Annotated in this window: 49 protein-coding genes, 1 tRNA gene and 1 pseudogene (2 of these 51 only partly in view); 18 read left to right on the top strand and 33 right to left on the bottom strand. The window is 68.4% G+C overall.

From position 1 onward, the window contains the following. Positions 1-178, bottom strand: partial view of a YihY/virulence factor BrkB family protein gene (locus ACE3UA_RS04935; RefSeq protein ID WP_374643119.1) — the 5' portion only. It extends 710 nt beyond the left edge of the window; 178 of the gene's 888 nt are visible here — the first part of the coding sequence; its start codon is at positions 176-178; its stop codon lies beyond the left edge, outside the window. A gap of 87 nt (positions 179-265) precedes the next feature. On the opposite strand from ACE3UA_RS04935, the gene mgrA reads away from it, so the two are divergent. Further along, a complete protein-coding gene (gene mgrA, locus ACE3UA_RS04930) occupies positions 266-1,294 on the top strand; it encodes an L-glyceraldehyde 3-phosphate reductase (protein WP_374643117.1) in 1,029 nt (342 codons plus the stop codon). A gap of 229 nt (positions 1,295-1,523) precedes the next feature. Here the strand turns inward: mgrA and ubiG are convergent, their stop codons facing one another. Next, positions 1,524-2,270 carry a bifunctional 2-polyprenyl-6-hydroxyphenol methylase/3-demethylubiquinol 3-O-methyltransferase UbiG gene (gene ubiG / locus ACE3UA_RS04925; protein WP_374643115.1) on the bottom strand — a complete coding sequence of 249 codons (747 nt, stop codon included), beginning with the start codon at positions 2,268-2,270 and terminating at the stop codon, positions 1,524-1,526. A 57-nt stretch (positions 2,271-2,327) separates the two neighbouring features. On the opposite strand from ubiG, the gene pip reads away from it, so the two are divergent. Next, on the top strand, positions 2,328-3,305 hold the full coding sequence (gene pip / locus ACE3UA_RS04920; RefSeq protein ID WP_374643113.1) for a prolyl aminopeptidase: 978 nt from the start codon (positions 2,328-2,330) through the stop codon (positions 3,303-3,305). On the opposite strand, the gene ACE3UA_RS04915 is transcribed toward pip, so the two are convergent. The 7 genes from ACE3UA_RS04915 to ACE3UA_RS04885 form a co-directional block, all read right to left on the bottom strand. Then, entirely contained in the window at positions 3,296-4,282 is a 987-nt protein-coding gene (locus ACE3UA_RS04915; RefSeq protein ID WP_374643111.1) for a glycosyltransferase family 2 protein, read from the bottom strand. The two genes, pip and ACE3UA_RS04915, sit on opposite strands and share 10 nt — an antisense overlap. Before the next feature lie 293 nt (positions 4,283-4,575). Next, entirely contained in the window at positions 4,576-6,489 is a 1,914-nt protein-coding gene (dxs, locus tag ACE3UA_RS04910; RefSeq protein ID WP_374643109.1) for a 1-deoxy-D-xylulose-5-phosphate synthase, read from the bottom strand. A 20-nt stretch (positions 6,490-6,509) separates the two neighbouring features. Further along, positions 6,510-7,379: a polyprenyl synthetase family protein gene (locus tag ACE3UA_RS04905; protein WP_374643106.1), complete on the bottom strand. Its 870-nt coding sequence runs from the start codon at positions 7,377-7,379 to the stop codon at positions 6,510-6,512. Next, positions 7,376-7,615, bottom strand: coding sequence for an exodeoxyribonuclease VII small subunit (locus ACE3UA_RS04900; RefSeq protein WP_374643104.1), 240 nt, complete (start codon positions 7,613-7,615; stop codon positions 7,376-7,378). The genes ACE3UA_RS04905 and ACE3UA_RS04900 overlap by 4 nt, the downstream gene beginning before the upstream one ends. Beyond that, entirely contained in the window at positions 7,612-8,520 is a 909-nt protein-coding gene (locus tag ACE3UA_RS04895) for a histone deacetylase family protein (protein ID WP_374643102.1), read from the bottom strand. Before ACE3UA_RS04895 ends, ACE3UA_RS04900 begins: the two co-directional genes overlap by 4 nt. 68 nt (positions 8,521-8,588) lie before the next feature. Beyond that, positions 8,589-9,284, bottom strand: coding sequence for a response regulator (locus ACE3UA_RS04890; protein ID WP_374643100.1), 696 nt, complete (start codon positions 9,282-9,284; stop codon positions 8,589-8,591). Further along, entirely contained in the window at positions 9,284-9,778 is a 495-nt protein-coding gene (locus ACE3UA_RS04885; RefSeq protein ID WP_197643336.1) for a MarR family winged helix-turn-helix transcriptional regulator, read from the bottom strand. The genes ACE3UA_RS04890 and ACE3UA_RS04885 overlap by 1 nt, the downstream gene beginning before the upstream one ends. 141 nt (positions 9,779-9,919) lie before the next feature. On the opposite strand from ACE3UA_RS04885, the gene ACE3UA_RS04880 reads away from it, so the two are divergent. Together ACE3UA_RS04880 and ACE3UA_RS04875 are read left to right on the top strand one after the other, a co-directional pair. Beyond that, on the top strand, positions 9,920-10,786 hold the full coding sequence (locus tag ACE3UA_RS04880; protein WP_374643097.1) for a branched-chain amino acid aminotransferase: 867 nt from the start codon (positions 9,920-9,922) through the stop codon (positions 10,784-10,786). Between the two features lie 408 nt (positions 10,787-11,194). Next, positions 11,195-11,884, top strand: coding sequence for a GntR family transcriptional regulator (locus ACE3UA_RS04875; protein ID WP_374643095.1), 690 nt, complete (start codon positions 11,195-11,197; stop codon positions 11,882-11,884). Positions 11,885-11,887: 3 nt separating this feature from the next. Here ACE3UA_RS04875 and ACE3UA_RS04870 read toward each other — a convergent pair whose 3' ends face one another. The 5 genes and pseudogenes from ACE3UA_RS04870 to ACE3UA_RS04850 form a co-directional block, all read right to left on the bottom strand. Continuing rightward, complete coding sequence (locus ACE3UA_RS04870) at positions 11,888-14,320, bottom strand: FAD-dependent oxidoreductase (protein ID WP_374643093.1); 2,433 nt, start codon at positions 14,318-14,320, stop codon at positions 11,888-11,890. Continuing rightward, positions 14,317-15,198, bottom strand: coding sequence for a phosphotransferase (locus ACE3UA_RS04865; protein ID WP_374643091.1), 882 nt, complete (start codon positions 15,196-15,198; stop codon positions 14,317-14,319). The genes ACE3UA_RS04870 and ACE3UA_RS04865 overlap by 4 nt, the downstream gene beginning before the upstream one ends. Before the next feature lie 190 nt (positions 15,199-15,388). Further along, positions 15,389-16,720 (bottom strand): annotated as a pseudogene (locus tag ACE3UA_RS04860) (ABC transporter permease); the annotation flags it as partial. A gap of 452 nt (positions 16,721-17,172) precedes the next feature. After that, the gene (locus ACE3UA_RS04855) at positions 17,173-18,192 is read right to left on the bottom strand and encodes a glycine betaine/L-proline ABC transporter ATP-binding protein (RefSeq protein ID WP_374643089.1); all 1,020 of its coding nucleotides are present in this window, start codon (positions 18,190-18,192) and stop codon (positions 17,173-17,175) included. Between the two features lie 72 nt (positions 18,193-18,264). Then, positions 18,265-19,233 carry an ABC transporter substrate-binding protein gene (locus ACE3UA_RS04850; protein ID WP_374643087.1) on the bottom strand — a complete coding sequence of 323 codons (969 nt, stop codon included), beginning with the start codon at positions 19,231-19,233 and terminating at the stop codon, positions 18,265-18,267. A gap of 164 nt (positions 19,234-19,397) precedes the next feature. On the opposite strand from ACE3UA_RS04850, the gene ACE3UA_RS04845 reads away from it, so the two are divergent. The 10 genes from ACE3UA_RS04845 to ACE3UA_RS04800 all read left to right on the top strand — a co-directional run bounded on the left by ACE3UA_RS04845 (position 19,398) and on the right by ACE3UA_RS04800 (position 29,789). After that, the gene (locus tag ACE3UA_RS04845; RefSeq protein WP_374643085.1) at positions 19,398-20,153 is read left to right on the top strand and encodes a DeoR/GlpR family DNA-binding transcription regulator; all 756 of its coding nucleotides are present in this window, start codon (positions 19,398-19,400) and stop codon (positions 20,151-20,153) included. Positions 20,154-20,328: 175 nt separating this feature from the next. Further along, positions 20,329-21,186, top strand: a complete 858-nt coding sequence (locus ACE3UA_RS04840; RefSeq protein ID WP_374643083.1) for a xanthine dehydrogenase family protein subunit M — start codon at positions 20,329-20,331, stop codon at positions 21,184-21,186. Further along, positions 21,176-23,917 carry a molybdopterin-dependent oxidoreductase gene (locus tag ACE3UA_RS04835; RefSeq protein ID WP_374643081.1) on the top strand — a complete coding sequence of 914 codons (2,742 nt, stop codon included), beginning with the start codon at positions 21,176-21,178 and terminating at the stop codon, positions 23,915-23,917. Before ACE3UA_RS04840 ends, ACE3UA_RS04835 begins: the two co-directional genes overlap by 11 nt. Before the next feature lies 1 nt (position 23,918). Continuing rightward, positions 23,919-25,421: a 6-hydroxynicotinate reductase gene (locus ACE3UA_RS04830; RefSeq protein ID WP_374643079.1), complete on the top strand. Its 1,503-nt coding sequence runs from the start codon at positions 23,919-23,921 to the stop codon at positions 25,419-25,421. A 2-nt stretch (positions 25,422-25,423) separates the two neighbouring features. After that, entirely contained in the window at positions 25,424-26,320 is an 897-nt protein-coding gene (locus tag ACE3UA_RS04825; protein ID WP_374643077.1) for a UPF0280 family protein, read from the top strand. Beyond that, the gene (locus ACE3UA_RS04820; RefSeq protein ID WP_374643075.1) at positions 26,280-26,861 is read left to right on the top strand and encodes an amino acid synthesis family protein; all 582 of its coding nucleotides are present in this window, start codon (positions 26,280-26,282) and stop codon (positions 26,859-26,861) included. Before ACE3UA_RS04825 ends, ACE3UA_RS04820 begins: the two co-directional genes overlap by 41 nt. Then, the gene (locus tag ACE3UA_RS04815; RefSeq protein ID WP_374643073.1) at positions 26,858-27,442 is read left to right on the top strand and encodes an amino acid synthesis family protein; all 585 of its coding nucleotides are present in this window, start codon (positions 26,858-26,860) and stop codon (positions 27,440-27,442) included. Before ACE3UA_RS04820 ends, ACE3UA_RS04815 begins: the two co-directional genes overlap by 4 nt. 160 nt (positions 27,443-27,602) lie before the next feature. Then, positions 27,603-27,938 carry a ferredoxin FdxA gene (fdxA, locus tag ACE3UA_RS04810; protein ID WP_374643071.1) on the top strand — a complete coding sequence of 112 codons (336 nt, stop codon included), beginning with the start codon at positions 27,603-27,605 and terminating at the stop codon, positions 27,936-27,938. Positions 27,939-27,951: 13 nt separating this feature from the next. Then, positions 27,952-28,770, top strand: coding sequence for a ferredoxin--NADP reductase (locus tag ACE3UA_RS04805; RefSeq protein WP_374643069.1), 819 nt, complete (start codon positions 27,952-27,954; stop codon positions 28,768-28,770). Positions 28,771-28,781: 11 nt separating this feature from the next. After that, the gene (locus ACE3UA_RS04800) at positions 28,782-29,789 is read left to right on the top strand and encodes a GlxA family transcriptional regulator (protein WP_374643067.1); all 1,008 of its coding nucleotides are present in this window, start codon (positions 28,782-28,784) and stop codon (positions 29,787-29,789) included. Between the two features lie 10 nt (positions 29,790-29,799). Here ACE3UA_RS04800 and ACE3UA_RS04795 read toward each other — a convergent pair whose 3' ends face one another. The 5 genes from ACE3UA_RS04795 to ACE3UA_RS04775 all read right to left on the bottom strand — a co-directional run bounded on the left by ACE3UA_RS04795 (position 29,800) and on the right by ACE3UA_RS04775 (position 34,908). Continuing rightward, complete coding sequence (locus ACE3UA_RS04795) at positions 29,800-30,864, bottom strand: ABC transporter ATP-binding protein (protein ID WP_374643065.1); 1,065 nt, start codon at positions 30,862-30,864, stop codon at positions 29,800-29,802. After that, entirely contained in the window at positions 30,861-31,661 is an 801-nt protein-coding gene (locus tag ACE3UA_RS04790) for an ABC transporter permease (RefSeq protein WP_374643063.1), read from the bottom strand. Before ACE3UA_RS04790 ends, ACE3UA_RS04795 begins: the two co-directional genes overlap by 4 nt. 1 nt (position 31,662) lies before the next feature. Beyond that, positions 31,663-32,499, bottom strand: a complete 837-nt coding sequence (locus ACE3UA_RS04785) for an ABC transporter permease (protein ID WP_374643061.1) — start codon at positions 32,497-32,499, stop codon at positions 31,663-31,665. Between the two features lie 62 nt (positions 32,500-32,561). Continuing rightward, positions 32,562-33,569 carry an ABC transporter substrate-binding protein gene (locus tag ACE3UA_RS04780; RefSeq protein ID WP_374643059.1) on the bottom strand — a complete coding sequence of 336 codons (1,008 nt, stop codon included), beginning with the start codon at positions 33,567-33,569 and terminating at the stop codon, positions 32,562-32,564. A gap of 151 nt (positions 33,570-33,720) precedes the next feature. Continuing rightward, entirely contained in the window at positions 33,721-34,908 is a 1,188-nt protein-coding gene (locus ACE3UA_RS04775) for an amidohydrolase family protein (RefSeq protein WP_374643057.1), read from the bottom strand. A 154-nt stretch (positions 34,909-35,062) separates the two neighbouring features. Here ACE3UA_RS04775 and ACE3UA_RS04770 point away from each other — a divergent pair, with 154 nt between their 5' ends. After that, positions 35,063-35,521, top strand: coding sequence for a MarR family winged helix-turn-helix transcriptional regulator (locus ACE3UA_RS04770; protein WP_374643055.1), 459 nt, complete (start codon positions 35,063-35,065; stop codon positions 35,519-35,521). A gap of 30 nt (positions 35,522-35,551) precedes the next feature. Here ACE3UA_RS04770 and ACE3UA_RS04765 read toward each other — a convergent pair whose 3' ends face one another. The 3 genes from ACE3UA_RS04765 to ACE3UA_RS04755 form a co-directional block, all read right to left on the bottom strand. Beyond that, complete coding sequence (locus ACE3UA_RS04765; protein ID WP_374643053.1) at positions 35,552-37,108, bottom strand: trimethylamine methyltransferase family protein; 1,557 nt, start codon at positions 37,106-37,108, stop codon at positions 35,552-35,554. Between the two features lie 156 nt (positions 37,109-37,264). Beyond that, the gene (locus tag ACE3UA_RS04760) at positions 37,265-37,645 is read right to left on the bottom strand and encodes a response regulator (protein WP_374643051.1); all 381 of its coding nucleotides are present in this window, start codon (positions 37,643-37,645) and stop codon (positions 37,265-37,267) included. Continuing rightward, the gene (locus tag ACE3UA_RS04755) at positions 37,645-39,150 is read right to left on the bottom strand and encodes a sensor histidine kinase (protein ID WP_374643049.1); all 1,506 of its coding nucleotides are present in this window, start codon (positions 39,148-39,150) and stop codon (positions 37,645-37,647) included. The genes ACE3UA_RS04760 and ACE3UA_RS04755 overlap by 1 nt, the downstream gene beginning before the upstream one ends. Positions 39,151-39,316: 166 nt before the next feature. Here ACE3UA_RS04755 and ACE3UA_RS04750 point away from each other — a divergent pair, with 166 nt between their 5' ends. Next, the gene (locus tag ACE3UA_RS04750; RefSeq protein ID WP_374643047.1) at positions 39,317-39,748 is read left to right on the top strand and encodes a MarR family winged helix-turn-helix transcriptional regulator; all 432 of its coding nucleotides are present in this window, start codon (positions 39,317-39,319) and stop codon (positions 39,746-39,748) included. Positions 39,749-39,817: 69 nt separating this feature from the next. On the opposite strand, the gene ACE3UA_RS04745 is transcribed toward ACE3UA_RS04750, so the two are convergent. The 9 genes from ACE3UA_RS04745 to ACE3UA_RS04705 form a co-directional block, all read right to left on the bottom strand. Beyond that, complete coding sequence (locus ACE3UA_RS04745) at positions 39,818-39,985, bottom strand: hypothetical protein (protein WP_374643045.1); 168 nt, start codon at positions 39,983-39,985, stop codon at positions 39,818-39,820. A gap of 29 nt (positions 39,986-40,014) precedes the next feature. After that, complete coding sequence (queG, locus tag ACE3UA_RS04740; protein ID WP_374643043.1) at positions 40,015-41,082, bottom strand: tRNA epoxyqueuosine(34) reductase QueG; 1,068 nt, start codon at positions 41,080-41,082, stop codon at positions 40,015-40,017. Positions 41,083-41,112: 30 nt separating this feature from the next. Next, positions 41,113-41,790, bottom strand: a complete 678-nt coding sequence (locus ACE3UA_RS04735) for a glutathione S-transferase family protein (protein ID WP_374643041.1) — start codon at positions 41,788-41,790, stop codon at positions 41,113-41,115. A 63-nt stretch (positions 41,791-41,853) separates the two neighbouring features. Further along, complete coding sequence (gene mtgA, locus ACE3UA_RS04730; RefSeq protein ID WP_374643039.1) at positions 41,854-42,612, bottom strand: monofunctional biosynthetic peptidoglycan transglycosylase; 759 nt, start codon at positions 42,610-42,612, stop codon at positions 41,854-41,856. A 51-nt stretch (positions 42,613-42,663) separates the two neighbouring features. Further along, positions 42,664-47,202: a glutamate synthase large subunit gene (gene gltB / locus ACE3UA_RS04725; RefSeq protein WP_374643037.1), complete on the bottom strand. Its 4,539-nt coding sequence runs from the start codon at positions 47,200-47,202 to the stop codon at positions 42,664-42,666. Between the two features lie 3 nt (positions 47,203-47,205). Beyond that, positions 47,206-47,916 (bottom strand): hypothetical protein, encoded by a 711-nt coding sequence (locus tag ACE3UA_RS04720; RefSeq protein WP_374643035.1) that lies wholly within the window; start codon positions 47,914-47,916, stop codon positions 47,206-47,208. A 121-nt stretch (positions 47,917-48,037) separates the two neighbouring features. Beyond that, positions 48,038-49,474, bottom strand: coding sequence for an NAD(P)-dependent oxidoreductase (locus tag ACE3UA_RS04715; protein WP_374643033.1), 1,437 nt, complete (start codon positions 49,472-49,474; stop codon positions 48,038-48,040). A 160-nt stretch (positions 49,475-49,634) separates the two neighbouring features. After that, positions 49,635-50,438: an undecaprenyl-diphosphate phosphatase gene (locus tag ACE3UA_RS04710; protein ID WP_374643031.1), complete on the bottom strand. Its 804-nt coding sequence runs from the start codon at positions 50,436-50,438 to the stop codon at positions 49,635-49,637. 109 nt (positions 50,439-50,547) lie between these two features. Next, positions 50,548-51,534: a complex I NDUFA9 subunit family protein gene (locus tag ACE3UA_RS04705; RefSeq protein WP_374643029.1), complete on the bottom strand. Its 987-nt coding sequence runs from the start codon at positions 51,532-51,534 to the stop codon at positions 50,548-50,550. Between the two features lie 157 nt (positions 51,535-51,691). Between ACE3UA_RS04705 and ACE3UA_RS04700 the strand changes: the two genes are divergently transcribed. Together ACE3UA_RS04700 and ACE3UA_RS04695 are read left to right on the top strand one after the other, a co-directional pair. Then, positions 51,692-51,776 (top strand) — tRNA-Leu (locus ACE3UA_RS04700). Between the two features lie 191 nt (positions 51,777-51,967). Further along, complete coding sequence (locus ACE3UA_RS04695; protein ID WP_374643027.1) at positions 51,968-54,337, top strand: DEAD/DEAH box helicase; 2,370 nt, start codon at positions 51,968-51,970, stop codon at positions 54,335-54,337. A 38-nt stretch (positions 54,338-54,375) separates the two neighbouring features. Here ACE3UA_RS04695 and ACE3UA_RS04690 read toward each other — a convergent pair whose 3' ends face one another. After that, positions 54,376-55,152, bottom strand: coding sequence for a 3'(2'),5'-bisphosphate nucleotidase CysQ (locus ACE3UA_RS04690; RefSeq protein ID WP_374643025.1), 777 nt, complete (start codon positions 55,150-55,152; stop codon positions 54,376-54,378). Next, on the bottom strand, positions 55,139-55,880 hold the 3' portion of the coding sequence (locus ACE3UA_RS04685; protein WP_374643023.1) for a TldD/PmbA family protein. 602 nt of this gene lie beyond the right edge of the window; the window shows 742 of its 1,344 coding nt (coding positions 603-1,344); its start codon lies off the right edge, out of view; its stop codon occupies positions 55,139-55,141. Before ACE3UA_RS04685 ends, ACE3UA_RS04690 begins: the two co-directional genes overlap by 14 nt.

Raw genomic sequence — 55,880 nt, 5'->3', positions numbered from 1 at the left:
CCTGGATCACGCCGGGATCGGCCACCAGCCCCCAGAGCGCCACCGCAGCGCCCAGGCCGGGAAAGACCGCGAACATGGCGTAGAAGGCCACTCCGGCGGCGATCAGGCCGAAATGCCCCTCGCCGACGCGGCTCCAGACCGCCGTGATGAAGTCCCAGACCCGCAGCACATGCCTCATGCCGCCCAGCATCCCCCGCTTTGCGCGCCACCGCAACTTGAAGCCTTGGCCCGGCCGTGAAATCCTGACGACGACAGGAGGATCGCCATGAGCCGCTACACCCCCCGCGCCGACCGATACGAGCGCATGGTCTACAACCGCTGCGGCAGGTCCGGCCTTAGGCTTCCGGCGGTCAGCCTCGGCCTCTGGCACAACTTCGGCCATGACACGCCGCATGCGACCAAGCAAGCGATCTGCCGCACCGCCTTCGATCACGGGATCACGCATTTCGACCTGGCCAACAACTATGGCCCGCCCCCCGGCAGCGCCGAGGAGGCGTTTGGCGAACTCCTCCGCACCGATTTCCGTTCCCACCGGGACGAGCTGATCATCTCCTCCAAGGCGGGTTACCTGATGTGGGACGGCCCCTATGGCGAATGGGGCAGCCGGAAGTATGTCATCGCCTCCTGCGACCAGTCGCTGAAGCGGATGGGCCTCGACTACGTCGACATCTTCTACTCGCACCGCTTCGACCCCGAGACGCCGCTGGAGGAAACCATGGGCGCGCTGGACCATATCGTCCGCTCGGGCCGGGCGCAGTATATCGGCGTCTCGAGCTACAGCAGCCAGCGCACCCGCGAGGCGGTGGCGATCCTGAAGGACCTCGGCACGCCGCTTCTGATCCACCAGCCCAGCTACAACATCCTGAACCGCTGGGTGGAAACCGACGGTCTGAAGGACACGCTGAAGGAGCTTGGCGTCGGCTCGATCGCCTTCGTCCCGCTGGCGCAGGGCATCCTGACCGGAAAGTACCTCGACGGCATCCCGCAGGGCAGCCGCGCCACGCAGGGCAAGTCGCTGGACCCGGCGCTGGTCGGGAAGGCGCTGGCCTCGGTCCGCGACCTGGACGGGATGGCCCGGGCGCGCGGCCAGACGCTGGCGCAGATGGCGCTGGCCTGGGTGCTGCGCGGCGGCGGGATCACCAGCGCGCTGATCGGCGCCTCGCGGCCCGAGCAGGTGGAAGATTGCGCCGGCGCGGTGCGCAACCTGGACTTCACGCCGGGGGAACTGGCCCGCATCGACGCCATTGCCGAGGAGAAGGCGATCAACCTGTGGGCGCGTTCCTCTGACGCCTGAAGATCGGCCCGAACCCCTCCGGCAGCCCGCCGCGCCGCGGGGGGTAGGCGGGTGAAATCCGGCTCGGCCACCGGCCGCGCCGCGCGCGATGCGCGGTCCATTCCGTCCCGAACCGGAAGCTGCAAGCTATGTGGCCCTTGCCGGGAAAGGTTCATGCGGAAGTGTTGCAGAAGCTGCCGGTTGCCGCGCGGCCCCGGAAATCAAAGGATTTCCGCACCGGAATTCTTCTTCAGAATTCCGGCGGCTTCACCGAGGCGGTGACATAGTTGCAGCTCAGGTCGCGCTCCGACAGGCCCCAGCGCCAGGTGACCGGGTTGAACACCATTCCCTTGCGGTCCACCGGCCGCAGCCCGGCCTTGCCGATCAGCGCATACAATTCATCCGGCGTGATGAACTTCGCCCAGTCATGCGTCCCCTTCGGCAGCCAGCGCATCACCCATTCCGCGCCCAGGATCGCCATGGCAAAGCTCTTCGCCGTCCGGTTCAGCGTCGAGCAGACCATCAGCCCGCCGGGCTTCAGCAACTCCCGGCAGGCCACAAGATAGGCCTGCGGATCGGCGACATGCTCGACCACCTCCATGTTCAGCACCACGTCGAACCGCTCGCCCGCCGCGGCCAGATCCTCGGCCGTGGTGTGGCGATAGTCGATCGCCAGCCCCGACTGCCGGGCATGGGCCTGGGCCACCGGGATGTTGCGCGCCGCCGCATCCGCGCCGGTCACCTCTGCCCCCAGCCGCGCCATCGGTTCCGAGAGAAGCCCGCCGCCGCAGCCGATGTCCAGGATCCGCAGCCCCCCGAACGGCGCCGGACCCGCGAGGTCGCGCCCGAACTCGGCGGCAATCTGGGCGCAGATATAATCCAGCCGGCAGGGGTTCAGCATGTGCAGGGGCTTGAACTTGCCGTTCGGGTCCCACCATTCGGCCGCCATCGCCTCGAACTTGGCCACTTCCGCCGGATCGACCGTATCCACCGCCATCGCCGCCTCCTCTTTGCCCTTCGACTCCGGGTCTGCCCGGCGCTATATAGGTCATCGATGGATCAGAGATCAGGTCAAAAGCGCGCAGTCGAATACCTTTACCCGCCGATCGAGCCTTTCGATCAGCGGATGATCGACATGGGCGACGGCCACCGCATCTATGTCGAGCAATGCGGCCATCCCCAGGGCCGCCCGGTCATCGTCTTCCACGGCGGGCCCGGCGGCGGCTGCTCGCCCGCCATGCGGCGCTATTTCGATCCCGGCTTCTACCGCATCGTGCTGTTCGACCAGCGCGGCTGCGGCCGCTCGCGGCCGCATGCCAGCGTCATCGCCAATACCACCTGGCACCTGGTCGAGGATGTCGAGACCATCCGCAAGACGCTGGGGATCGACCGCTTCATCGGCTTCGGCGGCAGCTGGGGCGCGACGCTCGCGCTCGTCTACGCCCTCACCCACCCCGAGCGGGTGACCAGCCTGGTCCTGCGCGGCGTCTTCCTGATGACAAGGGCCGAGCTGCAATGGTTCTACGGCGGCGGGGCCGGGGCCTTCTTTCCCGACCTCTGGGCCCGCTTCGTCGAGGCCATCCCCGAGGCCGAGCGGGGCGACCTGATCGCCGCCTACCACCGCCGGCTGTTCTCGGGCAACCTGCTGGAAGAAACCCGCTTCGGCCGGATCTGGGCCAACTGGGAGAACGCGCTCGCCTCGATCCAGAACGACGGCCTGATGGGCGAAAGCCCCTCGGACTATGCCCGCGCCTTCGCCCGGCTGGAGAACCACTATTTCCAGAACGCGGGCTTCCTGGACGGCGACGGCTGGATCCTGCGCGAACGCAAGCGGATCGAGCATATCCCCGCCAGCATCATCCAGGGCCGATACGACATGATCTGCCCGCCGCTGGCCGCCTGGCGGCTTGCCGATGGCTGGGACCGCTGCCGGCTGGACATGGTGCCCCTCGCCGGTCACGCCCTGTCCGAACCGGGGATCAGCGAGGCGCTGGTCCGGGTGATGGACGGGCTCCGAGGCCGTCACGCCTGACGTTCGACGAACTCGCGAAACCTGTCGCTGGTCTGGATGAATCCTTCGTCCAGCAACACCTCGGTGCCACGAAACGACAGCTGGCTTGCGGTCCGGATTGCAAAAGCGCCGGGCTGATCATAGCGCGCCAGACGCAGCACGTCCTCGCCGTGCTGCCAGGTTCCCGCTGCAACGTGATTTCGTTCGCGCGTGATATAATCGCCCGAGAATTTGTAGTGCCTGTAACAGGCCGAGACATCGGACACGCACACATTCGAGACCGCGTGAACATGCCCGGGAGGCGCGACACCGTCGGCATTGCGGAAGATGCCGTGCTTGGTAAGCAGCGGCGTCTCCCCGAATACCTCGTAGCGCATGCCTCCGCGCCAGAAATTCTGCGGCGCCGCAGTAGGATTGTCCTTTACGAAATACGCAAGAATGAAGTCAGGATCATGATAGTCTATCCGCTCGAGCGCGTTCAGCGAATAGAGCGACATCCGATCCAGTGCCTCGACATAGCTCCAGCGGCAGGTAATCTCAGCCGACTGGTCGCTGAACATGTCCAGCATGTGGACCAGCATCGCCGTCTGTCCCTCGGCCAGCATATAGCGCAGCAAAGGTCGGATCTGGCCGTTGCAGCCCGGTGGCGGTTCGAACATCTCGTCCGAATCGACGACAAGAAACCAGCCCCCCTGCACGACCAGGGGCGGTAACAGCCTGCGCATCAGGACTTCGTAGTCCGACACGGGCACGCAGGCCTGAATCACGGTCACATCCGGCTCGCTCTCCAGCAACTCGGGCGTACCATCGGTCGAGCCGTTGTCGATCACCAGGAAATGCTGCACGCCGATGGCGCGGTGATGGCGCAGCAGTTCCGGAAGATACCAGCGGGCATTCTTCTCGAGGACGACAGCACAGCATTGGTCGTCGGCAAGCGTTACCACTGCCTGTCCGGACAGGACCCTCTTCGCGCGTTGAAGCGCCAGCCGCTGCTGCATGTTTCGGAATCTTCGGGCGACACCGCCCGACACGCGCTGAGAGAACCGACCGAGACCTTCCAATCGTCATTCTCCTTCCGGATCATGGCGTGCGGAGCCTAGTGTTCAAGGCAGAAGTTCTGATATTCTGATATTTATACTCAGATAAGCCCAAAAATTCCCATGTGTCAATCACGACGCCGGATGTCCGGCCGAGGCTTTGCCTGGATCGGCTCTTGCCCGGTCACTGGTTCTTGCACAGCGGAGCAAGCCGGGGCGCCTTCAGCCGGCTTCAATCCCACAGCCCAATTACTTCACGCCCGCTTGCCCACCACCGCGACGCCCAGCGCCTCCAGCACGCGTTCCTCGATATGGGAGGCATCCAGCCCGGCGATACGATACATCGCCTCGGGCGAGGCCTGGTCGATGAAGATGTCGGGCAGGACCAGCGAGCGGAACTTCAGCCCGCGGTCGAACACGCCCTCCTCGGCCAAGAGCTGCGCCACATGCGACCCGAAGCCGCCGACCGCACCTTCTTCCACCGTCACCAGCGCCTCGTGCCCGCGCGCCAGCCGCAGGATCAGCGCGCGGTCCAGTGGCTTGGCGAAGCGCGCATCCGCGACCGTCACCGAGACGCCGCGCGCCGCCAGCGCCTCGGCCGCCTTCAGGCTTTCCGCCAGCCGGGTGCCAAAGGACAGGATCGCGACCCGCGACCCCTCGTGCACGATCCGGCCGCGCCCGATCTCCAGCGGGACCCCTTGCACCGGCATCTCCACCCCGACGCCCTCGCCGCGCGGATAGCGAAAGGCGATCGGCCCTTCGTCATGCGCCGCCGCCGTCGCCACCATATGCACCAGTTCCGCCTCGTCCGCCGCGGCCATCACCACCATCCCCGGCAGGTTCGCGAGGAAGGCGATGTCGAAGGCCCCGGCATGGGTCGCCCCATCGGCCCCGACCAACCCGGCCCGGTCGATGGGAAAGCGCACCGGCAGGCGCTGGATCGCCACATCGTGCACGATCTGATCGTATCCGCGCTGCAGGAAGGTCGAATAGATCGCGCAGAAGGGCCTGAGCCCCCCCGCTGCCAGCCCGGCCGCGAAGGTCACCGCATGCTGCTCGGCGATGCCAACGTCGAAGCAGCGTTTCGGGAAACGCCCGGCAAAGAGGTCGAGCCCCGTTCCGTCCGGCATCGCCGCCGTCACCGCGACGATCTTCTCGTCCCGCTCCGCCTCGGCGATCAGGCTTTGCGCGAAGACCTTGGTATAGGAGGGCGCATTCGAGGCCGCCTTGACCTGCTCTCCGGTCAGCACGTCGAACTTGGCCGTGGCATGGCCCTTGTCGCGCGCCGCCTCGGCCGGGGCATAGCCCTTGCCCTTCTTGGTCAGCACATGGATCAGCACCGGCCCCGTCGCCCGCGCCTTCACCGTCCGCAGCACCGGCAGAAGCTGGTCCAGGTCATGCCCGTCGATCGGCCCGACATATTCGAACCCAAGCGATTCAAACAGCGTCCCGCCCACGGCCATGCCCTTCAGCATGTCCTTGGCCCGCTTCGCCCCGTCCTGCAAGGGCTGCGGCAGAAGGCCGACGATCCCCTTCGCCACCTGCTTCAGGTCCTGGATCGGCGCCTCGGCATAAAGCCGCGAGAGATAGGAGGACAGCGCGCCGACGGGCGGGGCAATCGACATCTCGTTGTCGTTCAGCACCACGAACAGCCGCTTCTTCAGATGGCCGGCGTTGTTCATCGCCTCGAAGGCCATGCCGGCGCTCATCGCCCCGTCGCCGATCACCGCGATGGCATCGCCGGGATCGCCGCCCAGTTCGGCCGCCATCGCAAAGCCCAGCGCCGCCGAGATCGAGGTCGAGCTATGCGCCGCGCCGAACGGGTCATAGGGGGATTCGGACCGCTTGGTGAAACCCGACAGCCCGCCCTCCATCCGCAAGCTGCGGATCCGGTCGCGGCGCCCGGTCAGGATCTTGTGCGGATAGCACTGGTGGCCGACGTCCCAGATCAGCTTGTCGCGCGGCGTGTCGAAGACGGCATGCAGCGCCACGGTCAGTTCCACCACGCCAAGGCCGGCCCCGAGATGCCCGCCCGTCACCGAGACCGCCGAGATCGTCTCGGCCCGCAACTCTCCGGCAAGCTGGTGCAATTCGCGGTCGGAGAGCGCCTTCAGGTCCGAAGGCAGCTTCACCCGGTCGAGCAGCGGGGTCTGGGGTCGGTCGGTCATGCCTTGCCCTCCCGGGCCGTTCAGTTGTCGCGCGCAATAACGAAGCGCGCCGCGGCGATCAAGTTCCCTGCCCGCGCCGCATAACCCGCCAGCGCCGCCTCGGCCTCGCCGATCAGCGCGGCGGCCCGCGCCCGCGCGCCCTCCAGCCCCAGCAGCGAGACGAAGGTCGCCTTCCCCGCCCCAGCATCCTTGCCGACACGCTTGCCGGTCCGGGCCTCGTCCCCGGTCACGTCCAGGATGTCGTCGGCGATCTGGAAGGCCAGCCCCAGCGCCGCCGCATAGCGCCGCAGCGGCGCAGGGTCGGAACCGGCGATCACCGCGCCCGCCTCAGCCGCAAAGCCGATCAGCGCGCCGGTCTTGCCCGCCTGCAACGCGGTGATCTCCTCCAGCGTCAGGCCGCGCCCCGCCGTCTCGGCCGCGATATCCAGGGCCTGCCCCAGCACCATCCCGTCGATCCCCGAGGCCCGCGCCAGCCCGGAGACCAGCCCGATCCGCACCTCAGCCGAGCCCAGCGCCGGATCGCACAGCAACTCGAACGCCAGCGTCTGCAAGGCATCCCCCGCCAGCACCGCCGTCGCCTCGTCCCATTTGCGATGCACCGTCGGCTGGCCGCGGCGCAGGTCGTCGTCGTCCATGCAGGGCAGATCATCGTGCACGAGGGAATAGGCGTGCAAGGCCTCGACCGCCGCCGCCGCGCTGACCGCCTGCGCCTCGGGAACCCCCAGCATCCGCGCACCTTCCAGCACCAGAAAGCCGCGCAGCCGCTTGCCGCCGCGGGCGGCATAACGCATCGCCTGCGTCACCGGCTGTTCTGCCCGCCCCTCCAGCGCCGCCAGAAGCCGCGCCTCGCACAGGGCCGCATCCGCCGCCAGCCGTTCGGGAAAGCTCACATCCCCTCCGCCGGAGTCGTCCCGACCGCACGGCCTTCCTGGGCCCGGATCAACTCCACCTTCTCCTCGGCCTCGGCCAGCTTCCTGGCGCAATGCGCCTTCAGCGCGGCCCCGCGTTCATACAGCGCAATCGACTGTTCCAGCGGCACCTCGCCGCGCTCCAGTGCGCCCACCACCTGCTCAAGCGCGGCCATTGCTTCCTCGAAGCTCATCGCGTCGATCGGTTTGTCAGTCATCGGCCCCGCTCCTCCAAGACGCCCACATGCGCGGCGACCGAGGCCGCCAGCGCCTCCAGATCATAGCCGCCCTCCAGTGTCGAGACCACCCGCCCCCCGGCGAAATCGCACAAGCGTTCGGTCAGCCAGCGGTAATCCTCCGCCTGCCACTCCAGCCCGGCCAGGGGATCGTCGGCATGGGCGTCGAACCCGGCCGAGATCAGCAGCAGGTCCGGCTTCCACTCCGCCAGCGCCGGGAACACCAGCCGCTCATAGGCCTCGCGCATCTCGCGCCCGCCCGAGCCCGCGCGCAAGGGCACGTTCACCACCTGCCCATGCGCCCCCCGCTCCTCGGGCCGCCCGGTGCCGGGATACAGCGGCATCTGGTGGCTGGAGACGAACAGGCAGCGCCCCTCGTCCCACAGCAGATCCTGCGTCCCGTTGCCGTGATGCACGTCGAAATCCACGATGGCGACGCGGCTCAGCCGATGATGATCCAGCGCCCGCTTCGCCCCGATGGCCACCGTCCCGAACAGGCAGAACCCCATTGCCGTCTCGCGTTCCGCATGATGCCCCGGCGGCCGCCCGGCCACGAAGGCCGTCCTGGCCTCCCCCGACACCACCGCATCCACCGCCGCGCAGATGCCACCCACCGCCCGCATCGCCGCCTTGTGCGACCCCGGCGACAGGAACGTATCCCCGTCCAGCTGCGCCCAGCCGTCACGCGGGACCGCCGCCTTGACCCGCGCCAGATAGGCCGAGGGATGGCAGCGCAGCACCTCCGCCTCCTCCCCCGGCGGGCACTCCCGCCGCTCCACCGCAAGGCCCAGAAGCCCCCGCTCCACCGCCGCCAGCCGTTCCACCCGCTCGGGATGGCCCGGAGGCGTCACATGGCGCGCGCAGTCCGGATGCGTGAAAACCAACATGGTCTTGCTCTTTTCCGAAATACTCCGGGGGTCCGGGGGCCGGCCCCCGGTCCGAAGCTGTCCAACCCTCAGTCCGGCTGCAGCATATAGCCCTCGCCCCGCACCGTCTGCAGGTAGCGCGGGCTTTTCGGGTCGTCCTCGATCTTCCGGCGCAGGCGGGTGATCTGCACATCCACCGCCCGCTCCTGCGCCGCATCCGCGCCGCCCGCCTCGCCCGCCAGCCGGTCGCGGCTGATCGGCACCCCCGGCTGCGCCGCGAAGACCCGCATCAGCTGCGCCTCGGTCGCGGTCAGCCGGACGGGGGCCTCGCCGCGCCACATCTCGCCCCGGTCCAGGTCATAGCGCACCGGCCCGAGATGGATCACCTGCCGCACCGGCTCGGCCGGGCGGGCCGCGGGCACCCGGCGCAGGATGGCGTTGATCCGGAGCAGCAGTTCCTTCGGCTCGAAGGGCTTGACCAGATAGTCATCCGCCCCCGCCTCCAGCCCCTCGATCCGGTTCGCCGTCTCGCCCCGCGCGGTCAGAAGCAGGATCGGGGTCGCCAGCCGCTTGCGCAGATCGCGGGTCAGGCTGACCCCATCCTCGCCCGGCATCATCACGTCCATGACGATCAGGTCGAACTCCAGCCCGGCCAGCACCCGCCGGGCCTGCGCCGCATCCTTCGCGACGGACACGAGGAAACCGTTGCGGATCAGGAACTTCTGCAGAAGCCCCCGGATGCGCTCGTCATCGTCGACGATCAGAAGATGCGTGTCGGGGCCCATCAGCCGCCCTCCCTCAGGCGGTTGTACTGCCGCCGCATCTCCGGGTCCATCATCGCCTCCAGCACCTGCCGGAACCCGGCCACCGCCGCCGGCCCCGCCGCCCGGTAGGCCGCCCGCATCCGCGCCCGCTGCGCATCCGACAGCTCGCGCTCCAGCACCAGGCCCTTCTCGGTCAGGTGCAGGTGCCGCTCGCGCGCGTCGGCCTTGCCCTTCTCGCTGCGCACCAGCCCGTCCTCGATCAGGGTCCGCAGCACCCGGTTCAGCGACTGCTTGGTGACGCCGAGGATCGACAACAGGTTCGAGACCGTCGTCCCCGGCGCGCGATGGATGAAATGCAGCGCCCGGTGATGCGCGCGGCCATAATCCATCCCCTCCAGGATCCGGTCGGGATCGGCCGTGAAGCCGCGATAGGCGAAGAACATCGCCTCGATCCCCTTGCGCAACTGCTCGTCCGTCAGGAAAAGCAGGCTTTCGCCACCCGGTCTTTCCACCATGCGCGCCTCCATCTCGCGCCGAATTTACGTCAGCCTTGTTGACTTTCCAAGTCCGAACCCGTAATTCCGGGGCGATTTCGCGCAAGAATCTGTCCGATGCGGACCTTTCAGGCGCAACATTCGCAAAAGCTGGAGGCGAGGATGGCAGGCTACGACGATCGCGACGGGTTCATCTGGATGGATGGCAAGCTGGTGGAATGGCGGCAGGCGAACGTCCACATCCTCACCCACGCGCTGCACTACGCCTCCTCCGTTTTCGAGGGCGAGCGGTGCTACAACGGCAAGATCTTCAAGGGCCACGAACATTCGCTGCGCCTGCTGGAATCCGGCCGCCTGCTGGACATGCCGATCCCCTATACCGCCGAACAGATCGACGCGGCCAAGGAAGAGGTGCTGAAGGCCAACGGGTTGACCGACGCCTATGTCCGCGCCGTCGCCTTCCGTGGCGCGGGCGACGAGATGGGGGTCGCCTCTCTGGGCAACCCGGTCCGCCTGGCCATCGCCTGCTGGTCCTGGGGCGCCTATTACGGCGACGCCAAGATGAAGGGCGCCAAGCTCGACATCGCCAGGTGGAAGCGGCCCTCGCCGGAAACCATCCCCACCGCCGCCAAAGCCGCGGGCCTTTACATGATCTGCACCATGTCCAAGCACGCCGCGATGGAGAAGGGCTGCTCGGACGCGCTGTTCTACGACTATCGCGGCTATGTCGCCGAGGCGACCGGGGCCAACATCTTCTTCGTCAAGGATGGCGAGGTCCACACCCCGAACCCGGATTGCATCCTGAACGGCATCACCCGGCAGACCGTGATCGGGATGCTGAAGGACATGCAGATCACGGTCCACGAACGCCATATCAAGCCCGAGGAACTGGCGACGTTCGAGCAATGCTGGCTGACCGGCACCGCCGCCGAAGTGACTCCCGTGGGCCAGATCGGCGACTGGACCTTCGAGGTCGGCGAGCTGACCCGCCGCGTCGCCACCGCCTACGAGCAGCTGGTCCGCTCCTGATCAGGCGGGGGTGACGCCCGCCAGCGGTGCCGACCAGATCCTCTGGGCCATTGCCCAGGATGGTCGGCCCGCGCCGTGCCCGTTGCATCGGGATGGCACCGCAGCCCCTGCGCGGCAGCAAGGGCAGCGTCAAGCCTGGCCCGCAGCGGCACCCCCGCAGACCGGCTGGAACCGCGCGAAGGGGCGTGAGGCGCCGGCTTCGCCGGGCAGCACCCGATACGACCGGCAGCATCAGCGCCCCCAGGGCCAGACGCCGCAATTCATGTCCTGCCTTTTTGTCTGGACTTGAAATAATTATGTCTGATACAATCAACCATAGAACGGCCTCGTCCACGCGGAACGATCAGCCGGGACGGCCGATGGTCCAGTTAATTCTGACGGGCCCGGCCAGTCGGGCAGGATGTTATCGTGACGGCGACCTATCGTGACATCAAGTCGGACATCCTGGGCAAGATCACCCGGGGCGAATGGACGCCGGGCAGCCTGATCCCCGGCGAGCTGGAGCTGGCCGAGACCTATGGCTCGGCCCGCGCCACGGTGAACCGGGCGATGCGCGAACTGGCCGAGGAAGGCATCATCGAACGCAAGCGCAAGTCCGGCTCGCGCGTCCGGCTGGCGCCCCTGCGGCAGGCGCGGTTCGACATTCCCGTGATCCGGCGCGAGATCGAGGAACAGGGCCGCGCCTACCGCTATGCGCTGGTCCGCTCCGAGGTGGTCGAGGCCCCCGAATGGCTGCGCGCCCGGCTGGCGCTTCAGCCCGGCGACCGGGTGCGCCATCTGGTCTGCCTGCATCTCGCCGACGGCACCCCCTGGCAGCACGAGGACCGCTGGATCAACCTCGGCCTTCTGCCCCAGGCGCTCGACGCCGATTTCTCGGCCAGCGGCCCGACCGAATGGCTGATGGCGCAGATCCCCTTCTCGGCGGTCGAGATCAGCATCTCCGCCACGGCGGCCGATGCGGCGCTGGCCGCCCATCTGGATTGCGCCCCGGGCGAGCCGCTCTTGATGACGGAACGGTCGACGCGCTGGAACGACCAGATGGTGACCTATGTCCGCCTGGTCCACCGGCCCGGCCACCGGATGACCACGCGCTACTGACCGTCAGGCCCGGATGCGGCTGCCTTCCGGATCATGAAGCGGCTTCAGGACCAGGCTTGCGGGCAGGGTCTCGCCGGCGACGACAAGGGCGTAGCTGCCCGAGGCGAGCCAGTCCTCCGTCACGCCCGCCGGGTTGCGCAGATAGCCGTAGCCGATGCTCGCCCCGACGGTATAGCCATATCCGCCCGAGGTGAGATAGCCCACGGGTTCGCCATTCCGCAGGATCGTCTCGCGCCCGACGAGGACGGCCCCGGGATCGCTGGTGAAACCGGCGAGGCGTTTGGCCAGCGGCCTGCCCTGCACGGCTTCCAGCGCGGCGCGGCCCAGGAACCGGGTGTCGGACTTCAGCTTGACGGCCCAGCCCAGCCCGGCCTCGAACGGCGTGTCGTTCGGCGTGATGTCCGAGGACCAGGCGCGATAGCCCTTTTCCAGCCGCAGCGATTCCAGCGCGCGATAGCCGACCGGGCGGATGTCGGTCCCGCCCGCCGCCATGAGGGCGTCGAAGACGGCGGCGGTATGGGAAAGCGGGGTGTGCAGTTCCCAGCCCAGCTCGCCGACATAGGTCACCCGCAGGGCGCGGACATCGGCCCCGGCGATGGTGATTTCGCGCATGTGGCCGAAGGGGAAGGCCGCGTTCGAGACGTCGGCGGCGGTCACCTTTTCCAGCACGCGCCGCGCCATCGGACCCATGAGCGAGAGCGTCCCCCAATCCTCGGTCACATCGGTCAGGGTGCAGCCGGTCGCGGGCAGGTGGTCGGCGATCCAGGCCAGGTCATGGGTGCGGAAGCCGGTGCCGGTGACGATGTAGAAACGGTCCTGCGACAGGCGCGCCACGGTCAGGTCGGCCTCGATCCCGCCGCGGGAATTGAGGAGCTGGCTATAGGTCAGCCGCCCCGGCGCGCGCGCGACGCGGTTGGCGCAGATCCATTCCAGCGCCTCGGCCGCGCCGGGGCCGGAAAGCTCGTATTTGGCAAAGGAGGACTGGTCGAAGATCCCCACCTTGTCGCGGACATGGGCATGCTCCTGCCCCACGGGGCCGAACCAGTTCTGCCGGCCCATTGAATAGAGGTCGCGCGGCTCCATCCCCTCGGGGGCGAACCAGTTCGGACGCTCCCAGCCGAGTTTCGAGCCGAAGACCGCCCGGTGGTCCTTCAGGCGCCGATACAGCGGCGAGGTGATGCGGGGGCGGCCGCTTTCGTATTCCTCATGCGGAAAACCGATGGTGTAATGCTTGCCATAGGCCTCCATCGTGCGGTCAAAGACCCATTGCCGGTCGCGGTGCAGGCCCGAGAAGCGGCGGATGTCGACGACCCAGAGGTCGAGCGGCGCCTCGTCGCGCATGACCCATTCGGCCAGCACCCAGCCGGCGCCGCCGCCGCTTGCGATGCCGAAGGCGTTGAAGCCCGCGCCGACATACATGTTGGCGCATTCCGGCGCGGGGCCAAGGATGAAGTTGCCGTCGGGGGTAAAGCTTTCGGCGCCGTTGATCATCTGCTTGACGCCGGTCTTCTCCAGCGCCGGGACGCGGGCGATGGCCTGTTCCAGATGCTGGGCGAAATGGTCGTAATCGTCGTCGAACAGCCGGAACTCCCAGTCCTTGGGAATCTCGCCCTGCACCCAGCCCTGCGGGTTCGGCTCATAGCCGCCCATGACCAGGCCGCCGACCTCCTCCTTGAAATAGGTGCGCCGGTCGGGGTCGCGCAGGGTGGGGGCGTCGGGGGAAAGGCCCTCGATCCTTTCGGTGACGATATACTGGTGCTTCACGGGTTGCAGCGGCACGTTGATCCCGGCCATGGCCCCGATCTCGCGCGCCCACATGCCGCCGCAGTTGACGACCTTCTCGCAGCGGATCGTGCCCCGGTCGGTGTGGACGGCGGTGATGCGGCGGCCCTGCATGGCAAAGCCGGTGACGGTGACGCCCTCGTGCAGCTGCGCGCCGTGCATCCGCGCCCCCTTGGCAAGGGAATGGGTGATGTCCGAGGGGCTGGCCTGTCCGTCCGTCGGCAGCCAGCTGGCGCCGACCAGGTCGGAGGTGTCCATCAAGGGCCACATCCGCTTCACCTCCTCGGGCGAGACGAGGTGCATCTCCATCCCGAAGCTGCGGGCGGTGGTGGCAAGGCGGCGGTATTCGGTCCAGCGGTCGGCATTGGTGGCAAGCCGCAGGCAGCCGGTCATCTTCCAGCCGGTATCAAGCCCGGTTTCGGCGGCAAGGCCCTTGTAGAGGTCCACGGAATACTTGAGCACCCGCGTGATCGAGGCCGAGGCGCGCAGCTGGCCGACCAGCCCCGCCGCATGCCAGGTCGAGCCGGAGGTGATCTTGCCCTGCTCCAGCAGCACCACCTCCGCCTTGTGGTCGCGGGCCAGGTGATAGGCGGTCGAGCAGCCGATGATGCCGCCGCCGATGACGACGATCCGGGCATGGGTGGGAAGGGTCATGTCTGCATTCCGTGCTGGCTGCGGTAATGGGAAAGCGCCGCCTGAAGGCGGGTCAGGTTCTCGCGGGCATAGGCGTCGTAATCGGCCCCCGGCGCCGAGAGGTGCAGGGCCGAGGTCATGGCCCACATCGCCTCGCGCAGCAGGCTGGCGCATTGCATGGCGTCGAAGGCGCGGCGCAGGGGGCGGTCGGGGGCCGCGCCGAAATAGCTGGCGAGCAGGCGGTCGGTCTCCTCCGGCGTCATCCCCGCGTTCGAGGCGGCCCCGGCAAGGTCGAACAGGGCGGTGCCGAAGCCCGCGTATTCATAGTCAATAAGCCAGAGCCGGCTGCCATCGTCCAGGAAGTTCGCCGGCAGAAGGTCGTGATGGCCGAAGATGATCGGCAGCGGGATCTGGGCCTGTTCCAGCTCGGCCGCCAGCGCAAGCAGGGCGGGCAGGTCGGGGGTAAAGCGGCTGTCGCCCGCGCGCAGGGTGCGGGCATAGTCGCGGATGACGTGGAAGGGCCAGAACAGGAAGGCCGCGCCCTTGACATGGGCGGGCATCTCGGCATGGAAGCGGCGCAGTAGGTCGGCCACGCGCTCGGGATTGGCGCGCAGGTCCTCGGGCCCCCAGGTGCGGGCGTCCAGGAAGGCAACGACGCTGACCCCCGGCTCGGCATGTTCGACGGCGGGGCCGAACCCCGCGGCATGGGCGGCGCGGGCGGTCATCACCTCGCGCGCGCGGTCGACATGGTGGAAGGGGAAGTCGCGGCCGAAGCGGACGACATGGCTGCCGCGCGCATCGGTCACCTTCCAGCTTTCGTTCGACAACCCGCCAAGCAGGGGTTCGGCGCTGATCTCGCCCACGAACGGCAGGCGGCGGAGGCGTTCGGGAAGGGTCATGCGCCGCCCTCCAGCCCAAGCTTCTCGCGCTGCGCCTCGGCCGCGGCGTGGATGAGGCGGTCGGCGATGATGGCGATGAAGGCGATGGCAGGCCCGCGACCAGCCCGTTGCCGGGATTGGCCTTGGTCAGCGCGATATAGACCTCCTGCCCAAGGTCGCGGGTGCCGACCAGCGCGGTGATCACCAGCATCGACAGGGCGAACATGATGGTCTGGTTCACCCCCAGCAGGATCTCCGGCAGGGCCAGGCGCAGGCGGATCCGGGTCAGGATCTGCCAGTCGGTGCAGCCCATGGCGCGGCCGGCCTCGATCAGCCTCGGATCGACGCCCTGCAGGCCGAGGACGGTATAGCGGATCGCGGCGGCGACGGCATAGGCCACGACGGCGATCATCGCGGTGAAGTCCCCGACGCGGAACAGCATGACCACGGGCATCAGGTAGACGAAGGAGGGCAGGGTCTGCAGCGTGTCGATCAGCGCCCGCGTGACCGTCCAGGCCCGGTCGCGGTTGGCGACGGCGATGGCGACGGGAATCCCGATCAGAAGGGCGAAAAGCGTGGACAGCCCGCAGAGATAGACGGTGATCATGGCCTTCTCCCATTGCCCCGTCGCCGCGATGAGGAAGGAGAGCCCCGCGGTCAGCGCAGCCAGCCGCCACCCGCCCAGCCGCCAGCCGGCAAGGCCGAGCAGCGCCACGACGCCCAGCCAGGGCAGCGAGAGGAGGAAGCGTTTCGCCGGGACGAGCAGGGTGGTCAGGATCGCGTTCTTCAGCGCCTCCAGCATGTCGAAGAAGGTCACGTTGATCCATTCCACGGCGGCGGCCCAGAACGGGCTGGTGCTCAGGCGGGCGGCCTCGGGATAGGTCTGCACCGCCGGCAGGATCAGGCCCAGCACCCATGCCGCCGCGACCAGGGCCAGGGCGGCGGTCAGATAGGGGTGCCGCGCCCCCTGCCGGGGCGGGGCAGAGGCGCGGCGGGCCAGCGCCTGCGACAGCCGGTCCAGCGCGATGGCCAGCGCGACGATGGCCAGCCCCGCCTCCAGCCCCGCGCCAAAGTCCAGGCGGCGCAGCGCGTTCAGCACGTCGAAGCCAAGACCCCCCGCCCCGATCATCGAGGCGATGATCACCATGTTGAGCGAGAGCATGATCACCTGGTTGACCCCCACCATCAGCGGCTCGCGCGCAGAGGGCACCAGCACGCGCCAGGTCATCTGGCGCGGCGTGCAGCCCACCATGCGGCCAAGGTCGTGGATCTCGGACGGCACGCGCCGCAGGGCGAGCGTGGTCAGGCGGGTCATCGGCGGCATGGCGTAGATCAGCGTCGCCACGATGGCGGCGGTGGGGCCGAAGCCGAACAGGATCAGGATCGGGACCAGATAGGCGAAGACCGGCATGGTCTGCATGAGGTCGAGAAGCGGCTTCAACGCGCGGTCCAGCCAGGGCAACCGCCAGGCCGCGATCCCGACCAGAAGTCCCCCCGCCACCCCGATCGGCACCGCGACCACGATCGACGACAGCGTGACCATCGCGCTTTGCCACTGGCCGAAGACGGCGACGAAAGCCATGCAGGCGGTCACGGTCAGGGCCAGCGGCAGGCCCCCCGCATAAAGGCCGAGCAGCGCGAACAGGCCGATGACCGCGACCCAGGACAAGGGCGGCCAAAGCTGCACCGCGCTGGAGCCTTCGCCCGACAGAAGCCCGCTGGACAGCAGCGACAGCACCACGCGATAGGGCGCGTCGATCAGGGCCGCGATGAACCGGGTGACGTCCGAGAAGGCCACCGGGCCGATGGCCGCCTCTTTCATCAGCCAGTTGATCGCATTGCCGATCCAGCGGGCGGCGGGGATCTGCCAGGCCTTCGGATAGTCGAAGGCGAAGGGGGCCAGCCCCTGCCCCCAAAGCCAGAGGATCGCCGTCAGCGCCACCGCCACCAGCCACAACGCGCGGGCATGGGACAAGCGGGGGGCGGGCAGCGCGGTCATGCGGTGCCTGCCAGCAGAAGACGGATCACGTCCTCGCGGTAGAGCGTGCCGACGGGGCGACCCCCCGCATCGGTGACGGCGAGGGCCGGGCTGCCGGAGGCAAGCGCGCTGCCCGCCTCGGCCACGGTGGCGCGGGCCGGGATCGCGGGGGCGCCTTCGGGCGGCGGCGAGGCGGACATCAGCGAGGCGACCCGGACCGCCTTGGCCTTGGGCACCGCGCGGGTGAATTCGCGGACATAATCGGTCGCGGGGTGCAGGACCAGTTCCTCGGGCGTGCCGATCTGCTCGATGCGGCCGTCCTTCATGATCGCGATGCGGTCGGCAAGCCGGATCGCCTCGTCGAAATCATGGGTGATGAAGACGATGGTCTTTTGCAGGCGGGATTGCAGGCGGATGAACTCGTCCTGCAACTCGCGCCGGATCAACGGGTCGAGGGCCGAGAAGGGTTCGTCCAGGAACCACAGCTCCGGCTCGACCGCGAGGCTGCGGGCGATGCCCACCCGCTGCTGCTGGCCGCCGGAGAGCTGGCGCGGGAAACTGGCCTCGCGCCCGGCAAGGCCGACCAGCGCCACCATCTCGCGCGCCCGGGCGTCGCGGGCGGCGCGGGGGATGCCCTGCACTTCCAGCGGGAAGGCCACGTTCTCCAGCACGGTCAGGTGCGGCAGCAGCGCGAAATGCTGGAACACCATGCCCATCTTGTGGCGGCGGATCGCGATCATCTCCGCCTCGCTCGCCGCCAGCAGGTTCCGGCCGTTGAACAGGATCTCGCCCGAACTGGGCTCGACCAGACGCGAGAGGCAGCGGACCAGCGTCGACTTGCCCGAGCCGGACAGGCCCATGATCACGAAGATCTCGCCCGCGCGGACCGACAGGTTCACGTCGCGGACCGCCGGGATCAGCCCCGCGGCGAGGAGCTTGCCGGCGTCGGGCCCGATACGGGCAAGGCTGTCCTCGGCGCGCGCGCCGAAGACCTTCCAGACGTTGCGGCAGACAAGTTTGGGGGCTGCGTCGGTCATGCGGCGTCCGGTCGGGGCGCTGGAGGATCGGGGGGCGACGGCGCCGCCCCCCAGGACGGATCAGATGGCGGGCTACCCGGCGATCCAGGCGCTCCACCGCGCCTCGTTCGCGGCCATCCAGTCGGCGACGACGGACTCGACGGTCTTGCCGTTCAGGTCCACCTCGGTGATCATCCGGCCCATCTCGGCATTGTCGATGGTGAAGGCCTGGATCGCCTTGTGCGCCCCCGGCCACTTGTCCTTGAGCCCGGCCCAGCCGACCTTCCAGATGTCGCCGAAGGGCTTGCCACAGTCATAGGCCATGTCGGGATTCACGCCCGCCGCCGGATCGGTGTAGCATTCCGGCGAATAGGTCGGAAACTCTACCCATTCGCCCTCGTATTTCGCGGGGGCCCAGTGCGGCGCGTAGATCCACAGCAGCACCGGCGCCTTGCGCTGATAGGCGCTTTCCAGCTCGGCGAAGAGGGCGGCGTCGGTCCCGGCATGGATCACCTCGAAGGGAAGGTCCAGCGCCTCGACCCGCTCCTCGTCGAAGCCGCCCCAGGTCACCGGACCGCCAAGGTAACGGCCCTTGGGCGCGGTTTCGGCGGTCGAGAAGGCTTCGGCGCAGGCGGGGTCCTTCAGGGCCTCCCAGTTCGGCAGGCCGGGGCACAGCTCCTTCATATAGGCGGGATACCACCATTCCTCCTTGGCCTGCAGCCCGTTCGGGCCCAGGTTCTCGACATTGCCGGTGGCGAGCGAGGCATCCATCGCGTCGCGCCCGGTGGTTTCCCAGATCTCCATCGCAAGGTGGAGATCGCCCGACTCGAGGCCGGTGAACTGCGCAAGATAGTCGGCCTGCACATATTCGACGCTGTAGCCCGCCTTCTTCAGCACCTCTCCCATGAGCTGGGTGGTGATGAGCTGGCCGGTCCAGTCATGCAGGGTCAGCCGGATCGGATCCGACGATTCCTGCGCGGCGGCGCCAAGGGTGGTGGAGCAGGCGACGAGGGCGGAAAGGGCAAGCGGACGAAGACCGGAAAGAAACAGGCGGCGTGGCATGGGAAACCTCCGGGTCTGGGATGGCTGATCGGGAAAGGGTGGAAGCCGGGAGGAGGACCTGTCAAATGGAATCTGGGTGGTTGTGGAATTTTCCTGACCGTATATCTGGATATCGACGTTGAAACGGGCAATACCCGGTAAGAATACGGTCAAAGGGGGCGCGGATGGCATCGCGGCGGCAGGCAGAGATCCTGGCATTGCTGGACGGGCGCGGGGTGCTTCCCGTGGCCGAGCTGGCGGCGCATCTGGCCGTGTCGCCCGAGACGGCGCGGCGCGAGATCCGGGCGCTGGTCGATGCCGGCGCGGTGGTGCGCAGCCATGGTGCGGTGGGACTGGCCGGGCAGACCGGCGAGGCCCCGTTCGAGCGGCGGATGCGCGAGAATGCGGCGGCCAAGCGGCTGATCGCCCGGGCGGTGGCGGCAGGGATCGCCGACGGCGCCTCGGTGATGCTGGATACCGGCACGACGACCAGCTTTCTTGCGCGCGAGCTGCTGAAGCATCGCCGGCTGACGGTGGTGACCAATTCCTCGGACATCGCGCGGACCCTGGCCACGGTGAACGGCAACCGGGTGTTCATGGCGGGGGGCGAATTGCGCGGCGATTCCGGGGCGGCGCTGGGGGCCTCGGCGCTGGAATTCGTGGCGCGCTTCTCGGTCGAACATGCGGTGATCTCGGCCGGGGCGGTGGATGCCGAGGGGATCATGGACTTCGACCTGCAAGAGGCCGAGTTCGCCCGCGTGGTGCTGGGCTGCGGCGCGCGGCGGGTCGTGGTGACCGATGCGACGAAATTCGGCCGCCGGGGCGTGATCCGGGTCGCCCCGCTGTCGCGGGTCGATCTCCTTGTCACGGATGCGCCGCCGCCGCCGGCCCTGGCGCGGGCGCTGGCGGCGGCGGGGGTGCGGGTGGAGGTGGTCCGGTAGCCCGGGCCGGCCCCTGGCAACGGACCCCTGCGTCGGGCGCCGGAACTGCCGGGATGTTCGGCCGGGCCGAAGCCGGGGCCTGACTTTCGCTTAAGGCGCGATTCCGGTGATTGACTTGGCCGGATTTCGCAATATCATTCGTATACAAATGACAAGCGCCGCATGGGAGGGGCTCTTGGCGTATCTCGTTCCCGACTCGCTTCCAAAGGCCCTGACCCTGCTGCGCGACCGGCGGCCAGAGGTGGTCGCGGGCTGCACCGATGTGCTTCCCGCGCGGCGGCAGGGCCAGCGCACCGGCGACATCCTGGACGTGACCCGCCTGCCCGACCTGCGCGGGATCGCGCGCGGCGCCGATGGCTGGCGCATCGGGGCCGCGACCACCTGGGCCGAGATCGCCGCGCCCCCCCTGCCCCCGGCCTTTGCCGCGCTGCAAGAGGCCGCGGTCGAGGTGGGCGCGGTCCAGATCCAGAACGCGGGCACCGTCGCCGGCAATATCTGCAACGCCTCGCCCGCCGCCGACGGGGTGCCGCCGCTCCTGGCGCTGCGGGCCGAGGTCGAGCTGGCCTCGCATGCCGGCACACGGCGTCTCCCGCTGGAGGAGTTCATCACCGGCGTCCGGCGCACCGCCCGCGCCCCGGAGGAACTGGTCGTGGCCCTGCATCTGCCGCATCCGCCGGCAGGATCGGGCGGGGCCTTCGTCAAGCTCGGGACGCGCAGCTCGCTGGTGATCTCGATTGCCATGGTGGCGGCAATGGTCCGCATCGACCGGGACCGCCTCGCCGAGGCGCGCCTGGCCGTAGGGGCCTGTTCGCCGGTCGCACGGCGCCTGCCCGCCTGGGAGGCCGATCTCCAGGGGCGAAAGCTGGAGGAACTGGCCGGGCTGCGGCCCGAGGCGCGGCATCTCTCCGTCCTTTCCCCGATCGACGACATCCGGGCGACGGCGGCCTACCGGATCGAGGCGGTGCGTGAATTGTGCCACCGCGCGCTGGTGCGGGCGGTGGCTTCGGCAGCAGGAGGCGCGGATGGACGGTGAGCATGGCCTGGGGGCGACCCGCTTCATCCTGAACGGCACGGCGGTCGCGGTCACCGCCCCCGCCGGCGAGCGCCTGTCGGACACACTGCGCGAACGGCTGGGCGCGCGCGACGTCAAGATCGGCTGCAACGCGGGCGATTGCGGGGCCTGCTCGGTCCTCATCGACGGGCAGGTGGTCTGTTCCTGCCTGACGCCCACCCAGAAGGCCGAAGGTCGCCGGATCGAGACGGTCGGCGGTCTGGTGGCCTCGGACCCGGTGGCGATGGCGCTGGCCGGGCGGTTCCAGGACCACGGCGCGGCGCAATGCGGGTTCTGCACTCCCGGCATGGTCACCGCCTCGGTCGCGCTGCTGCGCGAAGAACCCCGGCCGGACGAGGCGGCGATCACCCGCGCGCTGGGCGGCGTCCTCTGCCGCTGCACCGGCTATCGCAAGATCATCGACGCGGTGGCCTCGGTTCCCGCCGCACTGGCCAAAGCGGATGCGCCGGGCCATGCGGGCGCGGCGATCCGGCGGCTGGACGGCGCGCCGAAACTGGCCGGGACCGAGGCTTTCGGCGACGACCTGGCCCCGCCCGACACGCTGGAGATCCTGGTCATCCGCTCACCCTTCCCGCGCGCCGGCTTCGTCTTCGGCGATCTGGACGGCTGGCGCGCCGGCCAGCCGGGCATCATGGCGGTGCTGACGGCCGCCGATGTGCCGGGGCGCAACGTCTTTGGCGTGATCCCCGCCTTTGCCGACCAGCCCGCCTTTGCCGAAAGCGTCGCGCGCTTCCGTGGCGAGGCGGTGGCGGCCGTCGTCGGCACCCCGGCCACGATCCGCACCTTCGATCCGGCCACATTCCCGGTGACCTGGACGGAACTGCCCGCGGTCGAGGTCCCCGCAACGGCCGAGGCGGCGGGCGCCCCCCTGCTGCATGAGGGTCGCGCCGGCAACCTGATGTGCAAGGGCTTCGTCGCCTGCGGCGATGCCGAAGCGGCGCTGGCGGCGGCCGAGGTGACGGTCGAGGGGCGTTTCGCCAGCGGTTTCGTCGAGCACGCCTATATCGAGCCCGAGGCAGGTTTCGCGCAGGTCATCGACGGCAGGGTGGAAATCCACGCCTGCACCCAGGCCCCGGTGATGGACCTCGAAGCGATGGAAATCCTGCTGGGCATGGACCGGAGCCGCATCCGCATCGTGCCGACGGCGGTGGGCGGCGGCTTCGGATCGAAACTCGACATCTCGCTCCAGCCCTATCTGGCGCTCGGGGCGCTCAAGACCGGGCGGCCGGTGCGGATGGCCTACAGCCGCACCGAATCGATGCAATCGACGACCAAGCGCCATCCCTCCGACATCCGGCTGCGGCTGGGGGCGACGCGGGACGGCATCCTCATGGGCTGCGACTTCCGGGGCACCTTCAACACCGGCGCCTATGCCTCCTGGGGCCCCACCGTCGCGAACCGGGTGCCGGTCCATGCCTCGGGCCCCTACCGGATCGCCGATTACCGGGCCGAGGCGCGGGCGATCCACACCAATTGCCCGCCCTCCGGGGCCTTCCGCGGCTTTGGCGTGCCGCAGGCCGCCATCGCGCTGGAATCGCTGCTGGACGAGCTGGCCGCGAAACTGGGGATCGACCCGCTGGAACTGCGGCTGCGGAACGCGCTGACCAACGGCGCGCCCACCGTCTGCGGCCAGGTCTTTACCCAGGGCGTCGGCATCCGCGCCTGCCTCGAGGCGCTACGCCCGGCCTGGGAGGCCGAGCGCGCGGCAGCCGAGGCGTTCAACCGCGCCACGGCCGGGCCCCTGCGCCGGGGCGTCGGCATCGCCTCGGGCTGGTATGGCTGCGGCAATACCTCGCTGCCGAACCCCTCGACGATCAAGGCCGGGATCCGGCCCGACGGGACCATCGTCCTGCACCAGGGCGCGATGGACATCGGCCAGGGCGCGAATACCGTCATCACCCAGCTTTTCGCCACGGCGCTGGGGGTTCCGGTGGCCTCGGTCACGCTGGTCGGCCCCGATACCGACCTGACGCCGGATGCCGGCAAGACCTCCGCCTCGCGCCAGACCTTCGTCTCGGGCAATGCCGCGCGGCTGTGCGGGCAGGCGCTGCGGGCCGAGGTGCTGCGCGCGGTCAATGCCTCCGAGGGCGCGGCGCTTTCCGTCGCGGCGGGCGCGATCACCGTGGACGACGGCGCCAGCCGCCACCGCATCGCGCTGGACCAGCTTGCCGCCGATGGCGACGGCTTCGTCCTTGCCGCCAGCGGCCATTACGACCCGCCGACAAAGCCGCTCGACGCCAATGGCCAGGGCGAGCCCTATGCCCAGTTCGGCTATGCCGCGCAGCTGGTGGCGGCCGAGGTGGACATCTCCCTCGGCACCGTGCGCCTTGCCCGCATCGTCGCCGCGCATGACGTGGGCCTTGCCGTCAACCCGCTGCTGGTCGAGGGCCAGATCCAGGGCGGCGTCGCCCAGGGCATCGGCATGGCCCTGATGGAGGAATACATCCCCGGCCGCACCGAGAACCTGCACGACTACCTGATCCCGACCATCGGGGACATTCCACCCATCGAGCCGATCATCATCGAGGAAGCCGACGCCCACGGCCCCTACGGCGCCAAGGGCCTGGGCGAGCACGTCCTGATCCCGACCGCGCCCGCGATCCTGAACGCCATCTCCCACGCTGCCGGGGTGCGCATGACCAGCGTCCCCGTCACCCCCGCGAAACTCGCCGCCGCATTGGCAGGAGACTGACATGACCGACAAAGCCGAACGCCCCGTCGACCGGACCGCCGACAAGATCCGCTGCGACGCCTGCCCGGTGCTGTGCTACATCGCCGAGGGCCGCGCCGGGGCCTGCGACCGCTACGCCAACCACGGCGGCACGCTGGTGCGGCTGGATCCGCTGACCATCATCGAGGGCGCGGCCAGCCACGGGGTCAAGGCGGTGCCCTTCCTCAAGGGCAGCCAGGGCACCGACTGGGACGGCGACTTGGTGCAGGGCGGACGGCCCTTCATCACCGCGGTCGGCGCGGGCACCACCTACCCCGACTACAAGCCCGCCCCCTTCATCGTCAGCCAGAATGTCGAGGGCGTGGACATGGTCACCGTCGTGACCGAGGGCATCTTCAGCTATTGCGGCGTCAAGGTGAAGATCGACACCGACCGTTTCATCGGCCACGAACGCGCCGTCGTGCGGGTCGAGGGCGAGCCGGTCGGCCATGTGATGACCTCGGAATACGGCTCGAAGATGCTGTCGCTGGGCGGGGTCGAACACCTGACCGGCGGCGGCAAGAAGGAGGGCCGCGTCACCTGCGACGCGCTGCTGCGGCTGTGCAACCGCGAAGCCGTCGAGATGACCGTGGACGAAGGCGCCACCGTCATCGTGCAGGCCGGCCGCGCGCCGGTTATCAACGGGGTCGAGGAAAAGCTGATGCGGGTCGGCTGCGGCTCGGCCACCATCGGGATGTTCGCCAAGCAATGGGCGCAGCATGTCGACGAGGTGGTTGTGGTGGACGACCACATCACCGGCGTCCTGTCCGAACACCAGGCCGGCAAGCTGCTGAACGTGCCGCCCAGCGGCATCCGCGTGAAGGGCCGCCGGTCCACGCCGGGACGCTATTTCCAGGTCGCCGAACCCGGCACCGGCTGGGGCGGCACCGATATCGAGGATCCGCTGACCATCCTGAAGGAGCCCGACCCCGAGACCGCCTGGGAGGGGCTGCGCCTTCTCATGGTCTCGACCACCGGCGAACAATCCGCCTATTACGAGCTGGATTCCGGGCTGAACCCGGTCCCGAAGCCCCTCCCGCCCGACCTTCGCACCTCGGTCGACCTGATCGCCGAGAATTGCGAGCCCTCGCTCTGTTCGGTGCTGTTCATGGCCGGCGCGGGCGGGTCGCTGCGGGCGGGCGTGACGCAGAACCCGGTGCGGCTGACCCGCTCGGTCAAGGACTCGCTCACCTATGTCTCCTGCGGCGGGGCCGGGGCCTATGTCTGGCCGGGCGGCGGGATCACGGTGATGGTGGACGTGACCGGGATGCCCAGCAATTCCTTCGGCTATGTGCCGACGCCCGCGCTGGTGGCGCCGATCGAATTCACCATGCGGCTCAGCGACTATATCGCGCTTGGCGGCCATGCCGATCAGGTGCGCCCGATTGCCGAGGTCGTCAGCGACAAGGTGCGCCGGGTCGGGCCGGGCGGGGCGCAGGACGATCCGATGGCGCGGCACCATTTCCGCTGGCCGGCGGACAGCTAGGCATGACGGGACCGGCGGCCGCGCTGCTTTCCGGCGACCGGCTGCACCTGCAGCACGGGCCCATCGACCTGATCATCGGGGCCGATGGCCCGGCGCGGGCGCAGGCCTTCGCCGCCGCCGCCGCGCGCTTCGACGGCCTGCTCGAGGAGCTGGTGGCCGAACTGCCGCTCTTGCGCGCCCCTGTGACCGCCGGCCTGCCCGCCCCGCAAGGCCCAGTCGCGCGCCGGATGCACCGCGCCGTCCGCCCCCATGCCGATGCCTTCATCACCTGCATGGCGGCGGTCGCCGGGGCCGTGGCCGACGAGATCCTCGCCGCGATGACCGCCGCCGCGCCGCTTTCCCGCGCCTATGTGAACAACGGCGGCGACATTGCCCTCCATCTCGCCGCAGGCGCCGGCTTCACCAGCGCCATGGCCGGGCTGGACGGACGCGACCTTGGCCGCATCGGGATTTCCGCCGAGGCCGGGATCGGCGGCATCGCCACCAGCGGCGCGGGCGGGCGCAGCTTCTCGCTGGGGATCGCCGACAGCGTCACTGTCCTGGCGCGCACGGCGGCCGAGGCCGACGCGGCGGCGACGATGATCGCCAATGCCGTCGACCTGCCCCGCCATCCCGGCATCCGCCGCACCCGCGCCTGCGACCTGCAACCCGACAGCGACCTTGGCCCGCGCCCGGTGGTGACGGGGGTGCCGCCCCTTACGCCCGGCGATGTCGCAAGGGCGCTGGACGCGGGTGCCGCGCGCGCGCAAGACTTGCTCAGGCGCGGCCTGATCGCGGGGGCGGCGCTGTTCCTGCAGGGCCAGACCCGGCTGGCCGGAACGGGTTTCACGGGATTGATCCAGAAGGACGAGGTGGCACATGCCCAAGGTCGAGGTGCGCAAGCGGCTGCTTGTGCTTGAGGACATCTTTCACGAGGGCGGCCCCCCCCGGACCGAGCCACACCGGCGCGGCGCCGTGCTTGCCGTGATCCGCAACCCTTTCGCCGGACGCTACGAGCCCGAGATCCAGGGCTTCATGGACGACCTTCGTCCCCTCGGGCTGGAGATGGCGCAGCAGCTCGCGGCGGCGCTTGGCGGGGCCGAAAAGATCGAGGGCTACGGCAAGGCTTCGCTCGTCGGCGCGGCGGGAGAGCTGGAACATGGCGCGCTCTGGCACGCCCCCGGCGGCTATGCGATGCGCGAGGTGCTGAACGGGGCCAAGGCCATCGTGCCCTCGGCCAAGAAGGTCGGCGGCGCCGGCGCGCGCATCGACGTGCCGATCACCCATGTCAATGCCTCCTACGTCCGCAGCCATTTCGATTCGATCGAGGTCGGACTGAACGACGCCCCGCGCGCCGACGAGATGGTGGTGATCCTGGCGATGACCACCGGCCCCCGCATCCATTCCCGCTCGGGCGGGCTGGAGGTCTCGCAGATCAAGGGAGAGGACGGGCTGAGATGAAGGCAAGGATTCGCAAGCTGGGCATCTGGGTCGAGGAAACGCACGAGGAAGCCGGCCGCCCCATCACCCCGCCCACCCGCAAGGCCGTGGCGGCGGCGGTGATCGATAACCCCTTCGCCGGGCGCTATGTCGAGGATCTGACCGAGCTGATGGACATCGGCGAGGAACTGGGCGCGCTTCTGGGCGGCAAATGCGTGGCGGCGCTGGGGATCCGGCCCGACCAGGCGGAAAGCTACGGCAAGGCGGCGCTGGTCGGCGAGAACGGCGAGCTGGAACATGCCGCCGCCATCCTGCACCCGAAACTGGGCGCCCCCCTGCGCCAGGCGGTGGAAAAGGGCGCGGCCCTGGTCCCCTCGTCGAAAAAGCGCGGTGGCATGGGGCAGGACCTGGACATCCCGCTCGGCCACAAGGACGCGGCCTTCGTGCGCTCGCATTTCGACGGGGTCGAGATCCGCTTCAACGACGCCCCCCGCGCGAACGAGATCGTCGTCGCCGTCGCCGTCACCGACAGCGGCCGCCCGCTGCCAAGGGTGGGCGGGCTGAAGGTCGGGGAGATCACCGGCAAGGACGGTCTGCGCTAAGGCGATGGCTTTCGGCCAAATGCACCCTCGCCCGATCGGGCGGGGTGCTTCCTGTTGCGCCGTGATCGCGCATCAGACTGAATTCGCAATGCTATTTCTTTGATGTTGACAAGGCCCTCCGCACCCGATTATCGTTCGTATACAAACGAATGAGGGCGCCATGACCTATGTCGTCACCGAAGGCTGCATCGCCTGCAAATACACCGACTGCGTCGAGGTCTGCCCGGTGGATTGCTTCTATGCGGGCGAGAACATGCTGGTGATCCACCCCGACGAATGCATCGACTGCGGCGTGTGCGAGCCGGAATGTCCGGTGGACGCCATCCTTCCCGATACCGCGCCGGGGATCGCGGCCTGGCTGACGCTCAACGCCGAACTGGCGGAGGTCTGGCCCAACATCCGCGAAAGGATCGCGCCGCTGCCGGACCACGAAGCCTGGGCCGGGCAGCAGGGCAAGCTCGCCTCGCTGTCGCGCAACCCCGCCGCCCCGCAATAGACCGGAGACCATGATGCAGGATCAGGCCACCCTTCCCCAGGCAGACGCCGGGACGCATATCCCCGCCGGCGTCCATGCCGAAACCGTGACCGAGGTGCAGCACTACACCGACCGGCTGTTCCGCTTCCGCATCACCCGGCCCCCCGCCTTCCGTTTCCGCTCGGGCGAGTTCGTGATGATCGGCCTGCCGAACGCCGAACGCCCGGTCTACCGCGCCTATTCCATCGCCAGCCCCTCCTGGGACGAGGAGATCGAGTTCTACTCGATCAAGGTCCCCGACGGCCCGCTGACCGAACACCTGCAAAGGATCCGGCCCGGCGACACCCTGCTGATGCGCAAGAAGTCCACCGGCACGCTGGTGCTGGACGCGCTTCTGCCGGGAAAACGGGTCTACATGTTCTCGACCGGCACCGGCATCGCCCCCTTCGCCTCGCTGATCCGCGACCCCGAGACCTATGAGAAATTCGACGAGGTGATCCTGACCCATACCTGCCGCGAGGTCGCCGAACTGGCCTATGGGCAGGAACTGGTGAAGAACCTCATGGAGGATCCGCTGGTGGGCGAGTTGGCGCGCGGCCGGTTGCGCCATTATCCCACGGTCACGCGCGAACCCTTCCCGGTCATGGGCCGGATCACCGACCTCATGGCATCGGGCCGATTGTTCGCCGACCTGGGCGTGCCGCCGATCGGACCCGGCGAGGACCGCGGCATGATCTGCGGCTCGATGGCGATGCTGCGCGACACCAGGGACATGCTGGAAGGCTACGGCCTCATCGAAGGGTCGAACGCGCAGCCCGGCAGTTTCGTGGTGGAACGCGCCTTCGTCGACTGATGGGCTGCGTCATGGCACCCTTTGACCAGCCGGACCGCGCGGACCGGCCTGCCACCGGGAAGCGGCACCCCCGCGCCACGGCCCAGATCGTCTTCCTGCTGGTCGACAATTTCTCGCATCTGGCCTTCTCCTGCGCCATCGAGCCCTTGCGGATCGCCAACCGGGTCTCGGGGCAGCCGCTGTTCCGCTGGTCGCTGGCCAGCGCCGACGGGGTTTCGGCGGCCTGCTCCAACCGTTCGGTCACGCTGGTGGACCGGGGGCTGGAGCCGCTGCGCCATGTCGACCGCCTGCTGGTGGTCTCGGGCGACGGGGTGCAGGACCGCGCCACGCCCGAGATCCTGGCCTATCTGCGCCGGGAACGGGCTGCCGGCACGCCGATCGGGGCGATCTGCTCCGGCGCCTATCTTCTGGCCAGCGCCGGCTTCCTCAAGGATCAGGCGGCGGCGATCCACTGGGAATACCACGATGTCGTCGCCGAACTCTTTCCCGACGTCCGGCTGGTGCGCGGGGTCTTCGTCGCCGACCAGAAGGTCATCACCGCCGCCGGAGGGACGGCGGCGGCGGATCTGATGCTGCACCTGATCGCCGCCGAGCACGGCCCGGCGCTTGCCACCGCCGTCGCCGACCGGATGGTCTACAACGCCGTCCGCGAAGCCACGGCCGAGCAGCGGGTCTCCCTGCAGGCGCGCCACGGCATGCGCAACGAATCCCTGATGCGCGCGGTGGAACTGGCGCAGGAGAACCTCGAGGATCCGGTCTCCCCGCGCGAGATCGCGCGGGCCCTCGGCCTCTCGACCCGCCAGATCGAGCGGCTGTTCCAGCGGCACCTCGGAACCTCGCCGAAACGCTTCATCATGCAGACGCGGCTGACCCGGGCCAGGAACCTGCTGGTGCAGACCGACCTGTCGATCACCGAGGTCGCGGTCGCCTGCGGTTTCAAGACCCCCTCGACCTTCTCCAAGGTCTATCGCGCGCATTTCGACGTCTCGCCCGGCGCGCAACGCACGACCCTGCGCTAGCGCCGGGGGATCACAGGAACAGGTGGCTTTCGCCCGGCGTCCAGCCCAGATGCGCGCTTGCACCGGGGGAAAGCCCGGCGATTTCGCCGGCCCCGGCCCGCATCCAGATCTCCTGCCCCCACTCGGTGCGGAACTGCACCGTCGAGGTATCGCCCAGGAAGGTCACGTCCAGCACCCGGACCGGAAGTCCCGCCGCCGCCAGCCGCAGCGTCTGCGGCCGCACCATGACCTGCGCCGCCGTGGCACCGCCGCCGGGGGCCGAGCGATGCACCGGCAGGTCGGCCATCGCCGTGCCGTCGGGAAACACGACCCGGCCGCGATCGCCGGAAACCGCCACCTCGGCGGTGTCGAGGAAATTGGAATCGCCGATGAACCCGGCGACGAAGCGGGTGGCCGGGTTGTGATACAGGTCGCGCCCGCTGCCCACCTGCTCGATCCGGCCGCGATTGAACACCGCGATGCGGTCCGACAGGCGCAGCGCCTCCTCCTGGTCATGGGTCACATACAGGATGGTCACCCCGGTCTCGCGGTGGATGCGGCGGATCTCGATCTGGATCTCCTCGCGCAGCTTCTTGTCCAGCGCCGACAGGGGCTCGTCCATCAGCAGCACCGGCGGATCATAGGCCAGCGCCCGGGCCAGCGCGACGCGCTGTTGCTGGCCGCCGGACAGGTTGCCCGGCATCCGGTCCGCGAAATCCGCAAGCTGCACCAGCGCCAGCATCCGCTCGACCCGGGCGGCGATGTCGCGCTCGGCCTGGCCGCGCACCCGCAGCGGGAAGGCCACGTTCTCGCGGACGTTCAGATGCGGGAACAGCGTGTATCTCTGGAACACCATGCCGATGTTGCGCTTGTGCGAGGGCGTCGTCAGGATCGAGGCGCCCTTCAGCAGGATATCGCCCGAGGTCGGCTCGTTGAACCCCGCCAGCGCGTAAAGCGTGGTCGACTTGCCCGATCCCGACGGGCCGAGGAAGGTCAGGAACTCCCCCTCCGGGATCTCCAGCGATACATCGTCGACCGCGACGAAGCTGCCATAGGTCTGCCGCAGGCCGCGGATGGAAAGGAAGGCCGGGGTCATCTGGAAATCCGTCTCCTCAGAAGGGCTGCCGCCGCCATCACCAGCAGGGTGAAGCCGACAAGGATGGTCGAGGCCGCCGCGATCACCGGCGACAGGTCCTGCCTGAGCGCGCCCCAGATGCGCACCGGCAGGGTCTGCAAATCGGGGCTGGCCATGAAGATCGCCACCACCACCTCGTCCCAGGAAATCAGGAAGGCGAAGACGGCGGCCGAGAACAGGCCGATGCGGATCGCCGGCAGGGTGATCTTCAGCTTGGCCTGCAGGGGCGAGGCCCCGCACAGGACCGCCGCATCCTCGATCGACTTGTCGAAACCCTCCAGCGAGTTGACGATCGGGATCACCGCGAAGGGAAAGGCCAGGACGGTATGCGCCAGCACGAAGCCGACAAGGGTGCCGTTCAGGCCCAGGCGCAGGAACAGCGCATAGATCGCCACCGCGAAGACGATCACCGGCAGGACCATCGGCGTCAGGAACAGCGCCTTCAGCAGGCCCCGCCCCCGGAACCGGCCGCGCACCAGCGCGAAACTTGCCATCAGCCCCAGAAGCACCGCCAGCGCCGCCGAGAGGAGGCCGACCCTGGCACTGGTCAGCGCCGCCTCCAGCCAGCGCGGATCGGCCGCCAGTTCCCGATACCAGCGCAGCGTCCATGAGGGCGGCGGGAACACCAGCCATTGCGACGACCCGAAGGACAGCGCCGCGATGAAGACGATGGGCACCAGAAGGAACAGGCAGACCAGGATCGTGACCGCCCAAAGCGCCACGCCAAGCCCGCCCAGGTGACGGTAGGTCAGCAGCATCTCAGCGCATCCCCCCGAAAAAGCGGATCTGCACCGCGTAAAGCGCCAGCGTCACCGTCAACAGCACGAAGGCCGCCGCCGATCCCAGCCCCCAGTTCAGCAGCGACTGCACCAGCTGCGCGATCATCTCGGCCAGCATCATCTGCGAGGCGCTGCCCAGAAGCGCGGGCGTGACGAAATAGCCCAGCGACATGACAAAGACCATCAGCCCCCCCGCCGCCGCCCCCGGCGCCGACAGCGGCAGAAGCACCCGCCGGAACGCCTGCCAGCGCCCCGCGCCGCACAGGGCCGCCGCCTGCAAGGTGGTCGGGTCGATGGCGCGGATGCTGGCGTATAGCGGCAGGATGATGAAGGGCAGCATGATATAGGTCATCCCGATGGTGACCCCGGTCAGGTTCTTGACCAGTTCCAGCGGCTCGGAGATCAGGCCAAGCTTCATCAGCGTGGTGTTGATCACCCCGGTGCGCTGCAAAAGCACCATCCAGGCATAGGTCCGCGCCAGCAGGTTGGTCCACATCGACACCAGGATGATGGCCAGCACCAGATTCGCCCACCGCTGCGGCATGACCGCCAGCAGCCAGGCCACCGGATAGCCCAGGAGCAGCGAGACCGCCGTGACCACGAAGGCCACGAGGAACGTGTTGTAAAGCACCCGCGCATAGGTCGAGGTCGCGAACAGCTCGGCATAGTTCTGCAGGCCGACCTCCGGCTCCAGGACCGAACGCAGCAGCAGGCTGACCACCGGGATCACGAAGAACAGCGCCAGAAGCACGAGGGCAGGGACAGCCGGGCCAATGCCCCGCCACTGCCGCCTTGGAAGCGAAGCGTTTGCGGCCATGCAACTCACCGTCAGGGGGTGAAGGTGCCGGCGCGCCCCTGCGGCCCGCCGGCAGGATGCAGTTACTGGGACTGCCAGTCGTACCAGCGTTTCGCGATCTCGTCGCGATGCTCGGCCCAATAGGCCATGTCCAGGTTGATCTGGCTGTCGACATGGGCGTCCGGCAGCTCGGCCACCACGGCCGGGTCCATCTCGGCCTTCGCGTTCACGTTGATCGGCGCATAGCCGGTGGCGGTCGCCAGGCTGGCCTGACCCGGGGCAGAGGTCGCCTCGGCCAGGAACTTCATCGCCGCCTCCTTGTTCTTCGCGCCCTTCGGCACCACCAGCACATCGGCGGCGGTCAGGTTCTGCGCCCAGGACACGCCGACATTGCCGCCTTCCTGCTGGATCGCAAAGACGCGGCCATTCCAGAAACTGCCGATCGGCGCCTCGCCCGAGGCGAGAAGTTGCTGCGATTCCGCGCCGCCGCCCCACCAGATGATCTCGGACTTGATCGTATCAAGCTTGGCGAAGGCCCGGTCAAGGTCCAGCGGATACAGCGCATCCGCCGCCACGCCATCGGCCAGCAGCGCCGCCTCCAGCACGCCGGGCGCGGACCATTTGTAGAAGCTGCGCTTGCCGGGGAACTTCGCGGTGTCGAACACATCGGCCCAGCTTGCCGGCTCGCCCTGAAGCGCGTCCTTGTTGTAGCCGATCACGAAGGAATAATAGAAGCTGCCCACCGCATGATCGGTGACGAAACGCGGGTCGATCGCGGCGCGGTCCACCACGCCAAAGTCGATCGGCTCCAGCAGGCCCATCTTCGCGGCCGCGATGGCAAAGTCGTATTCGACGTCCACCACGTCCCAGTCGACATTGCCGCTGTCGACCATCGCCTTCAGCTTGCCATAGTCGGTCGGCCCGTCCTGCCGCACGGTGATGCCGGTCTTTTCGGTAAAGGGCGCCGCCCAGGACGCGGCCTGCGCGTCCTGCGTGGTGCCGCCCCAGCTGGTGAACACCATATCCTGCGCCGAGGCCGTCAGGGCCATGCCGCCGACAAGGGCTGTTGCTGTCGCAAGCGTCTTGAACATCGTTTTCCTCCCCTATTGTTCCGGTCCTGGACCGTTCATCACATCTGCCGCCGGGGGCCCGTCCCTACCCCCGTCCTGTCCTCCACAGCGCCAAATTCGTTTGTCTACGAATGATATTCATTTCCACCCGCCTGTCAACGCGCCCGTTGCCTCAGCGCCGCGCGACAAGCTCGGGCAAGCGCATCGCGGGCGGGGTGTTGCGGCTGCGCTCGCTGCGCACCACCCCGTCGATGATGGTCATGCCGACACCCGGCAGGTTGCCCAGTTGCACCGATTCAAGGATGTTCCGGCCCGGCGCGTGCTGGGCCTGGTCCATCAGCACGAAATCGGCGGCGAAGCCGGGCTCCAGCAGGCCCGCGTCCAGTTCGCGCTGCCGCGCCGTGTTGCCGGTGGCAAAGCAGAAGGCCACCTCGGCCGGCACATTGCCCAGGCTGGACAGCATCGCCACCATGCGCAGGATGCCCAGGGGCTGCACGCCCGATCCCGCCGGCCCGTCGGTCCCCAGGATCACCTGGTCCAGCTTGCCCAGCTCGCGCGCGGTGTTGATCGTCAGGAGCGCGGCGCGCTCGTTGCCGTTGTGGACGATCTCCAGCCCCTTGGTGCAGCTCTCGCACAGGCAGACGATCTGGTCGTCCGGCAGCGCCGAATGGCCGCCGTTGATATGGCCCACCACATCCGCGCCGGTCTCCAGCACCATGTCGGCGTCGATCAGGCCCGAGCCGGGGATCGACGGCCCGCCGGTGTGGATCGTGCTTTGAATCCCGTATTTCCGCGCCCAGTCCACCATCTGCCGCGCGGTCTTGCCATCCTTGACCGAGCCGAGCCCGACCTCGCCCAGAAGCCGCACCCCCGCCGCGGCAAGCTCGCGGAAATCGTCCTCGACCATGCCATGCTCGATCACCGGCGCGCCGCCATGGACCTTGACGCCCGAGGGGCGGAAATTCTCGTACCAGCGTTGCGCCGCGATCGCCATCGCCTTGAGGCCGACGATATCCTTCGGCCGCCCCGGCATATGCACCTCGCCGGCCGAGATCATCGTGGTGACGCCGCCGTGCAACGAGCTGTCGATCCAGTTCATCTGCTGCTGGCGCGGCGTGTAATCGCCGACGACCGGGTGGACATGGCTGTCGATCAGGCCGGGAACCAGCGTCGCGCCCTTCGCATCGACCACGGTCGTCGCGCCCTCGGTGTCCAGGTCCTTCTCGCGCCCCCAGGCGGCGATCTTGCCGCCGACGGCCACCACGCAATCGCCCTCGGCAATCGGCGATTCGATCTTGCCGGTCAGCAGAAGACCGATATTTCGGATGACGAGCTTGTCGGGAATGGGGGATACAGACATCTGCATGGGTCCTTTCTTGCGGCTCTTTTCATTTGTATGCTAATGGAAGTTCCTGCAAAAGCAAGTTCCGGCTTGATCGGGGCCTGCAAGAAAAACGGGATAGGGTGCCGGGCCGGGCTGGCGCCGGAAGAACAGTTGCGAAAGGCCGGATGGAATGACGAAAGCCGATGATCAGGTTGCGGCCGTGGATGACGCCCCCGCGGATCCCTATATCCTCGATGCGCAGATCGGTTACCTCCTGCGCCTTGCCAACCAGCGCCACGCGCTGATCTTCCAGGAACATGCCATCCTCGACCTGACGCCCACGCAGTTCTCGGCGATGGTCCGGCTGCTGGACGAAGGCGAATGCTCGCAGAACGAGTTAGGGCGGCGGACGGCGATGGACGTGGCCACGATCAAGGGCGTCGTGGACCGGCTGCGCGCCAAGGGCCTGGTCAACCTGAAGCCCGACCCGAAGGACAAGCGCCGGACGACCATCTCGCCGGCCGGCCCCGAGGCCGAGCTGCGCGACAGGCTGCACGGCATGGGCCGCACCATCACCGAACAGACCCTCGCCCCCCTGACCCGGGCCGAGCGCGCGACCCTGCTGCGCCTTCTGTCCCGCCTGGCCTGACCGGCGCCCGGTCAGGCCAGCCATGTGCGGTCAGATGACCGAGACGGCCCCGGTATAGGCGGCGACGATATGCTCGTCCGCCCGGGCGGTCAGCGCGGCGATCTCGCGTTCCTGCTCCGCGCTCAACAGCCCCTGTTCCGGCGCGGCGGCGATGGCGGCCAGCGCGGCATCGCGCGCCTCGTCAAAGGCGGTGCGGCGGCCTGACTTTTCGTAATCGTCGCGACCCTGGCGGCGGAACACCCTGGGCGCAAGCTGGTCGCGGCAGGTGGCGATGGTATGCGCGCTGTCCAGGAAATGCCCGCCGGTGCGGATCTGCATCAGCTCGTCCCAGTTCAGCGAGTCCTTGTCCAGGCTCGGCTTGCGGACAAAGCGGCGCATCATCGCGCCCACCTCGTTGTCCAGCACCGCCTGCACCGGGCTGAAGACGGTGGCGCATTCCAGCTGCCCCACGCCGCCCAGGATATCGGCCCCCGCCAGCGCCACGGTCTGCATCAGCATCGCGCGCTCGGCCATCGACTGATGGTCCGCGTCCGGCGTGTCCGAGCCCGAACCATAGGTATGCGCGACCTGCCCCCAGCCGCGCTTCATCAGCTGGACCGACATGTTCGCCGCCTGCAGCGATTCGACGCAGGACTGCAGCGCGCTGCCGGTGCGCATGTCCAGCGTGAACATCAGCGGCGTCGCGATCACCGGGATACCGGGCGACAGGATATGCGCCATCACCGTCATGCCGACGATCTCGGCCGCCGACATGATCGCCATCGACGGCACCGACAGGGGCGCCGTCCCGCCCGACGAGGGCAGGCTGCAGGCATGCAGCGGGATGCCGTATTCCCCCGCCTTGATGATGACATGCGTGTCCATGTACTTGAATTCCAGCGGCGTGAACGAGCAGGTGATGCAGCTGGTGATCGGATTGGCGCGCAGCCGGTCCTCGCCCCCGGCCGCGATGGCGGCGATCCGCATCAGGTAATCGACGTTCTCCCACTGGTAGGGCTGCATCCAGACATGCTTGGGCGTGCGCCCGATCAGCCGGCCATAGCTGTGGATGTCGGACGTCACCTCGGGCACGCCATGCACGAAGGGATGCGCGATGAAACCCACCTCGTCCAGAGTGTTGGCGACCGCCGCGATCTCGGAGACCGCCGTCAGGTCCATCTTGCGATAGCTCGCGTCGCGCGGATTGACATAGCCATGCGCGCCGGTGCCGGTGCGCATGACGAACCCGCGATCGGCGCGCGGCAGGTCCATGTCGAACCGCGCCTCCTTGCCCCCCAGCCGCACCGCCTTGGGCGTGGCGGCCATCGCCTCGCGGATCAGCTCGCGCGGCATCCGGATGCGGTTCGCGTCGCTGCCCGGCTTCGCGCCCGCCGCAAGAAAGCGTTTGTAGGCCTCGGGGTGCAGGATCGCCACGCCGTAATCGGCCAGCACATCCTCGACCCGCTCTCTCATCCAGGTGATCTCGTCATCGCCGAGAAAACCGAAGGTGGCGCGCTGGAAGCCCGGGGGTTCCTGCCGGAAGGCGTTGGCCGGATGGCTGGCCCGGACCGTCCGGGCACGTTTGGGGGTGTTCCTGCTGGCTTCCATGACTGCCTCCCTGCAAAAAGGATTGCCCATGGCACACACCGATTAGGCTGACTGCCTGCCGACTTCAGCTCGCAATAACGCTAGCATACGAATGAATTTCGTCAACAGGGTCTTTTGCCCCACCCGCCCGGCCCCACCCGCGTCACCGATCCGCCGTCAAACGGTCTTCTGCCGCGCGGCGTCCGAGATCGCCTGGCCCAACTCCCGCTCAAGGGCCTCCCAGGTATAGGGCTTCGCCACGGTCCGGGCGCCGAACCGCTGGCTTCTTTCCGTCACCCCATAGCCGGTGGTGAACACGAAAGGGATGCCGCGCTGCCCCAAGGCTTCGGCCACCGGGTCGCTCCACTGGCCGTTCAGGTTCATGTCCAGGATCGCCGCATCCATCTCGGCCCCCTTCGCCAGCTGCAAGGCCTCATCCAGCGTCGTCGCCGGGCCCACGACGGTTGCCGAGGCATCGGCGATCATGTCGCACAGCATGGCCAGGATCAGGAATTCGTCTTCCACAAGCAGGACGCGCCGATTGGCAAGGATGCTCATCACAGAACCCTTTCGCAGCTGGCCCGGATCTTGCAGACCAGCCCCTCGGGCAGGAAATCGATCCGGGCGGACCCGTTCAGGTCGGCCGCCAGCGCCTGCTCGATCATCAGCGTTCCAAAGCCCCGCCGCTTCGGCGGCTTCACCCGCGGCCCGCCGGTCTCTTGCCAGACGATGTCCAGCCCATGGTCCGGAGAGCTGTTCCACTGCAGCGAAACCGATCCCCTCTCGACGGAAAGCGCCCCGTATTTCAGGGCATTGGCCTGCAACTCGTGCAGCGCCAGCGCGATCGCCAGCGCCTGTTTCGGCGCCAGAAGCAGCGCCGGCCCCTCCATCTGCACGTTTCGCCGGTTGGCAGGATCGCGGGTCAGCACTTCCCGCGCCAGTTCCGGCATCGGCGTGCTTTCCCAGTTGTCCCTGGACAGGATGTCATGCGCCGCCGCCAGAACCCCCAGACGGCCGATGAAGGTCGCGACCGACGGGATGGTCTTCTCGGACCTGAAGGTCTGATGCGCAATCGCCTGCACCACCGCCAGCGTGTTCTTCACCCGGTGGTTCAGCTCGGCCAGCATCAGCTCGCGCTGGCGGGCGATGCCGTCCTGCTCGGTGATGTCGACATTGACGCCGATCATGCCCAGGAAACGCCCGTCGCAGGCATGCCTCGGCCGCGCCTCGGTCTGCAACACCCGCCACTCGCCCGAGGTGCTTGCATACCGCCCGCGCAGCTGCACGGTCTCGTCCGACGCCATCGCCTGCCGCATCCGGGCCAGCACATGCCCGACATCCTCGGGATGGATCGTCGCGCTCCAGTCGAAGGCGTCGATCCGGTCCTCCTCCACCCCCCAGAAGTCGCGCGCCGCCTTGTTGAGATGTTCGCAATGCCCCTGCGCATTGCTCATCCAGATCATGATCGGGGCCTGGTCCGTCATGTGCCGGAAATGCGCCTCCGACATCCGCAATTCGGCGAGGGCGGCCTCCCGCGCGGCTTCGGCCCGCGCGCGCCCGATGCTGAAGCCCAGGTGCCGGGCGATGGTGACGGCCAGCGCCTGGGCATGTTCGTCGAACCGGCGCCGGCTGCCATGATAGGTCATGAACTTCCCGATGACCCGGCCTTCCAGCGTCAGCGGCGCAAAGCCCAGGCTGACGATGCCTTCGGCCCGGATCGCCTGCTTGATCCAGTCGGGCTCCCCGGTCTCGCAGATATCCTCGACGAAGATCGGCGGGGGATCCACATCTCCCGGCCGCCAGGGCGAATGGCCTGCAAGCTTCAGGCGATATTGTTCCGACAATCCCCGCCATGCGACGAACTGCATCGTGCCGGCGGCGTCGAACAGCAGGATCGACGCCCGCTCGCAGCCAAGCGTCTTGGTGATGACGTCCAGCGCCGAGGCATAGACGTCTTCCATCGAATGGGCGTGGTAGATCGCGTCGGTGAATTCATAGAGGGCGCGAAACTCCTCGCCGCTTTGAATCGACCATGGCCTGGCTGAGTCATCTGGTGTGGCCATCGCATCCCCCCGGGCCCGGCAAGACTTCGGCTTGCCGGCAATCGCGAACAACGCCCCGACGCGCGCATGGGTTCCCACCTGGCCGGGGTCGGCCGCGCGGTCCGATCCGCCCCCCGATCCCGTAAGGACGCTTGCGCTTCCATCGCCCGCGATGTATGGAAAGGGGATGACCCTCGCACCCTCGGACATGCTCTGCTTTGCGCTGCATTCCGCCGCCCATGCGGTCCATGCCGCCTATGCGCCGCTCCTGCAACCGCTGGGGCTGACCTATCCGCAATATCTGGTGCTTTCCGCCCTGTCGGCGCGCGACGGGCAAAGCGTGTCCGGGATCGGCGCCGACCTGCGGCTGGAATCGAACACCCTGACCCCGCTGCTCAAGCGGATGGAAAGCGCCGGCTGGGTGACCCGGCGGCGCGACAGCAGGGATGAACGCCAGGTCCGCGTCTCGCTGACCGAGGCTGGCCGCGCCCTTGCCGACCGGACCGCCGGCATCCCGCGTGCCTTCGCCGAACGGACCGGGCTCACGCTGGACCAGGTGGTCGACCTGCGCGATGTCCTGGCCGTGCTGCGCGACCGGCTGAAGCCGGCGAAACCTTAAGTACGGGTAAACCGCAAGGGCCAAGCCCTTGATATTGCCCGGCACGGGACTCTGTCCACCTTGGGCGGCTCAGGCCGTCTTCCCCCGTTCGATCCGCAGGAACTGCACCAGCCGCCCCCCGGCCGAGCCCGGACGCGCCACCTTCCAGGTTTCCCTCGGGGCCCTTGCCAGCCGCAGGAAATGCTTCAACCTGCCGCCCTCACTGGATTTCCGATGATCCGCCAGATGCCGTGCCATGGTCCGCTCTCCTCCAGATTGCCGCCAGCCTAGCACGATTCGTCCGGCGTCCCCACCCCGCTGTCCTGCACCCGCGAAAGCCTGCCCAGCGCCCATTCCGCCGCCTCGGCCACCACCGGATCCTCGTCGGAAAGCCGCGCCCGCGCCACCGGGATCAGCGCCGCCAGGCCCGAGTTTCCCACCGCATACATCACGTTGCGCACGAACCGCCCCCGCCCGATCCGCTTGACCGGAGAGCCGGCGAACCGCTCGCGGAACCCCGCATCGTCCAGCGCGGCCAGCTCCGCCAGTTCCGGCAGGCCGACCCGCGGCTGATAGCCGATCTCCTTCGCCGCCACCGCGAACTTGTTCCAGGGGCAGACCGCCAGACAATCGTCGCAACCGTAGATCCGGTTGCCCATCAGCCCCCGCAGCTCAAGGTCCACCGGCCCCTTGTGCTCGATCGTGAGGTAGGAGATGCAGCGCCGCGCATCCAGCTGCCAGGGTGCGGGAAAGGCCCGCGTCGGGCAGGCGTCCAGACAGGCGGTGCAGCGCCCGCAATGGCTGGCCTCGGGCGCGTCCGGGGCAAAGTCCAGCGTGGTGAAGATCGCGCCCAGAAAGACCCAGCTGCCCAGGTCGCGGCCCAGAAGGTTCGTATGCTTGCCCTGCCACCCCAGCCCCGCCGCCTGCGCCAGCGGCTTTTCCATCACCGGGGCGGTGTCGGTGAAGACCTTGATCTCGCCCCCGGCCCGCTCGATCATCCAGCGCCCCAGCCGCTTCAGCCGCCGCTTCAAGAGGTCGTGGTAATCCTTCCCCTGGGCATAGACGCTGACCACCCCCCGGTCCTTCTGCGCCAGCCCCGCCATCGGATCGACCTCCGGCGTATAGGCCTCGGCCAGCATGATCACCGTTCGCGCCTCGGGCCACAGCGCCGCCGCCGAGCCGCGCCAGCCCTCGCGCTCCTTCATCCAGCCCATCTGCCCGTGCCGCCCCGCCGCGAGATAGGCCCGCAGCCGCCCCGCCGCCTCGGGCACCGCATCCGGCCGGCAGAATCCCGCCTTCACGAACCCCTCCTCCAGGGCCCGCGCCACCAGTTCCTCTTTCGACAACCCTGTCATGCCGCGACAAATGCCCCGGCGGGCCGGGGATCAGAAATCCAGGTCGGCATAATGCGGCGCCGGCGGAAAGCCCGAGATCTGGTCGGCCAGAAGCGGCCGGAAGCTCGGGCGCGACTTGATCTTCGCATACCAGTCCTTCAGCACCGCATGCCGGTTCCAGTCCACGTCGCTGATATAGTCCAGGCAGCTCAGATGCGCGGCGGCGGTGAAATCGGCCAGCGTCATCACGTCGCCGGCCAGCCAGCGCCGCTGGTCCAAGAGCCAGGTCATGTAGTCGAGGTGATACTTGATCCGGGTCGAGCCCAGCTTGACGTTCTTCGAATCCGGATAGCCCTGGCCGGTGACCTTCTTGTTCACCCGCTCGTACAGCAGCTTCGACGTCACCTCGTTGTGGAACTTGTCGTCGAACCAGGCGCACAGGCGCCGCACCTCATAGCGGCCCTCGGCGCCCTTCGGCATCAGCGGCGGCTCGGGCGTCTGCTCCTCGATATATTCGCAGATCGCCTGGCTTTCGCTCATCACCCGGTTGCCCATCTTCAGGATCGGCACCTTCCCCGCCGGGTTGCGGCGCAGGAAATCGGGCGAGGGCTCCCAGTAGCGTTCCTCGACCAGCTCGACCTCGATCTTCTTCTCGGCCAGCGTCAGCCGCACCTTGCGGCAGAAGGGCGAAAGCGGAACGTGGTACAGGCGGTTGGTGGGGCGGTTCATCGGGGCCTCCGGTCTTGCAACTCATTGCCGCGCGGGGGCCGGGAATTCAATAGCCGGCGGGCCTCAACCCTCGAAACAGGCGGAACGGCCGTCCGCCGCGATCGTCTCGGCGCCCGAGATGATGGCGCGGGTGCGGCTGCGGACGAAACTGGTCGGCTCGCTGGCGCTGCGGCCCTTGGGATCGGGCAGGACGGCGGCCAGCCGCGCCGCCTGCAGCGCGCTCAGGTCCTTCGCATCGACGCCGAAGTAATGCTGCGCCGCCGCCTGGACGCCGAACACGCCCTCGTCGAATTCGACGACGTTCAGATAGACCTCCAGGATCCGCTGCTTGGACCAGACCAGCTCCACCGCCGGGGTCAGCACCGCCTCCATCGCCTTGCGCAGCCAGCTCCGGCCGTGCCAGAGGAACACGTTCTTCGCCACCTGCTGCGTGATCGTGCTGGCCCCCCGGGTGCTGCCATCCTCGATCGCCTGGCGGATCGCCGTCATGTCGAAACCCCAGTGGCCGCAGAAGTTCGCATCTTCCGCCGCCACGGCCGAACGGCCCATGACGGGCGCGATTTCCTCGTAGGCGACCCAATCCTTGTCGATCCCGCCCAGCCGCCAGATCTCGCCCAGCTGGTAGAGGTTGACCGGCGGCGGGACGAAGCTGAACAAAAGGATCAGCAGCGCATAGAACGCCGCCACCCCGCCAAAGCCGCGCAGCAGCCATTTCCCCGCCACCCGCCAGAGGCGCGGCTTCGGCACCGGCGGGGCCGGTTCGGCCTTCGGCTTGCGCCGGCGCGGCGCGGCGGCCGGTTTCTCTGCGCCCTTTTCGGTCATGCCGCCGGTTAGACGCAAGGAAACCCCCAGCGTCAAGAGCGGTCGCCGCCGCTATTCCGCCGGAACCTTCGCCACCTCGTCCGACAGGGGATGCGGCAGCCGCTCCACCATCTCCTTCGGGCAGACCTGCACGAAGTTGCGCCGCTCCGCCTCCCAGTTCGACAGGATGCGCCCGGCGACGCGGCTGCCGGTCTCGTCCAGGTGGCGCTGGATCAGGCCCTTCAGCTGCATCTCCCAATGCGGGTGGCCGACGGCGCAGGTCAGGATCGATTCGAGGTTCATGAAATCCTCCGCCACCCCTTCGGGGTCGTAGACATAGGCCATCCCGCCCGTCATCCCCGCCCCGAAGTTCGCCCCGATCCGGCCCAGGATCACCGCCACCCCGCCCGTCATGTATTCGCAGCCGTTCGAGCCGCAGCCCTCGACCACCACCGAGGCGCCCGAGTTCCGCACCCCGAACCGTTCCCCGGCCCTGCCGCTGGCGAACAGGAAGCCGTCCGTCGCGCCGTAAAGCACGGTATTGCCGATGATCGTGTTCGCCTCGGCCTTCAGCGGCGATTCCATCAGCGGCCGCACGGTGATCATGCCGCCCGACAGGCCCTTGCCGACATAGTCGTTGGCGTCGCCCTGCACCTCCAGCTTCAGCCCGCGCACCGCGAAGGCCCCCAGCGACTGCCCGCAGGACCCCGCCAGCTTGACCGTCAGATGGTCGGGCTGCAGGGCGTTCCGCATCCCGAACTTCTTGACGATATGGCTCGACGCCCGCGTGCCGATGGTCCGCAGCGTGTTCCGCACGGCGTAGGAGAGCTGCATCTTCTCGCCATCCTCGAAGAAGCGATGCCCGTCCTTGATGATCTCGGCGTCCAGCGTGTCCGGCACCGCATTGCGCGGCTTCGAACGGTCATAGGTGATCGAGCGCGAGCCATCGACCGCGATCAGCAGCGGGTTGAGGTCAAGGTCGTCCAGGTTCGCCGCGCCACGGCTGACCTGGGTCAGCAGGTCCGCCCGCCCGATGATCTCGTCAATCGACCGCGCGCCGATCTGCGCCAGGATCTCGCGCACTTCCTGCGCGTAGAAGGTGATCAGGTTCACCACCTTGTCGGCGCTGCCGCTGAACTTGGCCCGCAGCTTCTCGTCCTGGGTGCAGACGCCCACCGGGCAGGTGTTCGACTGGCACTGCCGCACCATGATGCAGCCCATCGCGATCAACGCGGCGGTCCCGATGCCGTATTCCTCGGCCCCCATCATCGCCGCCATCACGATGTCGCGCCCGGTCCGCAGGCCGCCGTCGGTGCGCAAGGTCACCCGCTCGCGCAGGTTGTTCATCGCCAGCACCTGATGCGCCTCGGTCAGGCCCATTTCCCAGGGCAGGCCGGCATATTTGATGCTGGTCGCCGGAGAGGCCCCCGTCCCGCCGTTGTGGCCGGAAATCAGGATCACGTCGGCCTTGGCCTTGGCCACCCCCGCCGCAATCGTGCCCACGCCGCTGGAGGACACCAGCTTCACCGTCACCTTGGCGCGCGGGTTGATCTGCTTCAGGTCGTAGATCAGCTGCGCCAGATCCTCGATCGAATAGATGTCGTGATGCGGCGGCGGACTGATGAGAGTCACCCCCGGCGTCGAATGCCGAAGCCGAGCGATCAGCGCCGTGACCTTCATCCCCGGCAACTGCCCGCCCTCACCGGGCTTGGCGCCCTGGGCGACCTTGATCTCCAGTTCCTCGCAGGCGTTCAGGTATTCCGCCGTCACGCCAAAGCGCCCCGAGGCGACCTGCTTGATCTTGGCCGAAGGGTTGTCCCCGTTCGGCTCCGGCGTGAAATGTGCCGGGTCCTCGCCGCCCTCGCCCGAGTCGGACTTCGCCCCGATCCGGTTCATCGCCACGTTCAGCGTCTTGTGCGCTTCCGGCGACAGCGCCCCCAGCGACATGCCCGGCGTCACGAACCGCTTGCGGATCGAGGTGATGCTTTCCACTTCCTCGATCGGCACCGGCTTGCCCAGCGTCTTGATGTCCAGCAGGTCGCGCAGATGGATCGGCGGATTGGCCCGCATCGCCGCGCTGAACTGCTTCCAGATGTCATAGGACGCCCGCTCGCAGGCGGTTTGCAGCATGTGCATCGTCTGCGCTTCCCAGGCGTGCTTCTCGCCCGAGCGCCGCGCCTTGTAGAAGCCGCCGATGGGCAGCACGTCCGCGCCGCCAAGCCAGCCCTTGCGGTGGACCTCCTCCAGCTTCTGCTCCACGCCCGTCAGGCCGATGCCCGAGATGCGGCTCTGCATGCCGGGGAAGTATTCCGCCACCATCGCGCGGCTCAGCCCCACCGCCTCGAAGTTCAACCCGCCGCGATAGCTGGAGATCACCGAGATCCCCATCTTCGACATGATCTTCAACAATCCCGCGTCGATGGCATCGCGATAGCGCCGCATCGCATCGGTCAGCGTGCCCTCGATCAGCCCCTTTTCGATCCGGTCCGCGATGGAATCCTGCGCCAGATAGGGGTTCACCGTCGTCGCGCCGCAGCCGATCAGCACCGCGAAGTAATGCGGGTCGATACATTCCGCCGAGCGCACGTTGATCGAGCAGAAGGTCCGCAGCCCCTTGCGCGTCAGCCAGCTATGCACCGCGCTGGTGGCCAGGATCATCGGCATCCCCACCTTTTCCGGCCCCTGATGCTCATCCGTCAGCACCAGCTGCCCCGCGCCGGACCGCACCGCATCCTCGGCCTCGGCCCGGATCCGCTCCAGCCCAAGGCGCAGGTCGTCCAGCCCCTCGCCCACCGGGAAGGTGCAGTCGATGAAGGCCACCTGGTCGCCGAACCGCTCCACCATCACTTCGAACTCGGAGGTGGCGATGAACGGGCTTTCCAGCACCAGGATTTCCGTCTGGGAGTTGTTCTCGTCCAGCACGTTGCGCAGGTTGCCGAACCGCGTCTTCAGGCTCATCACCCGCCCCTCGCGAAGCGAGTCGATGGGCGGGTTCGTCACCTGGCTGAAGTTCTGCCGGAAGTAATGGCTGAGCGGCCGGTAGACCGAGGACAGCACCGCCGGCGGCGTGTCGTCGCCCATGCTGGCGACCATTTCCTTGCCGTCCTCGGCCATCGGCGCCAGCACCTGTTCCAGCTCCTCGACGGTGAATCCCGCCGCGATCTGGCGCTTGCGCAGGTCGGCGCCGGTATGGCTCTGCGTCTCGGGAATGTCGCGCAGCAGGCTGTTCAGGTCGACGATCTTGCCCACCCACTCGCCATAGGGCTGGGACGCGGCCAGCCGGTCCTTCATCTCGGTGTCGTGGAAGAGCTTGCCCTCCACCATGTCGACCGCGATCATCTGCCCCGGCCCCAGCGCGCCCTTCTCGCGGATCGTGGATTCATCCACCGGCACCATCCCGGCCTCGGACCCCGCGATCAGCATCCCGTCGCCCGTCACCACATAGCGCATCGGCCGCAACCCGTTCCGGTCCAGCCCGCCGCAGACCCAGCGGCCATCCGTCATCGCCAGCGCAGCGGGGCCGTCCCAGGGCTCGATCACCGAGTTGCAGTAGGAATACATGTCCGCCCAGGCCTTGGGCATGTTCACCGTCTGCTTCGACCAGGCCTCCGGCACCAGCATCGTCTTGGCCATCGGGGCCGAACGGCCCGACCGCACCAGCACCTCGAACACCGCATCCAGCGCGCCCGAGTCGCTGGTCCCGCCCGGAATGATCGGCTTGATATCCTCGGCCGCCGCGCCGAAAGCCTCGGACGACATGCGGATTTCGTGGGACTTCATCCAGTTGACGTTGCCCTTCAGCGTGTTGATCTCGCCGTTGTGCGCCAGCATCCGGAACGGCTGCGCCAGCCACCACTGCGGGAAGGTGTTCGTCGAATACCGCTGGTGATAGATCGCGAAGGCGCTCTCGAACCGCTCGTCCGTCAGGTCGGGGTAGAAGGTCGCCACCTGCTCGGCCAGCATCATCCCCTTGTAGATGATCGACCGGCAGCTGAGGCTGCACAGATACATCCCCTGGATGCCCGCCGCCGTCGCCGCCTTCTCGATCCGGCGGCGGATGATGTATAGCTCGCGCTCGAATTGCTCGTGGTCGATGGATTTTTCGCAGCGGATCAGGATCTGCTCGATCTCGGGCCGGGTCGCGTTCGCCTTCTCGCCAAGGACCGAGGTATCCACCGGCACATGCCGCCAGCCATAGATGTAATGCCCCATCCGCAGGACCTCGGTTTCCACGATGGTCCGGCAGCGTTCCTGCGCGCCGAAATCCGTGCGCGGCAGGAAGACCTGGCCCACGGCGATCAGCTTCTGCGCATCCGGCTCATGCCCGGTCCGCCGCACCTGGTCGTAGAAGAACTTGACCGGGATCTGCACATGGATCCCCGCCCCGTCGCCGGTCTTGCCATCCGCGTCCACCGCGCCCCGGTGCCAGACCGCCTTCAGCGCGTTGATCCCGTTCTCCACCACCTTGCGGCTGGGCTTGCCGCTGATCGACACCACCAGCCCCACCCCGCAGGAGGAATGTTCGTCCTCGGCCTTGTACAGCCCGTTGGCATCCAGCCAGGCGCGCTTTTCTTCCTCGGCCCTCACCCAGGCGGCATCATACTTGGTCATGGCTCACTCCTTCAGGCTGGCGGGAAGAATGTCGGCAAGGGGGCGCGCGGCCTCGGCCGTCAGCGCGTCGCAGTCATAGATCGGCTGGGTGGCAAGAAAGCCCTTGTCGCCGGGAAAGACGAAATCGACCGGGCTGCCGTCGATCGGCAGCCACTGGCCATCGCCCAGATCGGTCTCGCCCGGCCCGGCGAAGAACAGCCGCCAGTCCGGATGCAGGTATTCGTTCCCGCGCGAGCGGCGCAGGACCCCGCCCGCGCCGTCGTATTCGGTGAACTCCACCTCGGTCTGGCTTAGGGTCACGCCGTCGATCACCACGCTTTGCCCGGTCAGCCGGTCATAACCCGTCGCCCGGCTGCCCTGCCCGTCGTCGCGGCTCAGGGTGAAGTCCCAGGTGTCGATCCCCTCGGCCAGAAGCTCCGAGAAACTGGCCGCATCCGCCGCGCCGGGGTCCAGCACCTGGCGCACCGGATCGAAGCTTTCGACCCACTGCCCCTCGCGGTCGATGCGCGAGAAGAAGAACGCCCCCTCCTGGTCCATGTCCACCCGCCACTGGTCGCCGGGGGCATCCGCGCTGCACCTGTAGTAATGCGAGACGCGGCAGGATTTCGACTGCACGGTCATGAAGGCATCGCAGCCCGAAGGCGCGGTCCAGGTTCCCGCCAGCACGGGGGCGGCAGGGGCGGTCAGGCAGGCTAGGATCAGAAACTTCCGCATCTTCGGTTCACCCTGAATCAGGTCATGGGTCCTGACGTTTCACTCTTTCGGGCCAGCCTTTCGCGCCAGACGCTTGCCAGACCGATGCCAGACAGCTGCCAGACGCTTTACCAACCGTTCACTATTCCGCCGCGACGGCCTCGGTCTGGGCCAGGTAGGACAGGATCGCCTCGGCCGCCTCGCGCCCGTCGCGGATCGCCCAGACCACCAGCGAGGCCCCCCGCACGATGTCGCCCGCCGCATAGACGCCCGGCAGGCTGGTCGCATGGCTGCGGAAATCGGCCTTGATCGTGCCCCAGCGGGTCACGGCCAGTTCCGGCACGCCCCAGAGGGTCGGCAGGTCCTCGGGTTCGAAGCCAAGCGCCTGGATCACCAGTTCGGCGGGTTCGACATAATCGGCGCCCTCGATCACCTCGGGCGCCTGGCGGCCGGTCGCATCCGGCGCGCCAAGGCGCATCTTCTGCACCATCACGCCCTCGACCTCGATCCCGCCCGTGAACGCCTTCGGCGCGGAAAGCCACAGGAATTCAACGCCTTCCTCTTCCGCATTCGCGACTTCGCGCTGCGAGCCCGGCATGTTCGCCCGGTCGCGGCGATACAGGCATTTCACCGAAAGCGCGCCCTGCCGGATCGCCGTGCGCACGCAGTCCATCGCCGTATCGCCGCCGCCGATCACCACCACGCGCTTGCCCAGCGCGTTCAGCTCGCCGCTGTCGAACTCCGGCACGTCGTCGCCAAAGCCCCGGCGATTCGAGACCGTCAGGTAGTCCAGCGCCTTCACCACGCCGCGCGCGCCGATGCTGGGGGCTTCCATGTTCCGCGCCTTGTAGACGCCGGTGGCGATCAGCACCGCGTCATGCTGGCCGCGGATTGCATCAAAGGCGATATCCTCGCCCACGTTGCAGTTCAGCACGAATTCGACGCCAGCCTCCTCCAGCTGGGCGTTGCGGCGTTCGACCACTTCCTTCTCCAGCTTGAAGCCGGGGATGCCATAGGTCATCAACCCGCCGGCGCGGTCGTGGCGGTCATAGACCGTGACCTGCACCCCCTGCCGGCGCAGCATGTCCGCCGCCGCAAGGCCCCCCGGCCCCGCGCCGATGATGCCGACGCTTTCCGGCCGCTCGGCATGGGGACGGATCGGCTTGACCCAGCCTTCCTCCCAGGCGGTGTCGGTCAGGTATTTCTCGACGCTGCCGATGGTGACGGTGCCGTGGCCGGATTGCTCGATCACGCAATTGCCTTCGCAGAGGCGGTCCTGCGGGCAGATCCGGCCGCAGATCTCGGGGAAGGTGTTGGTGGCCTGGCTGAGTTCATAGGCCTCCTGCAACCGGCCCTCGGCGGTCAGTTTCAGCCAGTCGGGGATGTTGTTGTGCAAGGGGCAATGCGACTGGCAATAGGGCACGCCGCATTGCGAGCAGCGGCTGGCCTGTTCGGCGGCCTTGCGGTCGGCGAACTCGCGGTAAATCTCGTGGAAATCCTGAGAACGTAGGGATGCCTCGCGCTTCTCGGGCATCTCGCGCCCGAGGGTGACGAATTTCAGCATCTTCTGCGTGGCCACGGCTGCGCCTCCCAACGATCCTCACGGGTTTCGATGGGTACAGCGGATCATTTCGCAATAAAAGTCAGTATGGTTTACCTAATTGCAGGTTTTTTCGAAGTTGGGGCAGAAAAGTTGACCATTATCCGCATAATTAGGTCAGTATAGTTTCCTTATCTCTCTAGAACCCCAGCCACAGGGCCAGCAAGACGCCCGTTCCGACGATGATTCGCCACCAGCCGAACAGGGCATAGCCCCTGCGGCTGATGAAATTCAGCACCCAGCGGACCACGAGGATCGCGGTCACGAAGGCCACCGCAAAGCCCGTGGCGATCTCCCAGACCGCGCCGAAATCCAGCAGCTCGCGGTTCTTGAACAGGTCATAGGCCACCGCCGCGCCCATGGTCGGCAGCGAGAGAAGAAAGGAAAACTCCGCCGCGGCGCGCTTCTCCACGCCCATCAGCAGCGCCCCGACGATGGTCGCACCCGAGCGCGAGACGCCCGGCACCATGGCAAGGCACTGGCAGACGCCGATCGCCAGCGACTTGCCGAACGGCAGCGCCAGCGCGTCGCGATGAACCGGCGCGGGCGCGATCCGGTCGATCACCAGCAGCACCACCCCGCCCAGGATCAGCATGACCGCGATCAGGACCGGGGTTTCGAACAGGACCTCCTTGATGAAGTCATGCGCCAGCACGCCCACCACCACGGCCGGCAGGAAGGCCAAAAGGACCGAGACGATCGAGCGCCGCGCCGCATCCTCGTGCCGGGCGCGCAGGAACAGGCGCAGCACCAGCGTCGCATAGACCGAGGTCAGGGCCAGGATCGCGCCCAGCTGGATCACCACCTCGAAGGTCTTGCCCTTCGATTCGAAGCCCAGGAAATGCCCCGCCAGCAAGAGGTGCCCGGTCGAGGACACCGGCAGGAATTCGGTCAGCCCTTCGAGAAGGCCCAGAAAGGCGGCGATAAGCGTCTGGTTTTCCATGTCCTGCCCCACCGGCTCTCAGGCCGGGATCTGCCGCCGATGACAAGGATCACGCGGCAGTCGGCGGGCAGCGCGTCAGGGGTCCCGCGCGCCGGCAGGACCGGATGCATCAGGCTTTCTTCAGGTTCTTGGCCGAAGCCTTGATCGCCGCATATTGCCCCGAACGCCGGAAGCGCCAGAGATATTCCGGCAGCACGGCCTCCATCGTGACCGGGGCGATCCCCAGATCGGCAAAGCCCTTCGCGCCGGGCGAGACCACGTTGTCGCGCCGCAGGTTCCGCACCTGGTCGCGGGTCAGCATCTTGTTCTCGACCAGGCCCAAGGTCAACGCCTGCACCGCATCGAAGGCAAAGCCCATGATCCCGGCCAGGAAGAAGGGGATGTTGACCACCGCCCGGCGGCGCTGGATCACCTCCAGCATCCGGTCCATCAGGCCACGGAAGCTGTCGACCTCGGGTCCGCCAAGCTCGTAGACGCCGGGAGCGGCCTCGCCCAGCACGCCCTTGACGGCCGCGCGGGCGACATCATCGACATGGACCGGCTGGAATCGCGTATCGGCGCCGACGACCGGCAGGATCGGACCCATCCGGGTCATGCCGGCGAAACGGTTGAAGAACTGGTCCTCGGTCCCGAAGATCACCGAGGGGCGAAGGATCACCGCATCCGGGAAAGCCGCCAGCACCGCCGCCTCGCCCTCGCCCTTGGTGCGGGCGTAATCGCTGTCCGAACCCGCATCCGCCCCGATGGCCGAGACATGGACCAGATGTCCCACCCCTTCCGCCGCGGCGATCCGGGCGATCCGGCCCGCGCCTTCGGTCTGGACCGCGGCAAAGGTGTTCTTGCCCGAGCGGACCATGACGCCGACGCAGTTCACCACCGCATCCGCCCCGCGCAGCGCCGCGCGGACGCTGGCATCGTCGCGGATGTTGCAGGCGATCGGCTCGACCTGGCCGACGACGCCGTAGGGGCGGACGAACAGGGCCTCGTTCGGGCGGCGCACCGCCACCCGCACCCGCCAGCCCTCTTTCGCCATGCGGCGTGCGATGTAGCGGCCGACAAAGCCCGAACCGCCGAAGATGGTGACAAGCTTGCTCATGTGCGCACCCCTGCGAAAGCGCCGAAAAGACACCGGAACCTTCCGGATCAATACCCCCGGCACCCGGGGCGGGCAAGGCGAAAGCGGCATTGCATTTTTTCCGTTCGGGGGCCGTTGACTCTCCCGGAAGGGGCCGCTACATCGCCCTCACGACATCGCCCAGATGGCGGAATTGGTAGACGCGCTGGTTTCAGGTACCAGTGCCGCAAGGCGTGGAGGTTCGAGTCCTCTTCTGGGCACCACTACCCCAAGGCCGCGTTCCCGCAAGGGGCGCGGCCTTCGGTTTTCCGGGCCTATACAGCACCGCCGCTTTCGGATAGGTGCCCCGGACGGTCGAGATTCCACGACTGTGGGCGAGGAGGCCCACACCAGGGGGACAGGGGCCGTTTGGCTTATTCGGGCGCATGAGCCGCCCCCCTTTGGAAAGACATCCATGACGATCGAGAACGTGGCCTCGCCGCTGGCGCAGGCTTTGGCCGACAAGGGCTATGAGACGCTGACCTCGGTGCAGGAGGCGGTGCTGGCGGAAGGCGTCGCCGGTCGCGATGCGCTGGTCTCGGCGCAGACCGGATCGGGCAAGACGGTGGCCTTCGGGCTGGCCGTCGCGCCGGAAATCCTGAACGGGCAGGATGTTCTGCTGTTCGCCGACAAGCCCATCGCCCTGGCCATCGCGCCGACGCGCGAGCTGGCCTTGCAGGTCGCGCGGGAACTGGAATGGCTTTACGCGGGCGCGCAGGCCAAGCTGGCAACCTGCGTCGGCGGCATGGACTATCGCACCGAACGGCGGGCGCTGGAGCGCGGGGCGCATATCGTCGTCGGCACGCCGGGCCGGTTGCGCGACCATATCGAGCGCGGCAGCCTTGACCTGTCCGGACTCCGCGCGGTGGTGCTGGACGAGGCGGACGAGATGCTGGACCTGGGTTTCGCCGAGGACCTGGAGTTCATCCTGGCCGCCGCCCCGCCGGAACGCCGGACGCTGATGTTCTCGGCCACCGTGCCGAAGGAGATCGAGAAGCTGGCGGCCGAGTTCCAGAAGGACGCGCTGCGCATCGTGGCGCAGGGCGAGGCGAAGCAGCATGTCGACATCGAATACCGCGCCTTCTCGGTCGCGGTGCGGGACCGGGAACATGCGATCTTCAACGTGCTGCGCTTTCATGAGGCGCGGACGGCCATCGTCTTCTGCAAGACGCGGGCGAACGTGAACCACCTGCTGGCGCGGATGGGCAACCGGGGGTTCCAGGTCGTGGCACTCTCGGGCGAATTGTCGCAGCAGGAGCGGACCCATGCGCTTCAGGCCCTGCGCGACGGTCGTGCCCGGGTCTGCATCGCCACCGACGTGGCGGCGCGGGGCATCGACCTGCCGGGGCTGGAGCTGGTGATCCATGCCGACCTGCCGTCGAACTCGGAAACGCTGCTGCACCGTTCGGGCCGCACCGGCCGCGCGGGCAAGAAGGGCGTCTCGGCGCTGATCGTGACCCCGGCCGAGTTCAAGAAGGCCCAGCGCCTGCTGTCGGGCGCGAAGGTCGTTGCGGAATGGGGCGCGGCCCCCGGCGCGGACGACGTGCAGGCCAAGGATGACCTGCGGATTCTGGAGCATCCCGCCCTGACCGCGCCGATCGGCGACGAGGCCGGGATCGCGGGGGATCTTCTGGAGCAGTTCGGCGCCGAGGCCCTTGCCGCCGCCTTCGTGCGGCTGTGGCGCGAGGGCCGCTCGGCCCCCGAGGTCCTGTCCACCGACCTGCCGGTCCCGCCGCCCTCGGCCCCGCGCGAACGGGGCGAGTTCGGGCCTTCGGTCTGGTTCCGCATCTCGGTCGGCCGCTCGGGCCGGGCCGAGGCGCGCTGGCTGTTGCCCAAGATCTGCGACGCGGGCAGCATCGCCAAGGACGGCATCGGCGCGATCCGGGTGCGCGAGGACGAGACCTTCGTGCAGATCGCCGAGGCGCTGGCCTCGCGTTTTGGCGGCGAGGTCGAGCTGGACAAGGGCCTTGTGATGCAGCGGGTCGAGGGCGAGCCCGAATTCGACAAGCCCCGCTTCCCGCGCGCCGAGAAGCCCCGGTTCGAGCGCCCGGAACGGCGCGAGCGGGCCGAGAAACCGGCCTATACCCCGAAACCGCCACGCCTGGTCGAGGAGGGGGACGAGGCCCCGTCCGAATACCGGCCGAAGCCGAAGGCGAAATACGACGACCGCCCCCGCCCGGCCGAGGCGCGGCCCGAGTGGAAGGACCGCCCGGCCCGCGACGAGGACCGCCCGGCGCGCAAGCCCTATGCCCCGCGCCCCGAGGGCGAGGCTGACGAGCGCCCGCGCAAGCCGCGCTGGTCGCCGAACCAGAAATCCGCCCCGCGCGCGGCCGGCTACAAGAGCCATGGCGGCGCGTCCGACAGGCCCGCCCGCGCCGGCGGCTACAAGAGCCATGCCGCCGAAGGCACCGGCTTCAAGCGCCGCGACGAAGGCTACAAGCCGCGCGAGGAGGGCGACCGGCCGGCCCGCAAGCCCTATGCGCCGAAGCCCGAGGGCTATCGCCCGCGCGAGGAGGGCGACCGTCCGGCGCGCAAGCCCTATGCCCCCAAGGGCGAAGGCTTCCGCCCGCGTGAGGATGGCGACCGGCCGAAAAAGACCTATGCCCCGAAGGGCGACGAGGCGCGGCCCTTCGTGAAGCGTGAGGGGGCGGGCAAGCCCGGCGGGTTCAAGAGCCATGCGGCCGGGGGCAAGAAGCCCTTCGACAAGCCGCGGGCCGAGAAGCCCCGGACCGATGCGCGCGACACCTCCAAGCGGTTCGTGCCGCCGAAGGGGCCGAAACGCTGATGCAGAGGGGCCGGGACTTCCCGGCCCGTTTCACATGATCAGCCCCGCAACCGGCGCACCGCCTCGGCATGGGCGGCGGGCGGCAGGGCCAGCACCCCCTCGGCCATCGCGCCCGGCGTGTTGAAGTGCAGCGTCTCTCCCCTGCGATCCGAGACCACCGCCCCCGCCTTGGCCGCGATCAGGCTGCCCGCCGCAATGTCCCATTCCCAGGCATCGCGCAGGGTCAGCATCCCGTCGAATCGCCCCTCGGCCGCAAGGCACAGCCGCCAGGCCAGCGAGGCGCGGAAATGCCGCTTCAGGTCGGGCACGCCGCCGGGCCATTTCTCGGGCAGCAGGTTGGCCTTGGTGGTCAGCACATCCGCACCCTCCAGCCGGTCGGCGCGACTGGCCGAGATCGGCAAGCCGTCGCGCAGGGCGGGCGAGCTTTCCGAGGCGACATAGATCCGGTCCATCGCGGGCAGGAAGACCACACCGGCCGTCACCCGCCCCTGATGCGCCACGGCAAGCGAATGCGAGAAGCTCTCCTCTCCGGCGATGAAGGCGCGGGTGCCGTCGATCGGGTCGATGATGAAGACCGTGTCGCGCGACAGGCGGGCGGGATCGTCCGGCGTCTCCTCGCTGAGCCAGCCGTAATCGGGCCGGGCCGCCAGCAGCCGGGCCTTCAGCATCTCGTTCACGGCCAGGTCGGCCTCGCTGACCGGGCCGTGTTCGCCGCCCTTGTCCCAGTGTTTCACGTCGCGCCGCCAGTGGCGCATGGCGATCCGCCCCGCCTCGCGCGCGGCCTCGGTCAGAAGCGCGAGGTCACGCGCCGGCAAGGGTCATTCCGTCGATCAGGATCGAGGGCACCCGCGTCGACAGATGCGCCCGCGCGTCATTGGCCGGGACCAGCCGCAGCAGCATGTCACGCAGGTTTCCGGCGATGGTGCATTCGTGGACCGGATAGGCCAGTTCGCCATTCTCGACCCAGAACCCGGCCGCCCCGCGCGAATAGTCGCCGGTCGTCGGGTTGATGGTCGAGCCGATCATCGAGGTGACCAGCAGCCCCGTTCCCATGTCGCGGATCAGGTCGGCCCGGCTGCGCGCGCCCTGGGTCAGGTCGATGTTGGTGGTCGAGGGCGAGGGCGGCGCGCTGGTCCCCCGGAAGGCATTGGCGGTCGAGGGCATGCCCAGCTTGCGCCCGGTCGCAAGGTCCAGCACCCAGCCGGTCAGCACGCCGTCGGCCACGATCTCGCGCCGGCGGGTCGCCAGCCCCTCGCCGTCGAAGGGGCGCGAGCTGCCGATCCGGGGCCGGTGCGGATCCTCGATCAGCACGATCCCGGCAGGCAGCACCGGCTTGCCCAGCAGGTCGCGCGCCCAGCTGGAGCCGCGGGCGATCGAGGTTCCGTTGACCGCCGACAGCAGATGCCCGACCAGCGAGGCCGCCACCCGTTCGTCATAGACCACCGGAAAGGTCCCGGTCCGGGGCTTGACCGAGCCGACGCGCTGCAAGGCCCGTTCGGCCGCCAGTCGCCCGATCTCCTCGGCCCCCGGCATGTCCGAGGCA

Origin of the sequence: Tabrizicola sp. (genome assembly GCF_041919135.1) — a bacterium.
Lineage (GTDB): Bacteria > Pseudomonadota > Alphaproteobacteria > Rhodobacterales > Rhodobacteraceae > Tabrizicola.
This window is presented reverse-complemented; position numbering and strand designations above follow the sequence as displayed.

What these genes read in the sequence shown, in the direction of transcription:
- mgrA (WP_374643117.1), top strand. Translation starts at nt 266, where the DNA reads ATGAGCCGCTACACCCCCCGCGCCGACCGATACGAGCGCATGGTCTAC.
- ubiG (WP_374643115.1), bottom strand. Translation starts at nt 2,270, where the DNA reads ATGGCGGTGGATACGGTCGATCCGGCGGAAGTGGCCAAGTTCGAGGCG.
- pip (WP_374643113.1), top strand. Translation starts at nt 2,328, where the DNA reads ATGGATCAGAGATCAGGTCAAAAGCGCGCAGTCGAATACCTTTACCCG.
- ACE3UA_RS04915 (WP_374643111.1), bottom strand. Translation starts at nt 4,282, where the DNA reads ATGCAGCAGCGGCTGGCGCTTCAACGCGCGAAGAGGGTCCTGTCCGGA.
- dxs (WP_374643109.1), bottom strand. Translation starts at nt 6,489, where the DNA reads ATGACCGACCGACCCCAGACCCCGCTGCTCGACCGGGTGAAGCTGCCT.
- ACE3UA_RS04900 (WP_374643104.1), bottom strand. Translation starts at nt 7,615, where the DNA reads ATGACTGACAAACCGATCGACGCGATGAGCTTCGAGGAAGCAATGGCC.
- ACE3UA_RS04895 (WP_374643102.1), bottom strand. Translation starts at nt 8,520, where the DNA reads ATGTTGGTTTTCACGCATCCGGACTGCGCGCGCCATGTGACGCCTCCG.
- ACE3UA_RS04890 (WP_374643100.1), bottom strand. Translation starts at nt 9,284, where the DNA reads ATGGGCCCCGACACGCATCTTCTGATCGTCGACGATGACGAGCGCATC.
- ACE3UA_RS04885 (WP_197643336.1), bottom strand. Translation starts at nt 9,778, where the DNA reads ATGGTGGAAAGACCGGGTGGCGAAAGCCTGCTTTTCCTGACGGACGAG.
- ACE3UA_RS04880 (WP_374643097.1), top strand. Translation starts at nt 9,920, where the DNA reads ATGGCAGGCTACGACGATCGCGACGGGTTCATCTGGATGGATGGCAAG.
- ACE3UA_RS04870 (WP_374643093.1), bottom strand. Translation starts at nt 14,320, where the DNA reads ATGACCCTTCCCACCCATGCCCGGATCGTCGTCATCGGCGGCGGCATC.
- ACE3UA_RS04865 (WP_374643091.1), bottom strand. Translation starts at nt 15,198, where the DNA reads ATGACCCTTCCCGAACGCCTCCGCCGCCTGCCGTTCGTGGGCGAGATC.
- ACE3UA_RS04855 (WP_374643089.1), bottom strand. Translation starts at nt 18,192, where the DNA reads ATGACCGACGCAGCCCCCAAACTTGTCTGCCGCAACGTCTGGAAGGTC.
- ACE3UA_RS04850 (WP_374643087.1), bottom strand. Translation starts at nt 19,233, where the DNA reads ATGCCACGCCGCCTGTTTCTTTCCGGTCTTCGTCCGCTTGCCCTTTCC.
- ACE3UA_RS04845 (WP_374643085.1), top strand. Translation starts at nt 19,398, where the DNA reads ATGGCATCGCGGCGGCAGGCAGAGATCCTGGCATTGCTGGACGGGCGC.
- ACE3UA_RS04835 (WP_374643081.1), top strand. Translation starts at nt 21,176, where the DNA reads ATGGACGGTGAGCATGGCCTGGGGGCGACCCGCTTCATCCTGAACGGC.
- ACE3UA_RS04830 (WP_374643079.1), top strand. Translation starts at nt 23,919, where the DNA reads ATGACCGACAAAGCCGAACGCCCCGTCGACCGGACCGCCGACAAGATC.
- ACE3UA_RS04825 (WP_374643077.1), top strand. Translation starts at nt 25,424, where the DNA reads ATGACGGGACCGGCGGCCGCGCTGCTTTCCGGCGACCGGCTGCACCTG.
- ACE3UA_RS04820 (WP_374643075.1), top strand. Translation starts at nt 26,280, where the DNA reads ATGCCCAAGGTCGAGGTGCGCAAGCGGCTGCTTGTGCTTGAGGACATC.
- ACE3UA_RS04815 (WP_374643073.1), top strand. Translation starts at nt 26,858, where the DNA reads ATGAAGGCAAGGATTCGCAAGCTGGGCATCTGGGTCGAGGAAACGCAC.
- fdxA (WP_374643071.1), top strand. Translation starts at nt 27,603, where the DNA reads ATGACCTATGTCGTCACCGAAGGCTGCATCGCCTGCAAATACACCGAC.
- ACE3UA_RS04805 (WP_374643069.1), top strand. Translation starts at nt 27,952, where the DNA reads ATGCAGGATCAGGCCACCCTTCCCCAGGCAGACGCCGGGACGCATATC.
- ACE3UA_RS04800 (WP_374643067.1), top strand. Translation starts at nt 28,782, where the DNA reads ATGGCACCCTTTGACCAGCCGGACCGCGCGGACCGGCCTGCCACCGGG.
- ACE3UA_RS04795 (WP_374643065.1), bottom strand. Translation starts at nt 30,864, where the DNA reads ATGACCCCGGCCTTCCTTTCCATCCGCGGCCTGCGGCAGACCTATGGC.
- ACE3UA_RS04790 (WP_374643063.1), bottom strand. Translation starts at nt 31,661, where the DNA reads ATGCTGCTGACCTACCGTCACCTGGGCGGGCTTGGCGTGGCGCTTTGG.
- ACE3UA_RS04785 (WP_374643061.1), bottom strand. Translation starts at nt 32,499, where the DNA reads ATGGCCGCAAACGCTTCGCTTCCAAGGCGGCAGTGGCGGGGCATTGGC.
- ACE3UA_RS04780 (WP_374643059.1), bottom strand. Translation starts at nt 33,569, where the DNA reads ATGTTCAAGACGCTTGCGACAGCAACAGCCCTTGTCGGCGGCATGGCC.
- ACE3UA_RS04775 (WP_374643057.1), bottom strand. Translation starts at nt 34,908, where the DNA reads ATGTCTGTATCCCCCATTCCCGACAAGCTCGTCATCCGAAATATCGGT.
- ACE3UA_RS04770 (WP_374643055.1), top strand. Translation starts at nt 35,063, where the DNA reads ATGACGAAAGCCGATGATCAGGTTGCGGCCGTGGATGACGCCCCCGCG.
- ACE3UA_RS04765 (WP_374643053.1), bottom strand. Translation starts at nt 37,108, where the DNA reads ATGGAAGCCAGCAGGAACACCCCCAAACGTGCCCGGACGGTCCGGGCC.
- ACE3UA_RS04760 (WP_374643051.1), bottom strand. Translation starts at nt 37,645, where the DNA reads ATGAGCATCCTTGCCAATCGGCGCGTCCTGCTTGTGGAAGACGAATTC.
- ACE3UA_RS04755 (WP_374643049.1), bottom strand. Translation starts at nt 39,150, where the DNA reads ATGGCCACACCAGATGACTCAGCCAGGCCATGGTCGATTCAAAGCGGC.
- ACE3UA_RS04750 (WP_374643047.1), top strand. Translation starts at nt 39,317, where the DNA reads ATGACCCTCGCACCCTCGGACATGCTCTGCTTTGCGCTGCATTCCGCC.
- ACE3UA_RS04745 (WP_374643045.1), bottom strand. Translation starts at nt 39,985, where the DNA reads ATGGCACGGCATCTGGCGGATCATCGGAAATCCAGTGAGGGCGGCAGG.
- queG (WP_374643043.1), bottom strand. Translation starts at nt 41,082, where the DNA reads ATGACAGGGTTGTCGAAAGAGGAACTGGTGGCGCGGGCCCTGGAGGAG.
- ACE3UA_RS04735 (WP_374643041.1), bottom strand. Translation starts at nt 41,790, where the DNA reads ATGAACCGCCCCACCAACCGCCTGTACCACGTTCCGCTTTCGCCCTTC.
- mtgA (WP_374643039.1), bottom strand. Translation starts at nt 42,612, where the DNA reads ATGACCGAAAAGGGCGCAGAGAAACCGGCCGCCGCGCCGCGCCGGCGC.
- gltB (WP_374643037.1), bottom strand. Translation starts at nt 47,202, where the DNA reads ATGACCAAGTATGATGCCGCCTGGGTGAGGGCCGAGGAAGAAAAGCGC.
- ACE3UA_RS04720 (WP_374643035.1), bottom strand. Translation starts at nt 47,916, where the DNA reads ATGCGGAAGTTTCTGATCCTAGCCTGCCTGACCGCCCCTGCCGCCCCC.
- ACE3UA_RS04710 (WP_374643031.1), bottom strand. Translation starts at nt 50,438, where the DNA reads ATGGAAAACCAGACGCTTATCGCCGCCTTTCTGGGCCTTCTCGAAGGG.
- ACE3UA_RS04705 (WP_374643029.1), bottom strand. Translation starts at nt 51,534, where the DNA reads ATGAGCAAGCTTGTCACCATCTTCGGCGGTTCGGGCTTTGTCGGCCGC.
- ACE3UA_RS04695 (WP_374643027.1), top strand. Translation starts at nt 51,968, where the DNA reads ATGACGATCGAGAACGTGGCCTCGCCGCTGGCGCAGGCTTTGGCCGAC.